General features: G+C 48.4%; 51 protein-coding genes and 1 pseudogene (2 of these 52 running past the window's edge). 18 read left to right on the plus strand and 34 right to left on the minus strand.

The window, feature by feature from the left end:
• The 7 genes from AC3WTJ_RS32315 to desA form a co-directional block, all read right to left on the minus strand.
• Positions 1-230, minus strand: the start of a protein-coding gene (locus AC3WTJ_RS32315) for a response regulator transcription factor (protein ID WP_492525215.1). 811 nt of this gene lie to the left of the window's left edge; only the first 230 of its 1,041 coding nucleotides appear in the window; it begins with the start codon at positions 228-230; the stop codon falls past the left edge of the window.
• A gap of 91 nt (positions 231-321) precedes the next feature.
• Positions 322-1,905 (minus strand): extracellular solute-binding protein, encoded by a 1,584-nt coding sequence (locus AC3WTJ_RS32320; RefSeq protein WP_492525217.1) that lies wholly within the window; start codon positions 1,903-1,905, stop codon positions 322-324.
• Positions 1,906-2,064: 159 nt separating this feature from the next.
• Positions 2,065-2,946 carry a carbohydrate ABC transporter permease gene (locus AC3WTJ_RS32325; RefSeq protein WP_315954420.1) on the minus strand — a complete coding sequence of 294 codons (882 nt, stop codon included), beginning with the start codon at positions 2,944-2,946 and terminating at the stop codon, positions 2,065-2,067.
• An 18-nt stretch (positions 2,947-2,964) separates the two neighbouring features.
• Positions 2,965-3,897 (minus strand): ABC transporter permease, encoded by a 933-nt coding sequence (locus AC3WTJ_RS32330; RefSeq protein ID WP_246238890.1) that lies wholly within the window; start codon positions 3,895-3,897, stop codon positions 2,965-2,967.
• 268 nt (positions 3,898-4,165) lie between these two features.
• Positions 4,166-4,465 (minus strand): helix-turn-helix domain-containing protein, encoded by a 300-nt coding sequence (locus AC3WTJ_RS32335; RefSeq protein WP_492525219.1) that lies wholly within the window; start codon positions 4,463-4,465, stop codon positions 4,166-4,168.
• Between the two features lie 32 nt (positions 4,466-4,497).
• The gene (locus AC3WTJ_RS32340; protein ID WP_492525221.1) at positions 4,498-4,860 is read right to left on the minus strand and encodes a type II toxin-antitoxin system RelE/ParE family toxin; all 363 of its coding nucleotides are present in this window, start codon (positions 4,858-4,860) and stop codon (positions 4,498-4,500) included.
• A 184-nt stretch (positions 4,861-5,044) separates the two neighbouring features.
• A complete protein-coding gene (gene desA / locus AC3WTJ_RS32345) occupies positions 5,045-6,076 on the minus strand; it encodes a Delta(5) desaturase DesA (RefSeq protein WP_492525223.1) in 1,032 nt (343 codons plus the stop codon).
• Positions 6,077-6,345: 269 nt separating this feature from the next.
• On the opposite strand from desA, the gene AC3WTJ_RS32350 reads away from it, so the two are divergent.
• The 7 genes from AC3WTJ_RS32350 (at position 6,346) to AC3WTJ_RS32380 (ending at position 14,293) form a co-directional block, all read left to right on the plus strand.
• Positions 6,346-7,020, plus strand: a complete 675-nt coding sequence (locus tag AC3WTJ_RS32350; protein WP_492525225.1) for a response regulator transcription factor — start codon at positions 6,346-6,348, stop codon at positions 7,018-7,020.
• Between the two features lie 3 nt (positions 7,021-7,023).
• Positions 7,024-8,460 (plus strand): HAMP domain-containing sensor histidine kinase, encoded by a 1,437-nt coding sequence (locus AC3WTJ_RS32355; RefSeq protein WP_492525227.1) that lies wholly within the window; start codon positions 7,024-7,026, stop codon positions 8,458-8,460.
• A gap of 43 nt (positions 8,461-8,503) precedes the next feature.
• Positions 8,504-9,289 (plus strand): DUF3919 family protein, encoded by a 786-nt coding sequence (locus AC3WTJ_RS32360; protein ID WP_492525229.1) that lies wholly within the window; start codon positions 8,504-8,506, stop codon positions 9,287-9,289.
• 24 nt (positions 9,290-9,313) lie between these two features.
• Entirely contained in the window at positions 9,314-10,348 is a 1,035-nt protein-coding gene (locus AC3WTJ_RS32365) for an ABC transporter substrate-binding protein (protein ID WP_315954415.1), read from the plus strand.
• 98 nt (positions 10,349-10,446) lie between these two features.
• Positions 10,447-12,105: an ABC transporter permease gene (locus tag AC3WTJ_RS32370; protein WP_492525231.1), complete on the plus strand. Its 1,659-nt coding sequence runs from the start codon at positions 10,447-10,449 to the stop codon at positions 12,103-12,105.
• Between the two features lie 17 nt (positions 12,106-12,122).
• The gene (locus AC3WTJ_RS32375) at positions 12,123-13,202 is read left to right on the plus strand and encodes an ABC transporter ATP-binding protein (RefSeq protein ID WP_492525233.1); all 1,080 of its coding nucleotides are present in this window, start codon (positions 12,123-12,125) and stop codon (positions 13,200-13,202) included.
• 80 nt (positions 13,203-13,282) lie between these two features.
• On the plus strand, positions 13,283-14,293 hold the full coding sequence (locus AC3WTJ_RS32380; protein WP_492525235.1) for an extracellular solute-binding protein: 1,011 nt from the start codon (positions 13,283-13,285) through the stop codon (positions 14,291-14,293).
• A 718-nt stretch (positions 14,294-15,011) separates the two neighbouring features.
• Here AC3WTJ_RS32380 and AC3WTJ_RS32385 read toward each other — a convergent pair.
• The 4 genes from AC3WTJ_RS32385 to AC3WTJ_RS32400 form a co-directional block, all read right to left on the minus strand.
• Positions 15,012-16,538: a DHA2 family efflux MFS transporter permease subunit gene (locus AC3WTJ_RS32385; RefSeq protein WP_492525237.1), complete on the minus strand. Its 1,527-nt coding sequence runs from the start codon at positions 16,536-16,538 to the stop codon at positions 15,012-15,014.
• A gap of 1 nt (position 16,539) precedes the next feature.
• Positions 16,540-17,085 carry a helix-turn-helix transcriptional regulator gene (locus AC3WTJ_RS32390; protein WP_492525239.1) on the minus strand — a complete coding sequence of 182 codons (546 nt, stop codon included), beginning with the start codon at positions 17,083-17,085 and terminating at the stop codon, positions 16,540-16,542.
• Positions 17,086-17,232: 147 nt separating this feature from the next.
• Positions 17,233-18,360 carry a glycoside hydrolase family 88 protein gene (locus AC3WTJ_RS32395; RefSeq protein WP_492525241.1) on the minus strand — a complete coding sequence of 376 codons (1,128 nt, stop codon included), beginning with the start codon at positions 18,358-18,360 and terminating at the stop codon, positions 17,233-17,235.
• A gap of 22 nt (positions 18,361-18,382) precedes the next feature.
• Entirely contained in the window at positions 18,383-20,278 is a 1,896-nt protein-coding gene (locus AC3WTJ_RS32400) for a heparinase II/III domain-containing protein (RefSeq protein WP_492525243.1), read from the minus strand.
• 230 nt (positions 20,279-20,508) lie between these two features.
• On the opposite strand from AC3WTJ_RS32400, the pseudogene AC3WTJ_RS32405 reads away from it, so the two are divergent.
• A pseudogene (locus AC3WTJ_RS32405) lies at positions 20,509-21,731 on the plus strand (MFS transporter).
• 83 nt (positions 21,732-21,814) lie between these two features.
• Here AC3WTJ_RS32405 and AC3WTJ_RS32410 read toward each other — a convergent pair.
• The 8 genes from AC3WTJ_RS32410 to AC3WTJ_RS32445 form a co-directional block, all read right to left on the minus strand.
• Positions 21,815-25,057 carry an Ig-like domain repeat protein gene (locus tag AC3WTJ_RS32410; RefSeq protein ID WP_492525245.1) on the minus strand — a complete coding sequence of 1,081 codons (3,243 nt, stop codon included), beginning with the start codon at positions 25,055-25,057 and terminating at the stop codon, positions 21,815-21,817.
• Between the two features lie 133 nt (positions 25,058-25,190).
• A complete protein-coding gene (locus tag AC3WTJ_RS32415; protein WP_492525247.1) occupies positions 25,191-25,802 on the minus strand; it encodes a flavin reductase family protein in 612 nt (203 codons plus the stop codon).
• Between the two features lie 25 nt (positions 25,803-25,827).
• Complete coding sequence (locus tag AC3WTJ_RS32420; protein ID WP_492525249.1) at positions 25,828-26,436, minus strand: alpha/beta hydrolase; 609 nt, start codon at positions 26,434-26,436, stop codon at positions 25,828-25,830.
• Positions 26,433-27,386, minus strand: coding sequence for a ring-cleaving dioxygenase (locus AC3WTJ_RS32425; RefSeq protein WP_492525251.1), 954 nt, complete (start codon positions 27,384-27,386; stop codon positions 26,433-26,435). The genes AC3WTJ_RS32420 and AC3WTJ_RS32425 overlap by 4 nt, the downstream gene beginning before the upstream one ends.
• Positions 27,387-27,456: 70 nt before the next feature.
• A complete protein-coding gene (locus AC3WTJ_RS32430) occupies positions 27,457-27,858 on the minus strand; it encodes a DoxX family protein (RefSeq protein ID WP_157318409.1) in 402 nt (133 codons plus the stop codon).
• Positions 27,859-27,956: 98 nt separating this feature from the next.
• A complete protein-coding gene (locus AC3WTJ_RS32435) occupies positions 27,957-28,400 on the minus strand; it encodes a MarR family winged helix-turn-helix transcriptional regulator (RefSeq protein WP_492525253.1) in 444 nt (147 codons plus the stop codon).
• A 272-nt stretch (positions 28,401-28,672) separates the two neighbouring features.
• Positions 28,673-30,421, minus strand: a complete 1,749-nt coding sequence (locus AC3WTJ_RS32440; RefSeq protein WP_492525255.1) for an ABC transporter ATP-binding protein — start codon at positions 30,419-30,421, stop codon at positions 28,673-28,675.
• A 22-nt stretch (positions 30,422-30,443) separates the two neighbouring features.
• On the minus strand, positions 30,444-32,186 hold the full coding sequence (locus tag AC3WTJ_RS32445) for an ABC transporter ATP-binding protein (RefSeq protein WP_492525257.1): 1,743 nt from the start codon (positions 32,184-32,186) through the stop codon (positions 30,444-30,446).
• 177 nt (positions 32,187-32,363) lie between these two features.
• Between AC3WTJ_RS32445 and AC3WTJ_RS32450 the strand changes: the two genes are divergently transcribed.
• Complete coding sequence (locus AC3WTJ_RS32450) at positions 32,364-33,068, plus strand: hypothetical protein (protein ID WP_492525259.1); 705 nt, start codon at positions 32,364-32,366, stop codon at positions 33,066-33,068.
• Positions 33,069-33,198: 130 nt separating this feature from the next.
• Positions 33,199-34,587, plus strand: a complete 1,389-nt coding sequence (thrC, locus tag AC3WTJ_RS32455; RefSeq protein ID WP_492525261.1) for a threonine synthase — start codon at positions 33,199-33,201, stop codon at positions 34,585-34,587.
• 60 nt (positions 34,588-34,647) lie between these two features.
• Here the strand turns inward: thrC and AC3WTJ_RS32460 are convergent, their stop codons facing one another.
• Positions 34,648-35,307 carry a glycosyltransferase gene (locus AC3WTJ_RS32460; protein ID WP_492525263.1) on the minus strand — a complete coding sequence of 220 codons (660 nt, stop codon included), beginning with the start codon at positions 35,305-35,307 and terminating at the stop codon, positions 34,648-34,650.
• A 237-nt stretch (positions 35,308-35,544) separates the two neighbouring features.
• Between AC3WTJ_RS32460 and AC3WTJ_RS32465 the strand changes: the two genes are divergently transcribed.
• Positions 35,545-36,057 carry a hypothetical protein gene (locus AC3WTJ_RS32465; RefSeq protein WP_407873191.1) on the plus strand — a complete coding sequence of 171 codons (513 nt, stop codon included), beginning with the start codon at positions 35,545-35,547 and terminating at the stop codon, positions 36,055-36,057.
• Positions 36,058-36,105: 48 nt separating this feature from the next.
• Here the strand turns inward: AC3WTJ_RS32465 and rlmN are convergent, their stop codons facing one another.
• Positions 36,106-37,188 carry a dual-specificity RNA methyltransferase RlmN gene (gene rlmN, locus AC3WTJ_RS32470; protein ID WP_492525265.1) on the minus strand — a complete coding sequence of 361 codons (1,083 nt, stop codon included), beginning with the start codon at positions 37,186-37,188 and terminating at the stop codon, positions 36,106-36,108.
• A 238-nt stretch (positions 37,189-37,426) separates the two neighbouring features.
• Between rlmN and AC3WTJ_RS32475 the strand changes: the two genes are divergently transcribed.
• Positions 37,427-37,858 carry a VOC family protein gene (locus AC3WTJ_RS32475; RefSeq protein WP_407870002.1) on the plus strand — a complete coding sequence of 144 codons (432 nt, stop codon included), beginning with the start codon at positions 37,427-37,429 and terminating at the stop codon, positions 37,856-37,858.
• Between the two features lie 82 nt (positions 37,859-37,940).
• Here AC3WTJ_RS32475 and AC3WTJ_RS32480 read toward each other — a convergent pair whose 3' ends face one another.
• Both AC3WTJ_RS32480 and AC3WTJ_RS32485 read right to left on the minus strand, forming a co-directional pair.
• Positions 37,941-38,294 (minus strand): hypothetical protein, encoded by a 354-nt coding sequence (locus AC3WTJ_RS32480; protein ID WP_407870003.1) that lies wholly within the window; start codon positions 38,292-38,294, stop codon positions 37,941-37,943.
• Positions 38,295-38,512: 218 nt separating this feature from the next.
• Complete coding sequence (locus AC3WTJ_RS32485; RefSeq protein ID WP_492525267.1) at positions 38,513-39,562, minus strand: NAD(P)/FAD-dependent oxidoreductase; 1,050 nt, start codon at positions 39,560-39,562, stop codon at positions 38,513-38,515.
• A 178-nt stretch (positions 39,563-39,740) separates the two neighbouring features.
• Here AC3WTJ_RS32485 and AC3WTJ_RS32490 point away from each other — a divergent pair, with 178 nt between their 5' ends.
• Genes AC3WTJ_RS32490 through AC3WTJ_RS32505 form a run of 4 tightly spaced genes read left to right on the plus strand, consistent with a single transcriptional unit; the run spans position 39,741 to position 43,500 of the window.
• Entirely contained in the window at positions 39,741-40,589 is an 849-nt protein-coding gene (locus AC3WTJ_RS32490; protein ID WP_492525269.1) for an ABC transporter ATP-binding protein, read from the plus strand.
• Positions 40,537-41,472 carry an iron-hydroxamate ABC transporter substrate-binding protein gene (locus tag AC3WTJ_RS32495; RefSeq protein ID WP_492525271.1) on the plus strand — a complete coding sequence of 312 codons (936 nt, stop codon included), beginning with the start codon at positions 40,537-40,539 and terminating at the stop codon, positions 41,470-41,472. The genes AC3WTJ_RS32490 and AC3WTJ_RS32495 overlap by 53 nt, the downstream gene beginning before the upstream one ends.
• Before the next feature lie 22 nt (positions 41,473-41,494).
• A complete protein-coding gene (locus AC3WTJ_RS32500) occupies positions 41,495-42,493 on the plus strand; it encodes a FecCD family ABC transporter permease (protein WP_492525273.1) in 999 nt (332 codons plus the stop codon).
• Positions 42,490-43,500, plus strand: coding sequence for a FecCD family ABC transporter permease (locus AC3WTJ_RS32505; protein WP_492525275.1), 1,011 nt, complete (start codon positions 42,490-42,492; stop codon positions 43,498-43,500). Before AC3WTJ_RS32500 ends, AC3WTJ_RS32505 begins: the two co-directional genes overlap by 4 nt.
• A 71-nt stretch (positions 43,501-43,571) precedes the next feature.
• On the opposite strand, the gene AC3WTJ_RS32510 is transcribed toward AC3WTJ_RS32505, so the two are convergent.
• The 6 genes from AC3WTJ_RS32510 to adh all read right to left on the minus strand — a co-directional run bounded on the left by AC3WTJ_RS32510 (position 43,572) and on the right by adh (position 49,207).
• Positions 43,572-44,030, minus strand: a complete 459-nt coding sequence (locus AC3WTJ_RS32510) for a hypothetical protein (RefSeq protein WP_127453974.1) — start codon at positions 44,028-44,030, stop codon at positions 43,572-43,574.
• 36 nt (positions 44,031-44,066) lie between these two features.
• The gene (locus AC3WTJ_RS32515) at positions 44,067-44,495 is read right to left on the minus strand and encodes a hypothetical protein (RefSeq protein ID WP_492525277.1); all 429 of its coding nucleotides are present in this window, start codon (positions 44,493-44,495) and stop codon (positions 44,067-44,069) included.
• Entirely contained in the window at positions 44,492-45,685 is a 1,194-nt protein-coding gene (locus AC3WTJ_RS32520; protein ID WP_492525279.1) for an Alp7A family actin-like protein, read from the minus strand. Before AC3WTJ_RS32520 ends, AC3WTJ_RS32515 begins: the two co-directional genes overlap by 4 nt.
• A 206-nt stretch (positions 45,686-45,891) precedes the next feature.
• Positions 45,892-47,181: an RNA polymerase factor sigma-54 gene (rpoN, locus tag AC3WTJ_RS32525; RefSeq protein ID WP_492525281.1), complete on the minus strand. Its 1,290-nt coding sequence runs from the start codon at positions 47,179-47,181 to the stop codon at positions 45,892-45,894.
• A gap of 129 nt (positions 47,182-47,310) precedes the next feature.
• Positions 47,311-47,673, minus strand: coding sequence for a DUF779 domain-containing protein (locus AC3WTJ_RS32530; RefSeq protein WP_492525283.1), 363 nt, complete (start codon positions 47,671-47,673; stop codon positions 47,311-47,313).
• Positions 47,674-47,686: 13 nt separating this feature from the next.
• Positions 47,687-49,207 (minus strand): aldehyde dehydrogenase, encoded by a 1,521-nt coding sequence (adh, locus tag AC3WTJ_RS32535; protein WP_492525285.1) that lies wholly within the window; start codon positions 49,205-49,207, stop codon positions 47,687-47,689.
• A gap of 235 nt (positions 49,208-49,442) precedes the next feature.
• Here adh and AC3WTJ_RS32540 point away from each other — a divergent pair, with 235 nt between their 5' ends.
• Positions 49,443-51,194, plus strand: a complete 1,752-nt coding sequence (locus tag AC3WTJ_RS32540; protein ID WP_492525437.1) for a sigma-54-dependent Fis family transcriptional regulator — start codon at positions 49,443-49,445, stop codon at positions 51,192-51,194.
• A gap of 176 nt (positions 51,195-51,370) precedes the next feature.
• Positions 51,371-52,216 (plus strand): aldo/keto reductase, encoded by an 846-nt coding sequence (locus AC3WTJ_RS32545; RefSeq protein WP_492525287.1) that lies wholly within the window; start codon positions 51,371-51,373, stop codon positions 52,214-52,216.
• 180 nt (positions 52,217-52,396) lie between these two features.
• On the opposite strand, the gene AC3WTJ_RS32550 is transcribed toward AC3WTJ_RS32545, so the two are convergent.
• The 5 genes from AC3WTJ_RS32550 to AC3WTJ_RS32570 form a co-directional block, all read right to left on the minus strand.
• Positions 52,397-52,765 carry a DUF4180 domain-containing protein gene (locus AC3WTJ_RS32550; protein WP_492525439.1) on the minus strand — a complete coding sequence of 123 codons (369 nt, stop codon included), beginning with the start codon at positions 52,763-52,765 and terminating at the stop codon, positions 52,397-52,399.
• 17 nt (positions 52,766-52,782) lie between these two features.
• Positions 52,783-53,799 carry an SDR family oxidoreductase gene (locus tag AC3WTJ_RS32555; protein WP_492525289.1) on the minus strand — a complete coding sequence of 339 codons (1,017 nt, stop codon included), beginning with the start codon at positions 53,797-53,799 and terminating at the stop codon, positions 52,783-52,785.
• A 172-nt stretch (positions 53,800-53,971) separates the two neighbouring features.
• Positions 53,972-56,401, minus strand: coding sequence for an EAL domain-containing protein (locus tag AC3WTJ_RS32560; protein ID WP_492525291.1), 2,430 nt, complete (start codon positions 56,399-56,401; stop codon positions 53,972-53,974).
• Between the two features lie 145 nt (positions 56,402-56,546).
• Positions 56,547-57,230 carry a DUF4956 domain-containing protein gene (locus tag AC3WTJ_RS32565; RefSeq protein ID WP_492525293.1) on the minus strand — a complete coding sequence of 228 codons (684 nt, stop codon included), beginning with the start codon at positions 57,228-57,230 and terminating at the stop codon, positions 56,547-56,549.
• Positions 57,227-57,671, minus strand: partial view of a polyphosphate polymerase domain-containing protein gene (locus tag AC3WTJ_RS32570; protein WP_492525295.1) — the 3' portion only. The gene runs 293 nt beyond the window's last position; the window shows 445 of its 738 coding nt (coding positions 294-738); its start codon lies off the right edge, out of view; the stop codon is at positions 57,227-57,229. Before AC3WTJ_RS32570 ends, AC3WTJ_RS32565 begins: the two co-directional genes overlap by 4 nt.

Here is a 57,671-nt window from a genome sequence, read left to right on the forward strand (position 1 = left end):
ATGTCCGCATCCATTTCGGCAACGCGGGCGCACAGCTCCAAACCGTCCATTTTGGGCATACGAATATCGGTAAACAGGAAGTCGGGTCGATCCTCTTGAATCCGCTGTAAGGCGACAACACCATTCTCAGCCGTTCGCAGGCTTTCGATCGGCAGCTCCGATTGTTCGACTAGCTTTTGTAATCCTTTGCGTATCATCGGTTCGTCATCGACAATGAGGATGCGGTACATGAGGCGGCAGCTCCCTTCTTACCCTTCTGAAATGCCCGCTCCCCACGCGCTGGTGTGCTCGTGAGGAGTCGGTCATGCTCAATGCTTGAGCTTATTTACGCGGCATCGACACAGTCGTACCGGAATCTTTGCTATTGAATTTCTCTGTAGCTTCCTTGATCACTTCGTTGCCGCCTTTGGACTTCCACTCTTCCAATACTTTCGGCCAATCGGAGATCGGCTCTTTGCCGTACACCATTTTGACCATGTGAGAAAGAATAACAGGTGGCGCTTGATCGGACAGCGGAGAAATATCAGGATTTTTCATTAAGGACTCCAGGCGCGGCTCGAAGTTGATACCATCGCGTCCTTCATTTTTCAAAGTCGTATCGTACACATTCATTAATTTCTTGCCATCTTCTGTCATACTAAGTGTGCCTTTATTATAAGTTGTATCTTGAACCAACCACAAGAAGGATTGGCGGTAACGCTCTTCATCTACACCAGCCGAATCTGTCGGCGATTTGTAGTCGATTTTGCCGTCTACTGTTTTGTACGTGTCGCCTTCGATACCGAATGTGAAGAATTTCTCAGCTTCGTCAGACATCATCCAATCGTAGAACTGGATAATCTGCGCAGCATTTTTCACATTTTTGTTGATGAAGTAAGCACGCGGCGCAGGTCCATACAAGTAGTGTCCGCCTTTACCGTCCGGTCCTGTCGGAGATGCGATGATTTCGATATCGCCCGTAGGCACCGTCGTTTTCAACTGTGTTTCCCATTGCAGCATTTCATTGGCATTCATGGACCACATGCCTGCTTTACCGGCGAGGATTGTGTTTTTAAATACCGTTGCGTTGATGGTTGCGAACTCTTTGTTGATTAAGCCTTCGTCGAACATCGTTTTGTACGTTTGAAGCGCTTTAGTCATATTCTCTGTATCGAAAAACTTCGGCAAAATTTGATCGCCGGACTTCTCAAACATGGAGAGGTATGGATAGACGTCATAAGCTCCGAAGAAGGAATCCGCATATTTAAAGTTTTCGCGACCCATGTAAGGGTTCTCAACGCCCATTTCTTTGAACTTGCGAAGTACAGCCATGTACTCATCGACTGTTTTCGGCACGCCTAGACCGGCCTTATCCAGCAAGTCCTTACGAACGAAGATCGCGCGGCGGGACGGGTTGGACAAATACTCTGGAATCGCATAGATTTTACCGTTGTATGTTACGTTATCCCAAGCGTCTTTCGGCACTTTTTTCAGCAAATTCGGACCGTACTGCTTCAACAAGTCGTCCAGCGGCATGAATACGCCTGCTTTCACGGAACCCGCCATTTCTTTCCCGTTCACACCGCCGCTGCCTTGAACAACATCAGGAATGTCGTTGGTTGCAAACATTTGGATCATTTTTTGTTCATATTCTTTGTGCGGAACAAGCACGATATTCAAATCGGAGTTTGTTAATTCTTCGAGTTTCTTTACCCATTTGTCTTGGTTGATATCAGGAGACTTCTCCACGTGCCCGAATGCCAGTGTACGCAAGGAGATGGAGAACTTCGTTTTTTCCGCCGGCTTTGCGCTAGCTCCGTTAGCTGCCGGACTGGTTGCCGATTGTTCTGCTGGCTTGGAAGAGCAAGCTGCCATCGTAGTGGCCAAGAGAACTGCGGCCATCGTCGTGGGAATCCATTTTTTCATTTCTACCCCTCTTTTCATTTCGCTAAAATATGACCTCATGCACACTCATTGTAAAAGCGTTTACAATTTGTCGATATGGGCTGTCTTTAGTTCGAATTGTCTTTTTTTTAGAATGTTGTTAAAACTCGCCATCTCATACATGATTTCACAAATGATTCCTTATGATTTGACGGAGCCTACCATCATCCCTTTGACGAAATGACGCTGCAAGAACGGGTAAATCAGGATAATTGGGATCGTCGCGATAATGATCGTCGCCATTTTGATCCCCTCCGGATCCATATGAGCCAGTCCGCTAAATTGAGATGAGTTAGGATCGATACTGATATCTTCGGATACAATGAGCTGGCGCAGCTTCACTTGAAGCGGCCATAGCGCCGGTTTGTTGATATAGTAGAGCGCGCTTTGATACGTATTCCAGTGGCCTACGGCATAGAAGATTCCAAGGGACGCCATAACCGGCTTGGACAGAGGAAGCACGATGTTCCAAATCATTCTGAGCTCGGAACAGCCGTCGATCCGGCCGGAGTCAATCAATTCGCTAGGGATCTGCAGGAAGAACGACCTCATCACGAAAAAGTTAAAGGCGCTGATCGCACCTGGAATCATAAGAGCCCAAAGCGAGTTCGTCAGATGCAAGTTTTTCATCAAAATAAAGTTAGGAATTAATGGTGCTGTAAAGACCATTGTAATTAGAACCATAATCACAACCGCGTTGCGTCCGGCATACTCGGGGCGCGACACCGGATAAGCCAGTGAAGCTGTTGCAATCAAGTTGATGAGCGTGCCCACTACCGTAATATACACGGTTACTCCGAAAGAACGCCAGATAGCCGCGTCGCTAAACACATATTGGTAGTTGATCGCTGTAAATTGCACCGGCAGGAACAAAACCTTGCCATTCACGATAGCTTGAGATGAACTGAACGATTGAGCCAGCACGTTTAAGAACGGCAGGAGCATCGCCAATGATAGTAGCGTTAGAAATACGACGTTAACTATGTTAAAAACTTGCCAACCGGCTGTCGGCTTACGATTCATATAGCGTTCACCTCCGTCTTAATACAAGCTTTCACCCGTTGTTTTTTTGCTGAGCACATTACCCGTTACGATAAAGATGACACCTACTACTGCTTTGAAAAGACCGATGGCCGTTGTATAGCTGAACTGTTGGCCTAATAATCCCGCGGTATAAATGTAGGTATCCAGAATTTCACCATTTTCTTTATTCAGCGGATTCAAGAACACGTATACGCGCTCGAAGCCGAAATCTAAGAATTTACCAATGTGCAGCAGGAACAAAATCATAATGGTTGGCAGCAGCGATGGAAGCGTGATCGAAATGGTTTGTCTCCACCGATTGGCACCGTCCACTTCCGAAGCTTCGTATAGATCCGGATTAATTCCCGCAAGCGCTGCCAAATAAATAATCGTGCCGTAACCCGAATCCCGCCAAATCCCTGACGAGATGAGCACCGTGCGGATCCAGGATTCTTCGCCCAAGAAGTAAATTGGTTCAAACCCCAGCCAAGCGATGAAATGGTTTACCGCGCCAGTCGAAGGGGAAAGAATACCGATGGCAATCCCGCTCACGATAACCCATGACAGGAAGTGAGGCATGTATACGACCGTCTGAAGAACGCGCTTGTACAGCACAACGCGCAGCTCGTTAAGCAAGAGAGCCAGGATGATTGGCGCAGGGAATGCAAGCACTAAATCGTAGATCCCGATTAAGACGGTATTTTTCAAAATTTTGATAAAATCATAATGGGCAAACATCCGTGTAAAATGTTCAAAACCCACCCACTTGCTTCCGGTGAAGCCGTCAAAAATGTTGTAATCCTGAAAGGCAATAACTGAACCTAGCAGCGGTACATACTTGAAAATAATAAAATATAAAATACCCGGAACTGATATCAAATACAGCGCCCTATACTTCCAAAACGTTCGCAGAAAGGACTTGCCCTTTTTCGTCTGCGCACGCTTATTCATCTGTTCTACCGCTTGCGCGCCTACCGCCATCATCTAGCCCCCCTCACTATTTCTTCGTCGATGTTATACCCCTATGGTACCTTGCTAAAGCGCTTGCAACAATGGAATGTCTTTTCACCGACTTGTGTTTTTTTTAGGTTGTAAGCCGTGCTTGTGCGTTGGCAAAAACGCATACAACAAAAATAAGGGGTAAGCTTCGCTTCCCCCAAACCATATAAAGTAGCAAAACCGGCGCTAAAACCCGCCAATTTCATCACTCCGATTATTTTTACGCATGTGCCAATTGGTTACCAGTCGCAGCCTGCTCCTCGATCTCAATCAAGGCCATATTCATTCCGAGAGCAATGGCTACTTTAATTAAAGTGTCTACTCTAGGCAGCTGTGAACTATTTTCTAGCCGTGCCACTTGTGATTGAGTAAGCCCAGCTCTTTTGGCAACCTCCTCTTGGGTAAATCCAAGTACTTTTCGGCGTTTTACTATATCAGAGACCATACGTGCCATTTGTCTGATTGCTTCCGTTTCAATCGTGTTTTCTCCAATCTCTTGCATAAAATCATCAAAACTCATGTTCATCTCCATCCCTTCCAATAGTTGACGAATCAACGCCTGCGGTTATTCCACTCATCTCTCAACTGAATAGCTTTCCTAATATGTTTTGGCGGGGTTTTCTGCGTTTCTTTTCGGAAATGGTTTAACAAAACGAATCTGCCTTCTTTTGCTTGAAAAAACATGACTCTATGTTTATCTGGCCGCAACTCCCAAATGTCCTCAATCATGTGTTTGGCTATTTCCTCTGATACGTAAGTACCCTCTAGTTTTATACGTTCTATGCAATAATGAATTTGATTAAGTATAATTCTGGCATCCTTAATTCCTTTGTCTTTACGACCTTTTAGTTCTCGAAGCCAATCTTTCAATTCTGAATTCCCATCCGAGTCTTCATAAATATCGATTTCATACACTGGTCAGTTTGGCTCCTTTAGTGTAACATCCTCTATTCTTTAGAATTATGCCGTTTATGATATAAATTATACCGTAATCGGCATAATCCCACAATAGAAACGCCTCCAAAAATCACCAATAAAAATACAAAAAAAGCCAACAATCAAAGTAGAATTTCCACTTTAACCGCCAGCTTTTCAACATTTAGTCCATTTCCAACGTTTTGACGAGGCCTCTCTTGACTTTTATAGGCTTCAAATCCTTGAAACGGATGAATTTTTTCGTGTCTTCGCACCAAATACGGAACTTGAGCGATTCCAAGCTTGTCATCAGCGTAATCGTCTGCACGTTGCGCAGCACAGCGTTTTTGTTATGAACCTTTTCCAAGTAATAGTTCGGAACTCGCGGGCTCAGATGATGAATATGGTGAAACCCGATATTCCCCGTGATCCAGTGCAGCACTCTAGGCAGCTTGTAAAAAGAACTGCCATGCATCGCCGCTTTGACATAATCCCACTCAGGTTCATTTTCAAAATAAGTCTCTTCATAGTTATGCTGCACATAAAACAACCAAATCCCCATCATGCCGGAAACGAAAAACATCGGACCTTGAATAAGGAGCACCGACTGCCAGCCAATCGCCCAGCACAGCAACGCTAAACTTCCCACGATACTAACATTGGTGATATACGTATTCATGCGTTCTTTCATTCCCGCACGCTTGCGGTTAAAACGATAATCTATAAGAAAAATGAAGATCGGTCCAATGATGAACATGATCAGCGGATTGCGGTATAGCCGGTAGGTAAGCCTTTTTTTCCATGAGGATTTCTGATATTCATCAACCGTCAACGTCCAAATATCGCCTACACCTCTACGGTCCAAATTACCGCTGGATGCATGATGAATAGAGTGCGTGTAACGCCACTGATGATATGGCACGAATGTCAGAATTCCTGTCAACGTACCGACAATTTCATTCGCCCATTTATTTTTGAAAAATGATTTGTGACAGCAATCGTGGAAGATGATAAAAATGCGCACCAAGAAGCCGGAGGCGATAATGTCGATCACAAGCGTAAGCCAGATCGAGACCGAAAGGCTTAAATAGGCGAAATACCATAAAGCAAAAAAGGGAATTAACGTATTCATAATTTGCCATAGGCTGTGTTTCATATGCGGTTTTTCGTAGGGCGCGATGTCAGAACGCCACCCGTTTTTGTCCTCATGCTTCATTCCGTTTAAAACTCCTTCTCTCCACATCGTGTCGGATCTGATTTGTTGTCACCTGTTGTAGTACGTTGCAGATTAAATTACGTTCCCTATTACGGAAAGAAATGTTACATTGCACTCTCATCATACGGTTGAAAACGCTTTTTGTAAAAGGCAATATAAGTCAATCGTATTTACATAGCTCGTCTGTTGTGTAGAATGTATACACATAGATGATCCCTAATCAGAAATGCCTACGATACGCAAAATGCTGCCGGAAAGGAACTTTCCAAATGACGATATTAATTATTGAAGACGATTCCAGCATTCAAATGCTGCTCAAATTAAGCCTTGAAGTTGAGGGGTTTCACCCTATCGTAGCCGGCACCGTCGCCTCCGGTCTCGAAGTGCTCGCTTCGCAGCCGATCGATTTGATCTTGCTGGATCTGATGCTGCCGGATCAGTCGGGCTTTGAACTTTTGAAAACGCTGCAGCAAGCTTATAAAGACATACCCGTCATCGTACTCACAGCGAAAAACGAAATGAACGACAAAATATTAGGCTTCCAGCTCGGCGCCGATGATTATTTAACCAAGCCCTTTGAAACGCGGGAGCTTATCATGCGAATTCGGGCGGTTATGCGCCGAATGACCCCGGATACCGCTACACATGCGGCTGATATCCTCCAAGCCGGAGTCATAGAGATCGATCGGAATGAGCGGTCTTTGAAAGTGGCGGGCCAACTCGTCAAAACAACCAGCAGAGAGTTCGACTTCCTTTGGCTGTTATGCAAAAATCCAAAGAAGGTGTTTACGCGAGAGCACATTTTGGACCAGGTATGGGGGTTCGAATACTACGGACAAACCCGCTCCGTCGATATGATGGTAAACCGGCTCCGCGAGAAAATGAAACCCCACGATCATGTGCTGGCCACGGTTCACGGAATGGGCTACAAGCTGGAGGTTTAAGCCATGAAGCTGCGCAATAAGCTGTTCATACAGCACACAATTACGATTATCATGCTGCTGGCCGCGATGTATGTGGTCGTCAACTATACGCTAAGCAAAAGTATGATTGAGCGGGATACCCAGACGCTTAGCCAATATTACGACCTTCACCGCATCGAGGCGTTAAAAATTGTAAACGATAAAAAAATTAGCATCGAGCAGCTTTTTTCCGGGACATATGCCCCGCTGATTGCCTCACATCTTGCCGCCAACAGCAACTTCCAAGTCCAGCTGTTTGATCCGGAGGGCACCATTATCGGAGATAGCGGCAATAGAGAGGATCTGGTGAAGCGGAGCGATATCGACGCTGCCCTCGCAGGGCAAACCGCCACCGTCATTACGGAAGGTGAGAACAGCAAGATGCTTATCTATGCCTCTCCCTTTCTTTACGAAGGCAAAATTGTCGGCGGGTTCCGCTATCTGCTCGATTTAAACAAACACGAAGAAACCCTGTCCGCCATGAGGACCTGGTTTATTGGCGTCGCGCTGGGCTGCCTGCTTGTCGCTCTGCTCGCGAGCTACTCGTTCTCTTTCTTCATCATGCAGCCGCTGCATGCCTTGCAGCAAGCTTTGAAGCTAGTAACCGTAGGCGATTTCAGCCGAAAAATAACCGTACGCAGCCAGGACGAGGTGCGGGAGCTGGCCGATGACTTTAATCAAATGTCCGAGGCGCTGCAAGAGCATATCGAGCTGCTCCATTATGAGCAGAGCAAGCAGAAAAAATTTTACGACAATGTCACACACGAGTTGAAAACGCCGCTAACCTCCATCATCGGTTTCTCCGATCTGATTGATAAAATGGAGCGTGTCGAAGATATTCGAACATGCAATGTATACATCCGCAAGGAAAGCACGCGACTGCTGCAAATGGTCGAAGAGCTGCTGCAATCGTCGCTCAAAGGCGATGAGGCTTGGCGGGTGCAGCTTGAGCATACAGATTTGGCTGCGATCTTGACAGATAGCTTGCGCATTTTGGAGCCTACACTGCATAAATCCGCCATTACGACTGCTGTACAAGTAGTACCGTGTGAGGTATACATGGATCCCAAACGTACACAGCAGGTTTTGTTCAACGTCATAGAAAATGCAATCAAGCATAGCGGCTGCACGCAGCTGAACGTACGGTTGGAGCAGCAGGAATACCACTGTCTCGTGCGCATTACCGATAACGGCAAAGGCATGGACGAAGAGGAAACACGCACGTTGTTCCATCCTTCTGCCGAAAAAGCCGAGCGGCCTGTATCCGCCCACTCACACGGGCTTGGGCTGCTGCTTTGCAAGCAATTGATGGAGCTGCAAGGTGGCGACATCACCGTGCACAGCCGTGAGGGAAGCGGAACGGAAGTCATTTTGAGCTTCCAAATGGAACCTGTACGCCCTCAAGGTCTGTTACAAAATTGATACAAATCAATGATTTTTCTGAGATAAAAGGAGAGTAATCTACATGCAAGAGGAGAAGAAAGGGCTTTCATGGTTGCGTCTCATCTTATTGCAAATCGTAATTGGTTGTACGCTGATCGGCATTTTTGCTTATGTATTCCGAATCGGCGTCGATGAAGTTCGAACGGTTCCGAAGGACCCGAACAGCCGTGACATGTTTGACGGCGTTCCCATGAGCATGAATATCACGTACCCGGGTATCGGCACCATCTCGATTGATGATCCCAAAGAGTTGATTGCGTGGAAAGCTTCGTTCACACGTTTATTAAACGGCAGCGGGCAGCCCACTCGTGCAAACGCTTCACGGCTGCTGCTAACAGGCTCCATGGCCTACTTGGATCAAGAGGATGTGCCTTTTCAAATCGGGACCAGCGGCTTCCGTTTCGGCAGTGACTTGGTGAACTCGCTGGATACTAGCGCGGAGATCCGCAAACTGCAAAACATGCTGATCGACAAAACGCTCACCGCAGAAACGGTCGGCAGTGTGATTGCCAACCCCGTGCATCAAGTATTTCGCTTGCAGGACGGTGTTCTTGCTGCGTTATCCGAGAAGGATCGGACTGCGCTGACGGCACAGATGCGAACGGCGGTCCGGTTGATCGACTTCAGCCATTTTGACTTCATGGCGGAGCGCCCGAGCGCTCACTATGTTGTACAGCTAAAGGATGAATCTTCGAGCGGGAAGCATTGGCTGCATATCGATCTCTATGATAACGCTTACTTCATCGTGTTCGATTTGCTGGACGAAACCAACCATAAAGCCTATTTCAAGTTAAGTGACGCCTCCTAACCTATCGAGGGGATGGTTGATGAAATGGCTAGAAAGAAAAGTAACAGCTCCGTTATGATTTTATCCGTTATTGTTGTCGTGCTTGTCGCAGGATTCTTCCTGTACAAGTCTGGTGTTTTTGGTGGGAAAGCGAAAGGTAAAATTACCGTATATTCCATTTTCCAAGAAGAAGAAGCGCGTAAGATTCTGGATAAATTCAAGGCAGAGACCGGAATCGATTACGACGTTCTTCGTCTTCCGAGCGGTGAAGCCGTGACACGCGTTCAAAATGAAATGGGCAAACCCCAAGCGGACTTCCTCATGGGCGGCCCGGCAGATTCGCACGAAGTATTGAAAAAAGCGGGCGCACTGGAGAATTACATTTCCCCGAACGCCAAAGATATCCCGGACAACATGAAAGATAAAGAGGGATCCTGGACTGGTTTTTACCTGAATCCAATTGCTATCGGCATCAACGAGCAGCGTTGGAAAGAGAAATACGCTACTGCGCCTTATCCGCAGACGTTCCAAGAGCTGCTTGACCCTAAATTTAAAGGCGAAATCGGCATGTCGGATCCGGCAACTTCCGGTACCGCTTACACAGCCGTTGCCTCCCTGGCGCAAGTATGGGGCAAAGACAAAATGCTGGACTATGTAGCCAAACTGCTGCCTAACCTGAAAGAAAGACCGAAGTCGGGGATCGAGCCGATTCAAAAAGCGGCTAAAGGAGAGTACACCATCGGCATCACCTTTCTTGGCGACCAGCTGAAAATGAAAAATCAGGGCAGCCCGATTATTTCGATCGTTCCGGAAGCCGCAGGCTATGAAGTTGGCGGACTGGCGATTGTCAAAGGCGGCGCAAACACTGAAGGCGCCAAGAAACTCATGGATTTCATGCTAACGAATGAACCTGGACTTCTTTATACCGAATCGGCTTTCGCAAGCTCCGTGAAACCTACGGTACCGATTCCAAAAGGCGGTATCGATATCAAAACAACCAAATACAACACAAGCTACAGCTTATGGAAAGCTGCCGAGCAGCGCAAAGAGCTGCAGGACGCGCTCAAGAACCTCAAATAAGAAAGCGTTTCCGGGACATTGGTGCCGCAGATACCCAGATCTTCTGCGGACCAATGCCCATCTAAACCAAGAATGTGGAAGGCGGTCGTGAGCCCCTTATGATTATAGAAAAAAAAGGCATGGGCACCTCGATCAGCAAGCTGGTGAAAGATCCCTCCTCGCTGATCCTCGTACTCATCAGTTTCGCCGTACTCTGTCTCTTCGTCATATATCCGCTTATTTACGTCATTGCCTTGCCGGGAGCGACGGATTGGACGACCTTCTTCAGCAAAAGCCGTTACGGCACCGCCCTGCTGAACACGGTTGTCAGTTCCTCCCTTTCCGCACTAACGGCAACGGTTTGCGGTTTTATTTACGCTTATTCGATTCATTACAGCAACATTGCGGGGAAAAAGTTTTTCCGGTTTATCGCCTTTCTCCCGATTCTTGCGCCTTCCGTTATGACCGGCCTCGCCTTCCTGCTTCTATTCGGCAGAGGCGGCATGGTGTCGCAAACACTCAAAGCTTGGTTCAACGTCGAGCTTGATTTATACGGCTTGCCGGGCCTCTGGATCGTACAAACGATCTCGTATTTCCCGCTTGCCTACATGACCATTACCGGCGTTCTACGCTCCATATCGCCTAATCTGGAAATTGCCGCCCAGAACTTGGGGGCCCGCGGGTTCAAGCTTTTCCGCACCATCACGCTCAAATTAGCGCTGCCGGGCGTTATCAACGCGTTCCTGCTCGTGGCGATCAACTGCTTTGCCGACTTCGGAAATCCCAAGCTGATTGGGGGCAACTACTCCCTTCTGGCTGTTGAAATTTACGGAGAAATCATTAATAACGAGCCCGGCCTCGCGTCTGTAATGGGCGTCATTCTCGTGATTCCCGCCTTGATAGTTTTCGTCATTCAAAGCAAACTGCTGTCCAAGGGCTCCTATTCCACAATAACCGGAAAGCCCGTTTCCGGACTAAACCGAGTCAAAACGTCCCGCAAGACGGACATCCTTTTGTTTATTTTTAATAGCATTATGGCGCTTTTCATCCTGTCGATGTTCGCCATTACGATCTTGTTCGCGTTCACGAAGAACTTCGGGAGAGACAACACGTTTACACTCAGCCATATCACGAAAATGGTGTTCAACCCTTCCAGCCCCGCTGTTCTCAACAGCTTGGTGCTATCGCTCATCGCTTCTATTCTAGCCGTCGGCTTCGCCTTAGTGCTGGCTTATGTCGTAGTGCGCAAGCCTTTTCCAGGTAAAAAAATGCTCGATTTCACGGCCGTTCTCCCCATTGCTTTGCCAGGGACATTCGTGGGCTTGGCCTTGATCGTTGCCTTCAGCAACGGGCCCATCATGCTTCAAGGCTCCGCTATCTTGATTATCGTAGCCATGCTGCTTAAACAAATGCCTGTTGGGTATCGGGGACTCACCGCCTCCTTCAAGCAAGTAGATAAATCCATCGAGGAAGCAGCGACCAATCTCGGAGCAGACAGCCGCCGCACACTGACAACCATCGTGTTTCCAATGCTGCAAAAGACCATTGTCGCCAACTTCGTCTACGCTTTTATGAAAAATATGAATACCTTAAGCACCATTGTCTTTCTGATTACGCCCAAATGGGTCGTCGCCGCCGTATCGATCTTCAACTACGCTGAGACCGGGACCTACTACTGGGCAGCCGCTGTAGCTGTCGGATTGATGGGAACTACACTCGCTACGCTCGGTGTAATGAAGCTTATTTTCCGCTCGAAGGTTAAAATATTTGATTTCTAGATGAGGAGTGAAAAATGATGAGTACACAAGTTTTATTGGATTTAAAAAATGTCAGTAAAGTGTTCGGCAGCAACCACGTGCTCAAACAGATCGATTTGCAAATCGAACGGGGAAAGTTCATTACGTTTCTCGGACCTAGCGGATGCGGCAAAACAACACTGCTGCGCTCCATTGCAGGATTTTACACCATAGATGAGGGTGAAATTAAAATAGACGGCCAGCTCGTCAACGATCTGCCTCCCTATAAACGCGGAACGCCGATGGTGTTCCAAGAGTACGCTTTGTTCCCGCACATGACCGTGTTCGATAATGTCGCATACGGGCTGGATATTCAGAAGCGCCCTGAAGCGGAAGTACAAGAACGTGTAAAGACGGCCATGGCCAAAGTAAAGTTGACTGGCCTGGAGGAGCGCTACCCGCACGAAATGTCCGGCGGTCAGCAGCAGCGCGTGGCTATGGCCCGTGCACTGGTCATGAACTCCCCGATCATCCTGCTGGATGAGCCGCTCAGCAATCTGGATGCGAAGCTGCGTGAAGAAGTCCGCGTGGAACTGCGCAGCATTCAACAAGAGCTTGGATTAACCGTCATCTACGTAACCCATGACCAACTCGAAGCTTTGTCGATGTCCGACTCCATCGTTGTTTTTAATAAAGGTGCAATTGACCAGTACGGTACGCCGCATGAGATCTACTACAAACCTCGCACCCCTTATGTCGCCGATTTTATCGGTACAACCAATTTTGTTGATGCTACTGTGCGCGAAGTGAAGGGTGGTACTACCATAGTGGAATATGGCGCGAGCGGCCGCACAGCCAGCGTAACGACGGATGAGGCTATTGTTCCAGGCGAAAAAGTACTGCTTAGTATTCGTCCGGAATCCATGCGGATTAATACGCCGGAGGCCGGCAGCTTTGTCGTTAGCGGCTTCGTGAAATCATCGATGTTCCTCGGGGAGAAAGAGCGGTATTTCATTCTGGACAATAATATGAAAGAATGGATTGTTGATGCGTATGACATCGGATTAACCAGGTTTCAAGGGAATGTCACGATCCATGCCAGTGATGATAAAATTCATTTAATGAAGATAAAGGAATAGGACATAAATACAACTAGCAGCTTGGCTGAAAAAGGAAACTTGAGTTTCCTTTTTTGGCTGTTCAGGAGGGATTTTGCAGCATGTGGAAAAAAAGTTTGCTCGTGCTCCTAGCGGGGGTCGCCGTTTTCCTTGGCTTTCGCTTCATCGGGGAAAAGAAAAGCAACCAGCCGCTCAAAGTGTATGTGATCTTCCAGGAAGATGCCGGGCGGATTCTGCTCGAAACGTTTAAGGAAAAAACGGACCAGTCCTACGACATCATCCGGATGTCGAGCGGCGAAGCGAGCTACCATCTGCTGACGCTGGGTAAAACCGGCATCGACGTGGTCCTTGGCGGCCCTGCCGATTTGCATGAGCAGCTCAAAAACAAAAGCAAATCCCTTCGCTACTCTCCTGCAGCTGCAAGCAGCATTCCAGCTACATACAAAGATGCCGCAGGCTACTGGACCGGCATGTACATGGGGGCGCTCGCCATTGGCGTGAACCAGACCGTCTGGCAGCAGGACCCTCAGCTGAAGGGTCTGCCGCTGCCGCAGAGGTACGAGGATCTGCTGCGCCCCGAGCTCAAGGGCAAGATCGAGATTCCCGACCCTGAGACGTCGGGAACCGGCTATACGCTGCTCGCTTCTCTCGCCCAGCAGCGCGGCGACGGCGAAGCGATCGCTCTGATGCAGGCGCTCAAGAAGCAAAGCGCCTCCATGACGTTCGCCGGCAACACGAGCGCGCAGCATCTGGCGGAAGGCGAGATGGCGGCGGCCGTCTCGTTTTTGAGCGATCAGCTGCGCTTCAAAAACTCCGGCTACAACATCTCCTCCTTCATCCCGCCACAGGCCGGCTGGGAGATTGGAGCCGTGTCGATTCTGAAGGGCGGCAACAACACCGCTGCGGCTAAGCAGCTGGTCGATTTCATGCTGTCCCGCGAGGTGCAGACGGATTATATGAACACCGCCTTCTCTTTTCCAGTGGCGCCGGATATTCCGGTGAACCCGCTCCTTGCGCCAGTGAAGCTGGAGAATCTGCTTGCCACCTACCGCTTCGATCTAGCTGCTCAGCAGCATGAGAAGCTGCTGAGCGCTTGGCGAACGGCAGAGTAACGGAGGATGAGCGCCTATCTGCACAACATGCAACAGATGAGGTTTGGCAACTCCCTGCTCCTCTTTGTTGTACTTTGTGCAACAAAATGCGCCCCAATTGGCCTCTGCCCTTCTCTATGTTGTACTAAGTACAACATTTTCAGCTAAAACAAGCTGTTTTGGGGCTTTTGGGGTCAAATCATTGTATTTTGTACAATGAAGAGTGGATTTACATGGCATACACCTCATTTATGTTGCAGAAAGTGCAACGAGGACTGACGCTGGCCTCCTCAATTGGGGGCTGATCCCGTTCTTGAGTGCCCCCCTTCTCCGTTCCATTGGACGATTTCCAATGAAACCTGCATGTATTGGGGCAAATCCCCCTTTTCATTGGATGAATTCCAATGAGGTACCTTCAAACCCTGCTAAATTAGCCCAAAATCGAACACTAGGTTGGATTTCATCCAATGAGAGGTGCTTTTTGACCAGCTAAATCGTCTTTTCGTTGGATTCTATCCAACGAGGCGAAACTTCGAAACTCTCCAATCTGCCCCCCACTCACTATTCACCACTCTCTACTCACTCCCCGCTATTTACTACTTATCACTTGCTCCTTTCTCACCACCCACACCCCACCTCACGCCAAGTCATAAACAAGTAAAAAAGCCGCCAGCCCAAGCAGAATATCTGCTTCAAGCTGACAGCTTTATGACTTATCCCTCACCATGCGGGAAGCATTTTACACATGAACTGGGCTGGTTTCCTGCTTCTTCTTCGTGGCTTCAAGTCTGCTTGAACCTACGAACATGGCTGTAACGAAGCCAATAATACCTACGCAAATGCTGAGGATGAAACCGTGATTAATTGCAGTTGCCAATGTACCTTGCAGAAACTGACGGATTTCCGGCGGAATCGATCCGCCTGCGTGCATCAGCAGCTCAGGATTCGCCAGCGTGCTTATTTTGTCAGCGGGAATGCCAGCTTTGGCCGCACCATCTGCTATCAGATGACTCAAGTTATTATTGACAATGGTGGACATAATCGACGCACCCATGATTCCGCCAATGCTACGCCAAAAGCCAACGATGGAGGAGCTGACTCCCATGTATTTAGGGTCAACATTGGCGGCGATGGCACTCTGTGCAACGCTCATTAAGGGTCCGACTGCACCAATTCCAAGCAGAATCATAAGGGCGATCATATACCCGCTAGAGGCGGTCGGCCCAACTTTGGTCAGCAACAATGCAACAACAATCGTCATCGTCATACTAACGAGAAGCAGCGGACGGAAGGCGAATTTGGACTGCAAAAAGCCGAAAAGAACAGCACCGCAAATAAGAGAGGCCATCATCGGTGTCAGCACGCCATTAGAGTTGGTGTGACCTAGGACAGCGACGGAGAAAATAGGCAGATAGGTGATGGCAGAGAACATCAGCACGCCTTGGCAGAAGACGATGATGCTGGTTCCTAGCACCATTTTGTTCTTGAAAATGCTGAGTGGAAGGACCGGCTCGGCAGCCCGTTTTTCAACCAGAATAAAGAAGATTGCAAAAACCACCGACACAGCGAACAAGCTAATTTCCTGCCACGAGCTCCAAGCGTAATCTTTCCCGCCCCATTCCAGCGCCAGCATGAGGGAAACAGTTGTGATAATGAGAAATAAGGTGCCAAGATAATCAATTTTCGGTTTGCGTTCCGAACGTGTCTCTTTCAACGCAATGATCAAAACGAGCATTGAAGCCAAGCCAATTGGCACGTTGATATAAAAATTCCATCTCCAACCTAGATGTTCGGCAATAAAACTGCCCAGCTGTGGACCCGCTACGGAAGAAAGGCCGAAAATCGCTCCGAAAACACCAGACATTTTGGCAGCATCCTTCGGATCTTTAAAAATGGTATAGATAATCGTGAAACTAATGGGCAGCAGCGCGCCAGAACCAATTCCCTGAATGACTCTGAACAAAATGAGCTGATCCACGCTTTGCGCCATCCCGCATAAGGCCGAACCAACCAGAAACAGGCCGATTCCGATTAGGTAAAACATTTTTCTGCCGAATAAATCCGACATTTTTCCAAATACTAGCATGGTACTCGTCGCCGCCAGCATATATGCGGTAAATACCCAGCTAATTTTATCAAACACTTTGAAATCCTCACTTAGCCTACTGATGCAGGAAGCCACAATTGTATTATCCAAAGATGACATCAATAAACCTAACGCCATGGCTAAAATGATCAGCTTCTTATTTGAGCCTGAACCATTCATGTTAATCCCTCTCCTCTTGCTCTATATGATCTAAATTTCTAAACCGCTCTAGGCCTTCAGTAATCATCGCCAACTTAGCTTCATAATTCTTCATACCGATCTGAATACAAATGACTTGCGAAGGCTTCATCTCATCCTTATATAACGCACACATGTCTTTCAATTGATCTAACTGCGCCATACTGTGAATCTGCTCTTTCTCCAGCCACTCGATGATCTTGTCATTACCCACATGTTCGCCAAAAAATAGCCTCATCAGGAAATCCGACTTCACATTCTCCCCTTCAATTGGGCTGTACAAGTATTCGTTGAACTGTTTCTTCCCTTTCTCTGTGATGGTGTAAACATTCTTGTTCGGCTTCCCGTCCTGCACGATGCTTTCCTTCGTGAGCAGTTCATCCTTCTCCATTCGGTGAAGTGTGGGATAGATTGTTCCGTAACTTGAGCTATAGAAATAGGAATATAACGTTTCGAATAATTGTTTTATTTCATAGCCAGTTAACGAGCGATCCATTAATGTGCCTAAAATGACGTCCTGACTGTTCATGTTGAAATCTCCTCCACAAATGCTTTTATTTTATATTTCGATTGTTAATATATCATAGCGATATATGATGTGTCTATATATGGGTAACTACAAACAAAAAAAAGCTGCCCAAAGTCATCTCTGACCTCAGACAGCTTAATTGAAATCCTACCAGAACAACTCCCCATGCCCTAATAGCCGGGATAAGCCTTCAACAAAGTAATAATCGCCGTAAATCAGCGGCACATCCACGTTCTTGCCTTCCGGATAATGGCTCGTGCCATGAAGGATCAGGCCTTCCTCCGTCTCTGAGTCCCACGCGCCGTAGTTCGTGTATAGCGAGTGCAAGATGCGCTCACCCGCTTGACGGTACAGGCTGCTCTCTTGGCCGCTAACCTGCTCTGCAATCAAAAGCAAGCCGCAGGCCGCACATGCACCCGCCGACGTATCGCGATAATCCGTGATTCCCTCCGGCAAACGGAAATCCCAATGCGGCACATGATCCTCCGGCAAGTTAGCCATGAAAAAGTGCGCTGCGCGCTTGGCGGCATCCAAATAGCGCGCATCTCCCGTATGGAGATGACTAAGCGCCATGCCGTAAATCGCCCACGCCGTGCCGCGCGACCAGCCGGAGTCAGGGGCGAAGCCCTGCCCGCCTTTCACTTCGAGCTTCTCGCCCGTGTGCGGATCAAAGACCACGATATGGTTCACAGAACCATCCGGGCGAATGAAGTGCTTTAACGCCATGTCGGCATGCCGCACGGCGATGTGCGAGTACCGCGGGTCTCCGGTCGTCCGGGAGGCCCAGTGCAGCAGCGGCAGGTTCATCATGCAATCGATGATGGCCCAGCCGGCATTGTCCTCGCCCTCGCGCCACGGGTTCCACGCGCGGATGTAGTTGCCCTGCACGTTGAAGCGTGCAGCGAGCAAATTCGCCGCGAGCAAGCCGCGGCGCTTGGAATCCTCCGCGCCTAACAGCTTGTAGCGCGCAACGCTCGTCAGCGTCCACATGAAGCCGATATCATGATCCAAGCGGTAATAATCCGCGATGACTTGATCGAGCTGCGCCTCACAGGACTCAGCCAGCAGCTTCAGCTGCCCGTCTTGCGTGTCGCGGTACAACAGCCACAGCAGTCCCGGCCAGAAGCCGGCCGTCCACCAAGACGCTGGTTCCAGTTGGTATTCGCCCTTCACGCTCGCATGCGGGAAGCGGTCTCCGATTCTTTGGCTTGTCTTTGCTACTTTGTGAACGGTCTTGTCCCAAGCTTCTTGAACCCAATGTAGTGAAGTACTCATGCGGTCACATCCTAAGTTAATTTTATTGAAATGCCAATCTAAACACAGCATGAACATTTAGGTTTGAATCGGACAATACGCCCGGCTTCAATTTGAAATCAAGCGCATAACATGTCTCCGGCTGATCAAAATGATTCACGTGATGGAGAGTCTCGACCTCCCAATCAAACAGGTCCCCATCATAAGAAACGAAAACCCGCGCTTCTGCCGATGCCGCTATTAAAATTCGCCCATCCTCCGCTTGCTGCGGGCGATGCCAGGCCATAAAGCGTTCCACAACTGCTTTTGGAGCATGTGCGAATTCGTAGCTGTCCGTCACCTCTAGCGTTGGCGGCTCTGTTTTATGCCAAGTAAATCGACGTACAAGCTTGCTAAGTTTCTCTGAAGCATACGCACTGGATATTTCTAATGCGAAATCATCCTGCTCCTCATTGCTGCTATACTCCAGCACCTCTGCCCGATGCTCCGCCCCCGTTTGTTGATATAAGCCGTCAATAATCGGTACAGAGTGGCTCTGCGAGCCGTTGCACAAAATTTCATAACGCTCCGGTCCAAAATATTTCCGCGAATATTGCCCGCTCCCCAGATCCGGAAGCAGCGTTTCGCCTTGCGCATACAGGATGAAATGTCCGATGTCATTATGATTATGCGGTTCATTATTATGCCCGCCTTTGGCCGCGAAAACATAAGCGCCCTGCTCTTGAAGCTGTCTGGACACCAGCCACTGGGCATCGGGCAAATAGTAAGCCGCCGTTCGCCAAGCGCTTTCCTCGATGTCCTCTAAAGACCAGAGCAAATTCCTTAACGCAGGAGCCCATCTGCTGCAGTGATCATCACGGAAACCTGCGCGCAGCAACAACTCGGGATGCTCCATTTCCGGATAAAGCTGCTTCAGGTAGCCGCTTAATCCCATAAAAATCCCCGCCTCCCCTTGCGAGTCGGAGAAATTCACAACCTTCCTCCCGTGGAGGAAGGTTTTTTGCTGGAACAAGGCCACCTGCCGCACCTTGTCCGCCTGGAACCAATTGACGGCGCCTCCAGTACGCCGCAAGATCAAATCAGCAGCATAGGTGAAGTAGCCGAAGCCGTACTGCCAATACATGTACCCTTCGGTACATGCTCCGTCTTCTTCGAAGCCGCTGAGGTACGAAGCGAGCGCGGGAAAAGCTCGCTCCAACACCGCGGCGAGCTCGTCCTCGTCCTGCAGCGTGTAAATCGCTGCAGCAGCAATGGAGCCTCCGCAGACGGAGGCCCAGTTGTGAGTCGCGGTCTCCCAGTGGCTGGGAGCCTGCGTCACAAAGGGCCGCAGAATGCGGCGCAGCACTTCTTCGCGGATGCGTACGCGGAGAAGTTGCGGCAGCGCGTCGCCGAGCAGCGCGCTGATTTCGCTGAGCGCGAAGGCTGTCTCCGCCGCGAAGAGATCAATGGTGAACGACTCCGTGGAGTGGTTCACGAGCCCATCCGCCGCATATTGCGCCTCTTCGGCGGACCTCATTTCCGGCCCATGCAAAATATGCGCAGGCAAACACCATGTATACTCATCCAAAATGGACGAAATTGTATCAGAAAGCGCATCCAAATAGGGGCTGTCCACCCCATCTAACCAAGCTAATAAACCAAATGTCGTCAATCGGTTGCGACGGCGGAAGTACACAAGCTCATATTCCCTTCGAGAGCCCGTTGTCGAGAATAAACGAAACAGGGAGTACGTTAGCTCAGGCATCGTCTCTAGCAGAAGCTTGTCCCCTTCTTCTCGGATCTCCTGGATCAGCTGTTTACTTTCCTTGCCTTGCAGTAAGCGCGCCTTTACTTGCAGAGATGTTTCCTCCTGAAACAACAGTTGTGAAGGGGTATTCGACGCAGCTAGCAGGGCTGCTTTTACATTTTCCAAGTTCAAGTTGTCTACAGATATACTCATCGTAACTCGACCCACTTTCCCATGTCATGTGAAGGCAGTTGGCCTTCCGTACTTCCTGGATCTTACCATTTACAAGCTACATATCTTTCATTATAAAGAATTAGAGACCATTCGTTAGCCTGTTATTTTGACTTTTTTGACTATTATCTTGACCTGTTTGGCACTATGGCGCAACATGGTAGAGAGATAGGTATAGAGACTAGACTTTACCCGGAGAGGTTGGACAGAAAATGAGTCATCAAGCCGTACAAGGAAGCGATGCCGCCAAGGGGCGGTTTCCGATTTCCCTGCTTTCTTTAACCGCTGGCGCCTTTGCCATAGGTATGACGGAATTTGTGATCTTTTGCCCAATGTTGCGGAAGACTTGCATGTCACCATCTCACAAGCCGGCCAGCTCATCACGAGCTATGCCATGGGCGTAGCGATCGGTGCTCCGATTCTCGCCTTGTTCACGAACAAACTGCCGCAAAAGCTGCTGTTATGCCTGTTAATGGGTGTGTTCATCCTAGGCAACGCCATCAGCGTCATCGCACCCAACTACGCCATCCTGATGGGCGCTCGCATTGTGACAGCGCTAGCGCACGGGACATTCTTCGGCGTAGGCGGCGTTATCGCCGTGCATCTGGTTCGCCCGGATCGACGGGCGGCGGCCATCTCCATCATGATGGCCGGTCTTACGATCGCCAATATTATGGGCGTCCCGTTTGGCACTTTCATCGGGCAGCAGCTCGGCTGGCGCGCCTCGTTCGGTGCGATTGTGCTGATGGGCATTGTTTCGCTTATCGGCATTATCTTTTTAATCCCGCGCGTGCAGCAGGAGAAAAGCGCGGGTATTCTTCAGCAATTCCGTGCTTTAACGCAGCCCAAGCTGCTGTTGATGCTGCTCATGGGCGCGCTGGGCAGCGGGAGCCTGTTCACCGTTTTCACGTATATCACACCGCTGTTGGAGCAAGTGACAGGCTTCTCGGAGCATCGTGTTGCTTGGATTCTCGTTCTTTTCGGCTTTGGCGTCACCTTCGGCAATATCATCGGCGGCAAACTTGCCGACTGGAAGCTCATGCCGGCATTGCTGGGTAATTACGCGGCTTTGGCCCTCATTCTTATTATTTTTAACATCACGGTTCATCTGCCCGCTGCTGCTGTCATCACCATTTTCGTCTGGGGAGCGGCTGCGTTCGGCATTCTGCCGGGGTTGCAGCTGCGCATTATGACGATGGCGAAGGACGCGCCTATGCTGGCTTCGACCTCGAACCATTCGGCGAATAATCTCGGCAATGCCAGCGGCGCCTTTATCGGCGGGTGGGTTATCACCCATATGGGGCTGACCTATCTCCCTTGGGCAGGGGCTTTGCTGCCTGTGCTGGGGCTGCTGATCGGCTTTATCAGCTATGGGTTAGAACGGAAAGAGAAACGCGCGAGCGCAAACCCGGGCGGACAAAAGCTGGCGGGGTAGTTCGTAGGCTACCTGCCTCCGGCAATCAAAGAACAACAAAAGGCATACCCGCCAGTAGTTGCTACTGAGGTATGCCTTTTCTATTATGGCCGCTGTGATTCCGCGGTAACCCGCTCAATTAATTTCAATAACGCGATGACATCCTCTTTATCGAACGTTCTATTGCCATCCATATCATAGCGCAATGGCGTCACGGCGAGAACATTGGTGATATCCCAACGCTTCTCCCCATTTTGATAAAAGAGGGACACGATATGTTCGGTCGAAGCTGTACCGTCCATGCTTACGACATTGACTTGGAATCGATTCAGTCCTTCCACGAAAGATATAGGTTCACTCTGTCCGTTCGTCACTGCGATGGCTGTGCCCAGCTCGCTGCTCTGCGGATCCATTCGCTTCAGCGAAGTGCTGGTGCCTTCTTCGGAAGAAGCTGCGTGGAAGACGAATGCCGCGCTAGCACCATGGACAACAGCTGCACTCCACGGCGTGGACGTTGGCAGCACTTTGCCATAGCCATCACTCGTGAGCAGAAGCTGTGCCAAAGCAGGCTGCACAACAACAGTCACCACTGGAGACTCCGTGCCGTCTGTGATGCCGCTTCTTTCGTACAGCGCTGTGAATCGGTGTGTACCGGAGCTCACGCCTGTTAAGCTAATTTCGGCGTTTCCGTACACGTCTGTCGTTACCCTCGCTCGTTCAGTACCGTTCTCTCTCAATGAAATGTAGCCGGGTTGATTCAAGTCACCGATCAAGTTCCCTACAGATACGGAGAATTGAATAGGTTCCCCAAGCTGAACAATACCACTCGGATGATTCAAAATGAGTACAGTCCCCTGTGTATTGGGTTTGATAATCTGGGTGATCGGGGCTGAAATCCGCTCCTCGTGCACCAAATCAGGAATATACGCAGCCTGAATGTCGTATGTTCCGGGCAGCAGCGCTGCTGATGTAATTGTAGCAGTCCCTGTAGCGTCAAGATCTATTGGTGTGCCTAGTAAATTGCCGCCACTAAAAACAATATGGCCGCCAGGAATTTGCGGTTCTCCATTCGTATTCGTCACGTGAGCGGTAAACGTGATTGGACTTCCGTAATAAACAGCCTCCGTTACTGAAGCGGTAACCATGACGGTAACAGGGATTGGCTTGATCTGCAAGCTGCTGCTCGTTGACACCCCGTCAAGGTGCTCTTCATCCCCCAAGTAGCTGGCGAGGACGGTATGCGTGCCAACGGCAAGCTGCTCGGTCTCCCAAGTTGCTGTCCCGTCCGTCAGCGTCATAGCACCTGGCCAATTGCTGAAGCCACCTGTACCTGAAAGTATGACCGTCCCCGTAGGGACAGAACTTCCGCTACCTGCGTTAGCTACCTGCACGTTTATGCTAACCTTGTGCCCGTAGATGCTTTCTCCCACTTGCGGCGTCACAGACAGATGAACCGTAACCGGCGCTTTGGATACCGGCTGGGTGATTGACTGTGAAACACTCGTGACATGATTGCTATCACCGCTATATTCCGCCGTAATGACGAGATCGCCAACCGGCAAATCATGAGTGGTAAGCACCGCGGTGCCGTTGCTGTCTAGTGAGACTGGCACTTGCAAACTTTCACCGTTATTTTTGAACGTAACTGTACCTGTAGGCTTAATACTCGGATTCGAGGTATTTATGACCTGCGCCGTTAAAGTCGTCGTTTCACCAACAGAAATCCCGCCTGATGACGACAGGGTTGTTGATGTGCTTGCTTTGTTAACAGTATGCCCGACAGCCGTTGCTAGACTAACCGCATGGTTGGCATCTCCGCCGTACTCCGCTTTAAACGCGTGGGATCCTGCTGAGACGAGATTTGGCATCGTCCAATCAGCCATTCCTGCATTAAGTGTCGCGGTACCCAAGGTGGTTGCACCATCTTTGAATGTTACAATACCACTTGGCATAACCGAGCTGCCATTCGTGTTCGCCACGGTTGCTGTTAACGTCAATGGAGTCCCGTAGGTGGAAGTCGCGTCCGTCGCTCCTGTAACCGTCAAAGTGGATGACGTAGGAATCAGATTGATCGTCACTGGAGTGGAGCTTGAACTATTCGCAGTATGGGTAAGGCTTCCTCCGTAATTCGCTGTAATTGAATGGGCTCCCACGTCCAAATTGGAGGCCGTCCAAGTAGCCGTTCCCGAATTCAACGTCCCTGTGCCCAGCACTGTCGAGCCGTCCTTAAACGTCACAGTACCCGTCGGCCCAAAAATGCTTGCCTGGCCATTCGTTACGGTAGCCGTTAACGTTACCGAATTCCCGTAAGTTGTATTTCCCGGACTGGCGCTAACCGTCACTACGGTCGGTATCCCTAGCACGGATTGCGACAAACTGCTTGACGTACTGTTGAGGTGCTGACCATCTCCGTCATAAGTAGCCGTAACCGAGTAACCGCTAACCGGCAACGACGACGTTGTGAAGCTGGCAACGCCACTTCCGTTGACACTCACAGTGCCCAGAACATTGCTGCCTTCTTTAAAAGTAACCGTCCCTCCCGGCATAACCGGACTGCCGCCTGTGTTGGTGACTGTCGCCGTGAAGGTGATCGGCTCGCCGACGTAAATGAATCCGGCATTCGAGCTTAGCGTCGTATTGGTTTGAATCTTAGACACCGTATGTACAAAGCTAGACGTCTTTGAACCATGTATACCGTCACTGCTTGAATAATTAGCTGTTATCGTATGTTCACCGACGGCTAGACCGGAAAAAGACATGGCCGTGTAAGCGTTGAAGTTTTCAAGCTCTCCCCAAGTTCGAGTCGTGAGTACATTATCTTGGCCGACAAGCGTGACTGTTTTGTCCGCTTTATTTACTGTGATTGCTGTCACGTAACGATTCCCCGAAAACTCCCAGGACTTTACCAGATTGTTATTCGCATCAAAAGCATACAAATACACATAGAAATTGTTATTGGTATCGCTATACGCCCAGTAACTCAGTCCACCCCATTGAATCACAGGACAGTCCGAACAAGTCAATTTTTTGCCAGACTGCACTGGAGCAAGCCCAGCACTCTTAGTAACAACCTCCGGCTCTGAAGCAACAAGTTCCAGCGGTCCCCCGATCATTGTGCTCCCATCGTAGAATGTTACGTTCCCTGTGGGGGTAGACCCGTTCGCTGCACGATCCGCCACAACCGAAGTAATTGGCACTGACTCCCCATAAATGGACGAAGCCGGGCCTGTTATCGTTTGTTCCACTGTTGTAGATGCATAAGCTGCAGGTTGGTAAAAGTTAACCAGCAACGCGACCATTAGAACTGCGCCAATCCAACGCAGCTTACTCCCATTTTTCCGTTTCACTATCATTCCTCCGCCCTGAGTAACTCTAGTAAGTATACTAAATTTATCGGGTTTCCAGTGCATAAAATGAATAGAAAAAAGCCATCTGCCCCCATCCACCAGCGGGTACAAATGGCTTTTCTCGCCCCATGCGTCAAACAGGACGCTCGATCTCAAACTGCTCTCCTAATTTTGCATAGGAGTTGCCGGCCAACCGGCTAACAGGCCTCAATTTCTGAGCATCAATATGGCCCTTGTCGTACAACTCATTGGCGATGTGAAAATGCACCACTCGGCCAATCAGCAAATCCGCAGAAGGAGCGTCTTCGGTCCCCCCAAGCGCTATAGCTCGCTCGAGAACACACTCCATCCGGATGCTTGCTTCCGCGATGCCCGGTATAGCTACCTTCACACTAGGAACAGGTGTCAGGCCAGCTAAGACGACTTCACTTTCATCAGCCGGCAGTGCAGCGGCCGTTTGATTGATCTCATTGACATAGGACTCATCAGAAATATGAACAACGAACTCTCCTTTGGCGATGGCATTACGTGATGTATCTTTGCGTTCGCCCTGTCGCCGTTGCACCGACACGGCGATCATCGGCGGGTCCGCCGTTACAATCGTGAAGTAACTGAACGGTGCGGCATTAAGGACGCCCTCTGTCGAGACAGTCGTAACAAAAGCGATCGGTCTGGGAATAATGCTGCCGATCAGCAGCTTGTAATTCTCCCGTTCGGTTTGATTCGAAGGGTCGATGGCGATCACAGACATCACCCCTTTTCTTAATTATTTAAGTTAAATTTGCCTTAAACCAAGTTCCCGCTGCATCAACTTCTGAACGAGTCAATTGATGCCCGGCATTTTCCCAATGGACTTCGATTTCGGCCCCCGCCTCACCTAGCAGCTTTTGCAGCTCCTCGGTCTCTTCAGGCGAGCAGATCGGATCATTGCGGCCCGCCCCGATAAAGATAGGGGTGTCGGTCAAATCCGGAAGCTGAATGCCGCGTCGCGGCACCATCGGATGATGCAGGATAGCGCCACGGAGCGCATCCGGATAGTGGAACAACAGACTGCCTGCAATATTGGCGCCATTGGAGTAGCCGATGGCCACCATATTTCGGCGGTCAAAGCCGTGCTCTACGGCAGCTTCATCCAAGAAGTCGTTCAGCTCTTTGGTGCGGAAGATGAGGTCCTCCTCATCGAAGATACCTTCCGCGAGTCGGCGGAAGAACCGCGGCATCCCATTCTCAAGCACATTGCCTCGGATGCTTAATACGGATGACGCTGGGGAGATAGCTTGAGCCAGCGGCAGAAGATCGCGCTCGGTGCCGCCGGTCCCGTGCAAGAGCACGAGCACCGGAGCCGTTACGTCTGTTCCTTGTTGGTAAATATGTCTCATTGTCCGTTCCCCTCCAATTCACGCACCGCGATCGGTGGCAGGTTACGCTCGATTTGAGCACGGTTCGCTTCGAACCATTCCGGCAGCATGATTTTCTCACCTAGTGCCTCAGGAGCTTCGTCTCTTGCGAAACCTGGAGGATCTGTCGCGATTTCGAACAGAATGCCGCCTTCTTCACGGAAGTAGATCGCGTTAAAATATTGACGGTCTACAATCGGCGTAGGGTGGTACCCGCTGTTCTGCACATGATTTCTCCATAGTTCATGCTCAGCATCATCTTTTGCCCGCCATGCGATATGGTGGACTGTACCCGCCCCGCCTGCTCCATATGGCATTGGATTCACAAGAATATCGATGATATTCCCAATATCGCCAAAGGATTTGAAGCGAGCGTAAGCTCCCTCTTGCCCAACTTTCTCAAGCCCCATGACCTGTTCAAGCAGTTGCGATGTTTTGTCCGGAGCCGTGCTGTAGAGAATAGCGCCGCCGAAGCCTTTGATCGCTTTGTCCGCAGGAACACCGCCAAATGACCACGTGCTAGGAGCTCCTTGCTCACGCTCAACGATTTCTAATTTCAAGCCGTCGTGATCTTCGAATTGCAGATAGGTCTCATGGAATCTTTCTGTTTTTTCGAAAGCTACGCCGAATTGGTTCAACCGCGCTTCCCAGAAGGCAAGACTGCCTGTAGGGACCGCATACGTCGTGATACCTACTTGGCCGCCGCCGATACGCCCTTTGCGGGAACCGGCCCAAGGGAAGAAAGTGATGATGGTTCCTGGCGAGCCATGCTCATCCCCGAAGTAAAGGTGGTACACTTCAGGTGCGTCGAAGTTGATTGTTTTTTTGACCAGACGTAATCCCAGAATACCCGCATAGAAATCTACAGTTCCTTGTGCGCTTTGAACGAAAGCTGTTATATGGTGAATACCTGCTGTTTGTTGTTTTGTCATTTGAAAACACTCCTCATAATTTAAATTATTAGTTAGTTTTAGTTATGTCCTGCCCTGAGAAGAAAGAATCTTAGAATAATAATGCATCAATGGAGTAGGCGCCAGCGCCGGTTAGTGCTACACCTATAACAACTACAAGCAGCAGTAAATTGTACTCATAACCGCCTGTTGTGTTCCAGTAGCCGTTTTTGCCATGCACTTTGGCAATCGCCATCACCATCGTCAAGGCAATCAGCAAGGAAGCAAACACAGTGCCCAAGCCCGCTGCGAACAATAATCCACCTGCAAACTCCATCAGCCCCGCCAGAACCGCCATCGCGACACCAGGTTTAATACCAATCGACTCCATCCAACCGCCCGTTCCTTTCGGACCGTAGCCCCCGAACCAACCAAACAATTTCTGAGAACCATGGGCCATGAAGCTGAGCCCCACTACCAAACGAATCAGCAATAATCCTAATGCGATACTCATCAATAATCTCCTCCATTTCAAATTTAAGAATCTTTAATTTAAGATATTAGGTAAAAGGTAAAGTAGTTACTCCTCTACATTGAGGACAAACTACTTTTCTATTTGAAACCGTCTTGGGCGAACTTGCCGAGCTTTTTTAACAATTGACTAGCAACCCTTTTTTCTTCTGCAGTAAGTCCAGCCACTGCACCCTCAATCACTTCAATATGCTGTGGAAAAACTTCTTCAATAAATTGCTTGCCCTTAACCGTAATTTCCGCAAAAACAAGTCTTCGGTCTTCCGTGGATGTCCGGCGGACAACAAACTCTTTCTTCTCCAGCTTATCGACCACGTAAGTGATATTTCCACTGCTCATCAACACCTTGGAGCCGATTTGTTGGATAGCCTGCGCCCCTTTGTGATAAAGAAGCTCCAGTACGCCAAATTCGGTCCGGTTCAATCCATGCTTGCGGATGTCGCGGTCGCCATGTGCATTGACCCACTCACTTGCCCTGGAAAGTGCGATGTAGAGATCTAAGGAATCATTTCGTGCTTCGCTCATTAGGTTCACCTCATTTCGTTGTTGTTTTTGTTTGTGTTTGATGTCTTGATTTAAAGATACTTTAATTTAAGATAAATGTCAACACCTGATTTTAAAATTGTTGTTTGATGGACGGTTCACCTTACTCTAACGGACTCCGATGCTGCTATTCTTCCAATTGGCTTTTATATTATAGATCTAACGGACTGAGGAGCCGTTATCTGCTCATAGTAGATAAGGTTACCTCAGTCCTTTAGTTAGCTCCATAATCATTGATCCGCCTGCATCTAAACCTAACCCACCACAGCCGACTCGCCCTTCTGCAGCTGGTACATCTTCGCGTACCGGCCATTCAGCGCCATCAGCTCATCATGATTGCCGCGCTCCGCGATCTCTCCGCGGTGCAGCACAAGAATCTGATCCGCATCCCGGATCGTAGACAGCCTGTGCGCGATGACAAGTGTCGTGCGCCCTTCGCTGACAACCTTCAGCGCCTGCTGGATCAGCCCTTCGGTCTCGCTGTCGATACTCGCTGTCGCTTCGTCCAATATGAGGATGGACGGATCGAAGGCGAGCGCCCGCGCGAAGGAGATAAGCTGCCGCTGCCCGGAGGACAACGTGCTGCCCCGCTCCACAACCTGCTCATCATAGCCATGAGGCAGCTGCTCGATGAAGGGTGCGGCGCCGACATCTTTCAGTGCGCTTTTTACCCGATCGATCGAAATCTCCTCATTATAGAGGCTTACATTAAACTTAATATCCCCTGCAAATAAAAATGGATCCTGCAGAACGATGCCCATATGTTTCCGCAGCGCTTGCTTTGACATCGACCTGATGTCACGCCCGTCAATGGTGATACTGCCTTCATTGGGTTCATAAAAACCAAGCAGCAGGTTCATAATCGAGCTTTTGCCTGAGCCTGTATGGCCTACGAGAGCGATCGTTTCCCCTTTGCGAGCCTCGAAGGAGATCTGCTTCAGCACATTTTCCCCTTCTTTATAGGCAAAGGTCACTTGATCAAATTTCACAATTCCTTCCGGACGGCTCACCTTATCCGTTTTCTCAACATCCTGGCCTTCCATATCCATGATAGCGAACACTTTATCTGCGGATACAAAAGCCCTTTGCGCATTCGTCAACTGATCGAAAATCCCGATAATCGGTTGAAAAATACGCCCCAAATAATCGATAAACGCATAAAACACCCCAAAGGAAATAGCCGCTTGCAAAGACTCCCGGCCAAAATACCAAATGACCATCGCCGTCACCAAGCTCCCGATAGTACCTACAATGTTACGGGAGGACAAGGAAAAAACGCGGAACTGCTTCAATTGGTTCACATAGCGGTCCCGATTCAGCACTTCAAATTCGTCCAACGTCACCTTCTCGCGGCGAAAAGCCTGAATAATCGGCATGACGACGATCGATTCATTAATCATTGCGTTCATGTCACTAAGCCTTGCACGCATGATGGTGATGAACACTTTGGAATATTTTAAGTGAATCTTCATAATGAGAGCAAAAATTGGCGGCAGCACCAAACAATAAACAGCCAAGTGCCAATCCAAAATAAACAAGGCGACGAAAATCCCGATAAGCTGCATCGTACTGACGACAAACGTCGCCATGAAACTCATAAATAAGTCGCGTATCGCCTCCGTATCATTGGCAATTCTCGACACCACCTGACCGATTGGCGTGTTGTCGAAATAACGCAGTGCGATGCGCTGGATGTGCTGCATTAAGTCCATACGCATGTTTTTGATGATTTGAAGCGCCGTAGACTGGAATAAATAAGCCTGAGAATAGTTGCAAATACTTGCTACTAAAAGCAGCCCCATATAAAGACCAATCAGTTTCAGCACAGAGGACATCTGACTTGTATCTACGGAAAGATGCTGGTCGATGATTGTTTTTGTAATGTAGGGTCCTGCAAGTTCGGCGCTTACCGCACAGCATAAAATGAGCAGCGCGCCGATAATCCTGAATTTATAGACAAGCGCGTACGAGACGAGCCTTCTTGCCGTTGATGGTTGATTCATCGTGTTCTCCTCCCTTCTGCCATTATTCATCTAAACTTGCTTCCATCTGCTGACGGTCCCACTGTTCCCGGTACCAACCGCCGAACTGCATCAGCTGTTCGTGTGTTCCTTCTTCAATAATCCGTCCCTCGTCCAGAACGAGAATCCAATTCGCATGGCTTACCGCGGATAACCGATGTGTCGAGATCAATGTCGTTTTTCCTGCCCGCTCCTTACGGATGTTTTGCAGGATGCGGCTTTCCGTCCGGGCATCTACCGCGGATAACGAGTCATCCAGCAGAAGGATCTCGGAATCGATGAGCAGGGCTCTGGCAATCGCCAAGCGCTGCTTCTGCCCGCCGGACAACATGACGCCGTTCTCACCGACGATGGTCGCAAGACCTTCCGGCATTTGCTCAATATCCTGGGTAAAAGATGCCATCTCCACCGCTCTAGCAATTTCATCCGCTGGAGCGTCATGTTTGCCGAGCGCGATGTTGTCGCGGATCGATTTGGACAGCAGCAAATGCTCCTGCGGAACATAGGCAACCCAGCTTTTCACCCGATCAATCGCAATTTGCTCAATCGGTACATCGGAGATCAGCAGCTTCTCAGGAGGAACAGGGTATTGTCGCAGCAGCTGCTTGAGCAGCGTGCTTTTGCCGCTTCCCGTACGGCCTACAATGCCTAAGGTTTGCCCCCGCTCAAGCTCGAAAGATACATGCGCCAGGCTTGGGTGATTCGCAGTAGGATAAGTAAAGCTGAGATCCTTCATTTCGATCCGATTAGGCACACTAACCGCTACCGGATTATCCACATCTACGATATCAGCCTTCTGTGTCAGAGCCGTATCCAGTCGGTCAGCAGAGGCGCTTCCGCGCTGCAGGACGTTGATAAACTCGCCGAAGGAGATCATCGGCCAGATCAGCATCCCCAGATAAATGTTGAACGAAACGAGCTGTCCCAGTGAAATCTCATGATGAAACACCAGATAGGAACCATATCCGATCCCAATGGAATAACTCAAGCCTACAATGAGGGAAGTTAACGGTTGAAAAAGCGCATTGAGCATCGATACACGCTTGTTCTTATTCATCACTTCGGATGTGACTTGATCAAAGGCTTTTAGATCATGATCTTCCTGTACATACGATCGAATCACTCTAATGCCTGAAATCGATTCCAGTGCATGATCGTTCATTTTGCCGAAGGAAGCTTGTGCCGCGAGGAAGCGCACTCTCACCTTTTGACCCAATTTACTGATCACAAAAGCTAGAAAAGGCAGCGGAATCAGCGCCGCAATCATCAATTTAAAAGAGATGAGGGAAACCATCATCACAATAACAACCGATGCCCCTACTATCGTGGACACCAACGTCATTACGCCATACCCCGAAGTTTGACCGATCGCCAGCACGTCATTCGTTGCTAACGCCATTAGCTGGCCTGTGCTGTTGCGTTGAAAGAACGCCGGCGTCATTTTCGACAAATGCGCAAGCAAACGGCCGCGAAGCACCTTTTCAACCAATGCCGAGTTGCCGAATAAAGTCGTGATCCACACATACGCCATGATGTACAGCAGCACAGCAAGTCCTATCAGCAAAAGGACCGTATGGTTGAGAGCAGTAGCGGACAAATCCCCGCTGCGGATATGGTCAATTGTATTTCCTATCATTTTAGGCGGGATAGTCGTCAATAAATTAACACCTATTAACAGACCGATCGCCAGCGCATAATATTTCCATCTTTCTTTGAAAAACCACCGAAGCTTGATGATAAAAGACAAGAATTCCACCTCTTTCCATTGTTACACACATAAATTGATTCTATAGTTTCGCTCGGGTGAAGTCCATGAGGAAGTTCGATTTAATCAAACTTTCCTGTTCCTGCAACATTTTGGAAATTTTTTTATGTAAGAAGGACAAACTAAGGACAACTTTACATATAGAAAGGAAGTCCTTCCATGCATCCTGTTATGAAAAAAAGTTTTGCCATTCTGGCGTTATCTGCCATGATCACTGCGGGCACAGCTTATAGCGCGCCTAGCGACACATTGGCTGCAGATTTTATGAAAGGCAACCTCACTGTCTCTTTCTCCATGAAGGAAGAGGCCAAAACCGTGCAAGCAACAGGCGTCATCACTTCCATTCGCGCGGATGGCGATCATGCCTTGATTCACATTCAAGGTGTGGGCACAGACGGCCTTGTTCTTAACGTCGACAAAGATACGGTCTTTCAAATGGCCGATGGCACTAAGCTTAGTCTTGCCGATTTGCATGTAGGCTTAACCGTTTTGGCTGAACATTCCATGGTGATGACGATGAGCCTGCCGCCGCAAACGCCAACGTCCAAAGTAACGGTTCTGGATGCGAAAATACAAAAAGATCTGATGGGAACAGCCGGTGTTATTGAAGAAGTGCGCAGCGAAAATAAGGATGATCTGCGAATCCGCGTGAAAGGCGAAGGCTTAACGGAAACTTCACCTAGCGAAATCGTGCTGAATTTGACGAAAGATACGGCGATCGTAGACAAGAACGGCAGCAAAGTTGCGACATCAAAGCTAGTGAAGGGCGCAAATGTCATTGGATTCTACGGACCTGCCTTAACGAAGAGCCTGCCGCCTATCGGTACTGCTTGGAAAATCGTTATTGCAGATAAAGAAGAATAATTTTTTGTAAAAAGCTGAAATCTTCCATGCCAAATGGGAGGTTTCTTTGTTTAACGTGGCTGATCGCACTGTCCAAATGATTCGTTTTTTGATACAATAACTGAAAATTCATTCGAATAAGGGGACTAATATGGAATACATTAGCACACGCGGAAAAGTAGAACCCCTCGGTTTTATCGATGCCATCCTGATGGGATTGGCGAACGACGGTGGTTTGCTTGTTCCCAAAACGATCCCGCAACTATCCGCAGACACGCTCCAGAAGTGGCAAAACCTCTCCTACTTGGAGTTGGCCCTTGAAATTTTCTCCCTATTTATTGAAAACGAAATCCCGCGCGCAGAATTGAAACAGCTCGTTGAGGACAGCTACGGCACGTTCCGTGATGAAGCTGTAACGCCTGTTAAACGCCTGAACGATGACACTTATGTGTTGGAATTGTTCCACGGCCCAACGTTTGCTTTCAAAGACATCGCGCTGCAATTCTTGGGCAATCTGTACGGGTATGTCTCCCGCAAGACGAACTCGATTATTCACATCCTCGGCGCAACTTCCGGTGATACCGGAGCTTCCGCGATTGAAGGTGTGCGCGGCAAAGAAGGCATTCGCATCTGTATTCTTCACCCGCACCAGAAGGTAAGCCGCGTGCAAGAGCTGCAAATGACGACAGTGGATAGCGAAAATGTGCTGAATTTGTCCGTCGAGGGTACTTTCGACGACTGCCAACGCATTATCAAAGAGCTGTTTGCCGACGTTGAATTCAAGCACCGCTACCACTTGCGCGCAATCAATTCCATCAACATCGCCCGCATTTTAGCGCAAACGGTCTACTACTTCTATGCGTACTTCCAAGTTGCAGCTGGCGACGCAGGAGCTAAAGTTAACTTCAGCGTGCCGACTGGCAACTTTGGCGATATTTTCGCCGGTTATCTCGCTCAGAAGATGGGCCTTCCTGTTCATAAGCTCATTCTTGCAACGAATGAAAACAACATCCTTGAGCGTTTCGTGAAGGAAGGCGTGTACCAACCGGGAGCTTTCCGCGGTACGTACAGCCCTTCCATGGACATTCAAGTAGCCAGCAACTTCGAGCGCTACCTGTTCTACCTATACGGCGAGGATGCAGAAGCCGTGACCACCCTGATGGCGCAGTTCAAAGCCGAAGGCCGCATTGTCATTCCTGCCGACAAGCTGCAAGCGGTGCAAGCGGATTTCGCCGCGTACGGCGTACAGAACGAGGAATGTTTGGATACGATCAGCTCCTATTACAAGGAGTATGGTTATCTGCTTGATCCACATACAGCGTGTGGTGTCGCTGCTGCCGACCGTATCGCGGCGGACAGCGAAGTGACGGTCGCTCTTTCCACTGCTCATCCGGCAAAATTCGATGAGTCGATCCGTTTACGCGGTATTGAACAAACCTACCCGCAGCAAATTCAAGCTCTATTCGACAAACCGCAGTTCCAAACGGTTGTTGGCGGTTCGAATGAGGAGATCAAAGATCAGCTCGTGAAGTTCTTCTAAATCAAAGGGACTGTCTCTGAAAGTCTGAAATGACCTTCGGAACAGTCCCTTTTTCACTTTCTACTTAAACTTTTGCGGAAATTGTTTGATAATGCCGTCCGTCAGCACATCGGCGATCATTGTAAGATGATCCGCGCCTTTATCAAACCACATGATATCCGCATCCCAATCCTTAGCCAGCATGGCTTTTACATCTTCCGTCAACATTTGCAAATGAACATACATCAGGTCCTGTACCGTCTTCATCGGCCAATTTGGATTAGCTTTGCTTAAAAAGGAGGCGATATCGTCCGCGTTGCGGTACCACTCTTTGTTAACTTTGTCGAACTCAGCCGTATTTCCGCTTTTCGCCGCATCCACCACCTTGCCGGCAAGCACAATGTGCTCCGTCAGCAGCTCACCCAGCTGGTTCCCGGCAGCCTCCCCGTAGAATGGCTTAATCGCATTCCCAATATCCTTCTGATTTCTTAACAGCCTGGCTAAGGTTTTATCTTTATTTTCTAGATTGGCAAGATCGCTCACCACGTAGTTGCGTGTCCAAATCGCATGATCCAGCCATAGTCTTCTTAGATCGCCTTTCAACTGTACCATCGATTGCGTGTACATCATCTGCTTAGCAGATACTGCACGGTCATCCATATGCGCTTCTGCCCGAATTGGAGCCGTACTGAAAGCAATAGAGAGAGACAGCAGCGTTAACTTGATCAACTTGCCTTGCATAGGTAAATTCTCCTTTTCGTATAAATTGGAAACAGCTCGTTATATTGTGTACGCTCGAGTCGTTTTCATTCATAAAAGAGGGAGGAAGCTCCAGCATGAAGTGACCATGCAGAAATTCGGTGTGGCAAAATCAGTCTGGAGACCGAGAAGTTCCTATACCTAAGCAAGAGGACGCGCTTCTTGCACCGTGATATGCTAGATATAATGAATAATTCAATAGGAGTGAAAATAGTGAATATGAACCGCAGCGCTTTTCTTGGCCCGATCTTGATTCTTTTAGGCATCTTCCTGTTTCTAAAAGGGGAAATCACATTCAGCACGGGCACCATTTTTGAATACTTCTGGCCAACCTTTTTCGTCATTCCCGTCGGCGTGTTCTTTCATTGGCTGTACTTCTTCATCATGCATCGCAGAGGCGTAGGGGTGCTAGTGCCAGGCGGCATTCTGCTTACAGCAGGGGTCGTTTGCCAAATATCCATGCTGTTCGATATTTGGCATCTCATGTGGCCTGGCTTTATGCTTGCGGTCGCTGTCGGTTTGTTCGAGCTGTATTGGTTCGGAGGACGCAACAAATGGCTGCTTATTCCGATCAACATTTTGACCGTATTGTCCCTCTTGTTCTTTACGATTTTCTCGATCGGATCGCTCTTCTCCGGCATTTTCCACAATCAGCCAATCTTTGCCGCTCTGCTCATTGTTGCCGGTTTGGCCTTGATGTTTATGCGCGGTCGGGAAACTAGCAAGTATTGAAAAAAAACCTTCCAAACCACGAAATTGTGGGCCTGGAAGGTTCTTTTTTTATTGAGCAACCAAGTTATCCTCTGTGGATTTCTTGATTTGTTTACTGCGTAATTGTCCACAGGCGGCATCAATATCGGTTCCGTGTTCAAGCCGGACACTGCAGGAAATGCCTTGCTTTTTAAGCGTATCATAGAAAGCCCGCACGGACTCCCGCTCGCTCCGTTGGTACTGGCTATGCTCATCCACCGGATTGTACGGGATCAGATTCACATTGGCGAGTTGGCGGATGTGCTGAATCAGCTCAGCCAGCTGGATCGCATGCTCCTTGCCGTCATTCACGTCTTTCAGCAAAATGTACTCGATCGTAATTCTCCGGTTTGTTTTCTCCAGATAGTACTCAATCGAACTCATCAACTTTTCAATCGGAATCGCTTTGTTAATTTTCATAATCCGCGTCCGAAGCTCGTTCGTCGGGGCATGCAAGGAAATCGCGAGGTTCGTCTTCAAATCGGAATCCGCGAATTCTCTGATTTTATCAGCAAGACCACTTGTGGAAACGGTGATATGTCTAGCCGCAATATCAAGACCCTTCTGATCCTTCACGACGCGGATGAAATCGACCATGTTCTTGAAATTATCGAAAGGCTCGCCAATTCCCATCACCACAATGTGGCTTACGTGCTCGTTCGCGCCCTTGCCGTCCAAATGAAGCTGAACCTTCATAATTTGTTCCACGATTTCTGCGCTCGTCAGATCACGGCTCTTGGCCAACAGACCGCTGGCACAGAAGCTGCACCCGATATTGCAGCCAACTTGTGTTGTTACACATACAGACAGGCCGTATTTATGCCGCATCAGCACGGTTTCGATCAGGTTGCCGTCCATCAATCTAAACAGGAATTTGATTGTCCCGTCCGCTGACTCTTGTTTCAGATGCTCCGTCAAGGTTTGGATGGCGAAATGCTCCTCCAGCACCTGGAGGCAGTCCTGTTTAACATCCGTTATCTCTGAAAACGAGGTTACCCGTTTCCGATACAGCCAATCCCATACAAGTAAAGCCCGCGACTTTTTGAAGCCTTTTTCAGCGAGCCAAGCCACTAATTGATCAAACGTTAATCCATAAATGGATCCTTTATTCATGTGTTATCCTCTTTTCAAGACTTTCGCTTACAGTCCAAATTCTATGAAACAGCCGAAGCTTACCATCTACTTATTATTGTGCCAAAAATCGTCCATGAACACAAGAGGAGTGAGCTTCCAGTGTTTCATCAAAGATTTACAAATGAATCGAACATATGTTCTTTATTTTTCTCTCATTTTGTGTTAATAATAAGAGGTAAGGTTTTTTATCAAATTTAACCCAAGGAGCTGAAGGTTGATGACATTACGCTTAGACCCTTATTTAGTTATGGAAGGAAACGCTAAGGAAGCCATCCAATTCTATGAGAAGGCATTAGGTGCCCAGCAAGTTTTCGTACAAACATTTGGCGAAATGCCTGCAAATCCTGACTTCCCGCTCCCTTCAGAAGCAAATGAACTTATCGGACATGCGATGCTGATGGTAGGCGATACGCGTCTGATGCTATCCGACGCCTTCCCTGGACAACCTGTTCAGAAGGGTGCCAATGTTACCATTTGCATTTCGATCAAGGATGTTGAGAAATCCAAAGCGATCTACCATGCACTGGAAGATGGCGGACGCGTCATCATCCCGCTGTCGGAATCCCACTTCAGCCCTGCATATGGCCAAGTCGTCGACAAGTTTGGCGTAGGCTTCCACATTTTCACTGACCAACCAACGAACAACTAAAGACCGAACGGAATGTCAAAAAGCCTTCATTCCATTTCTACCGTTGGATTGAAGGCTTTTTTATGTAGAACCCCTAACATGTTTATCGAACGATCTTCTCGAGGATTTTCATAGAAGAGGCTGCTATTTCTTCAGCAGCTGGTACTTGTAAAGGTGCAGGTGCTGAAGATGGTGCTGGCTGATCATGAAACATTTTATTCGCATACATCTTCTTGATTTGGCCGTAAAAGCTTGTCGTTCGTATGTAGGAAATCATCCTGCAAATCATTTGCATTTGCATCGTATCTTCAATCCCGGAGGCGATGTTGAAAAGTGTATTCAAACTGCCAATGGCTTGATCCCTAGTGATGATCCCACTTTCCAAATCCCTCACAACCCGCTCCATTTCACTTTTCACGAACATAACTGCTCTGCTCTTTATAGTCTTATCTATCAACCACTGCACCTCCTAGATGTATGTACTAAAATAGTACAACACCCTGCTTGGAATAGCTGTCGAAGCGAGGGGAGCAAGATTATAGTATTTTTCGGGAATACCAAGGAATCTTGTCGTCTTTTGTTAGGAAAAATTTGTAAACGTGGGCCTTACCTGTATTTTTCTCAGATATTGCATGGTTCGCTCGTTCTTTGACAAATCGAAGACTTGCGCTCCTGCTAGCTGAACATTTGCCTCACTAATTCCCGATTTCGTTCTTTGAAAACTTCATTATGCGAAGAAACCATAGCATACTTGTAGGCACCTGGCTGTATGTATTGTTTCGCTTTATTTACAGCATTCGCTGCATCATGGAAAGCGCCTGCGATCAGGTGGACTTTCCCTTCATGATTGAGAATATCGCCAGCTGCATAAATCCCCTCAATAGAAGATTCGCTCGCTGCGCTGCCTTTAATATAATAGTCGTCTACAATCTCGATCTTCACTTCGCTATTTTGAAGTAAAGTCGTATCCCGCTCATAGCCGTGATTAATAATGACTTCATCGATTTCCAAATACGAAATTTCACCCGTTTCGTGATTCTCAAGCTGGACATGCTCAATTGTCTCGTGATTTGCGCCGGCAATTAATTTAGAAATGGACGAATTAAAGATACATTGCACGGAGCTTTCCAAAAGCTGCTTCACTTGAGCTTCATGACCGGAGAGCGCATCCTTGCGATACGTTAAATAGACCTTTCCAGCTACAGGCTCCAGCTCATTAGCCCAGTCAACGGCTGAATTGCCGCCGCCAGAGATGACAACCGTTTTACCCTTAAAGCGCTCCAGGGACTTTACCGTATAGTTTAAATTAGATACCTCATACCGCTCCGCGCCCTCGATTTCCAGCCTTTTGGGATTGAGAATGCCCCCGCCTACTGCGACTATCACTGTTTTCGACAAATGCTTAACACCGGATGCAGTGAGCAGTTCAAAGATCCCGTCTTCATTGCGCCTGATCGACTCGACTTTCTCACTTAAGACAACCTCCGGCGAGAAGGTTAATCCTTGTTCGACAAGTTTCTTGATCAGCTTTGCGCCAGGCAGCGGCGTATGACCGCCAACGTCCCAGATCATCTTTTCCGGGTAAACATGCACTTTGCCGCCAAGCTGTGGCTGATACTCAATAATCTTCGTTTTCATTTCTCTCAAGCCGCTATAGAAAGCAGAGTAAAGCCCTGCCGGGCCTCCTCCGATGATCGTGACATCAAACAATTCCTGATTATCCATAAACGTTCACTCCTCATTACTTGTATGCAATTGATTATCATTATCAATTAAATATAAAGCTATTCTTTTCTTTTGACAACAAAATAATCATTGACAACCTTAATCTAGTGGCTTAAAGTATGTTTAGTTATCGTGATGATAATGATTATCACTATCGATGACATCATGGAGGTGTCTTATGGTTCGCCTGTATATAGATGAACTCAACATTGGTTATGGAGAACGTTCGATTGTCAAAAATCTTAGTGCCGCCATTCCCGACAAAAAAATTACGACCATTATCGGTGCTAACGGCTGCGGCAAGTCCACCCTTTTAAAAGCAACAACACGGATTATTCCTCACCAATCCGGTCGTATCGTACTGGACGGAGCACTTATCTCAAAAGAAAACACCAAAGTGCTCGCCAAAAAAATGGCGATCCTGCCACAGACGCCTGAAAGCGCCAGCGGATTGACCGTCGGTGAATTAGTGTCTTATGGCCGCTTCCCTTATCAAACCGGCTTTGGCCGATTGACAAAAAAGGACTATGACGCCATCGACTGGGCGCTCGAAGTGACAGGCACCCAAGATTTTAAATACAGGCCTGTCGATTCCTTATCCGGCGGTCAACGGCAGCGCGTTTGGATTGCGATGGCGATCGCCCAGGAAACCGATATTATTTTCCTGGATGAGCCTACGACCTACTTGGACTTGGCCCATCAACTAGAGGTGCTGGAGCTATTGCAGCGCTTGAATCGGGAACAAGATCGAACGATTGTCATGGTGCTGCACGATTTGAACCAAGCCGCTCGCTTCGCGGATTACATCATCGCTTTGAAAGATGGCGAAATTGTCAAAGCCGGCGATTGTGAAGAAGTGATGCAGCCTGAAGTTCTCAAGCAAGTTTTCCACATTGATGCGGAGATCGGAAGAGATCCTCGGACCCATAAACCCATGTGCATTACTTACAATTTACTAAAGGGAGACAACTCAAGTGAAAAAACTACTGATTCCATTCCTGCTCTTCATCCTAGTGCTAGCTACTAGCGCTTGCGGATCTGCAGCACCTAAAAAAGAAAATGGCTCTGCAACACCGGCTGCTTCAACTGCGGCTGGGTCCAAAACAATTACGTATCAGTCCGAAGATGGGCCTGTTGAAGTACCTGCCAATCCACAGCGCGTTATTGTCCTTTCTGCTTTTGCAGGAAATGTAATGGCGTTAAATGTGAAGCTTGTCGGTGTGGAGTCATGGTCCAAAGCTAATCCCAACTTTGACAAAACCCTAAAAGATGTGCAGGAAGTTTCAGATGAAAACTTGGAAAAAATCATTGAACTAAAACCCGATCTTATTATCGGTCTATCCACGATCAAAAATATGGATAAGCTAAAGCAAATCGCTCCAACCGTTACATACACGTATGGGAAGGTTGACTATCTAACCCAACATATCGAGATCGGCAAGCTTTTGAACAAAGAAAGCGAAGCAAGAGCTTGGGTTGACGATTTCAAGAAACGTGCACAAAAAGCAGGTACTGACATTAAAGCCAAAATCGGCGCGGACAAAACCATCTCCGTCATCGAGAGCTTCGACAAACAGCTTTACGTATATGGCGATAACTGGGGTCGTGGGACGGAAATTCTTTATCAGGAAATGAAATTGCCTATGCCTGCCAAAGTGAAGGAAACAGCTCTGAAAGAAGGCTATTATGCCTTGTCGACGGAAGTTCTGCCGCAATTCATGGGCGACTACGTGATTTTCAGCAAAAACCCGGATGCCGACAACTCTTTCCAACAAACGGAGACATACAAAAATACAACGGCTGCAAAAAACGGCCACGTTTATGAAGCTAACGCCAAGGTTTTCTACTTCAACGATCCGTTAACGCTGGAATACCAACTAGATTTCTTCATCAAAAACTTGCTTAAATAACATCACGAAGGAGCCGTCTCGGATGAAACTATCCATTTCATTTGGTTATAAATTTGCCCTTGGGCTCCTTGTGTTTGTGGGAATGTTTGTTGTTGCTATGGTGTTTGGGGCAGCAGATGCTACCCTCACGGATGTCTGGCTGGCACTAACTTCACACACCACAAGTGATGCGATTACAATCATCCGTGAAATACGATTACCCCGCGAAATCGCGGGGATTTTCGTTGGCGCGGCTTTAGGCGTCTCAGGCGCCATTATGCAAGGAATTACACGAAATCCGTTAGCAGACCCCGGTTTGCTGGGGCTAACGGCAGGTGCTAACGCAGCACTCGCCCTAACTATTGCTTTATTCCCATCAACAAGCTACTTGGGCATCATGCTCGCTTGTTTCATTGGAGCGGCCATAGGAGCGCTTCTGGTTTTCGGCATTGGAGCGTTGAAAAAAGGCGGATTCTCACCCATCCGCATCGTACTCGCCGGAGCTGCGATCTCCGCTTTTTTATACGCCGTCTCTGAGGGTCTCGGCCTTTATTTCAAAATCTCAAAAGATGTGACCATGTGGACAGCAGGCGGATTGATCGGCGCTTCATGGGACCAGCTGAAAGTAATCGTGCCTTTTATCGTGGTGGGGTCGCTGGTATCTCTCCTGCTCTCCAGGCAGCTTACCATTCTTAGCTTAAGCGAAGAGGTGGCTGTTGGATTAGGGCAGAAAACGGCGCAAATTAAGGCGATTCTCTTCATCATCATTATTCTTCTGGCAGGCGCATCCGTTGCCCTGGTCGGCAATATGGCTTTCATCGGGCTTATGATACCGCACGTCGTACGTGCCATCGTCGGCACCGATTACCGGTTCATTATTCCAATGTCCGCGGTCTCTGGCGGTACCTTCATGCTGCTCGCAGATACTCTCGGGCGTACCATGAATGCGCCATACGAAACGCCTGTAGTGGCCATTGTCGCGATGCTGGGCTTACCTTTCTTCCTGTTTATCGTACGTAAAGGGGGCAAAGCCTTCCCATGATTCATCCATCCATTCTCAGAAAACAACGCCTGCTCGTAGTTGGGGCTCTGGCACTTATCATAGTTACGGTTGTGATCGGCATGGGGTTAGGTTACTCGTCGTTGTCCTATAACCGGCTGCTCCCTACCCTGTTAGGCCAGGGAACCTTCAAAGAACATTTTGTCTTATTTTCAATTCGATTACCCCGGATTCTGATTACCTTATTAGCCGGCATGGCGCTTGCTCTATCTGGCGCGATCCTGCAGGGTGTTACACGCAATGATTTAGCTGACCCCGGCATTATTGGAATAAACTCCGGTGCGGGTGTCGCCGTTGCCTTCTTTTTTCTGTTTTTCCCGGTAAAAGCAGGCTCATTCGTGTATTTTCTACCGCTGGTCGCTTTTATTGGAGCTCTACTAACCGCAGCTTGCATTTACCTGCTCTCTTATAGTCGAAAAGAAGGTCTTCAACCCGTCCGATTAGTGTTAATGGGCATTGGCTTCTCCATGGCCTTATCCGGCATCATGATTGTCATCATCTCATCCGCAGAACGCGCGAAGGTGGACTTTATCGCCAAATGGCTGGCAGGCAACATCTGGGGAACCGATTGGCCGTTCATCTGGGCGCTGCTGCCGTGGCTTATCGTGCTCATCCCGTTCACTTTGTACAAAGCCAACCGGTTAAATCTCCTTGGTCTTAACGAGCCCGTTGCAATCGGAGTTGGTGTGTCGGTGGAAAAAGAGCGTATCGTCCTACTTCTTACCGCTGTCGCACTTGCGGCCTCTGCCGTTTCCGTCACGGGAGGCATTACCTTTATCGGGCTTATGGCTCCGCATATTGCGAAAGCTTTGGTCGGGCCCAGGAATCAGCTATTCATTCCCGTCGCTGTTCTAATCGGCGGATGGCTGCTGCTTCTGGCTGATACCGTCGGTCGCAATTTGCTCGACCCCGATGGGATTGCCGCCGGTATTATGGTCGCATTGATCGGCGCACCTTATTTCATCTACTTATTGCTGAAAAAAGCATAAAGAAAAACAGCATGCCAAAAAAGCTATCCTCCCGAATGTGGGGAATAGCTTTTTTTGATCATTAATTCTGCTCAGTTCGCAATTTGACTCCAGACTGGATACTCATCCAAGTAACCATACTGGTGCAGCTCCGTAAGTGCCTTGCGGATGCTGCTCTCATCCTCGCCTGACTCACTGGAGAGATCCAATAAGTCGGTTAAGTCAATCTTAGGATGTTCTTTGCAAAAAGCGAGCAAACCTTTGGCCGCCCAGGATAACCGATCGTCCTGAAAATCACCGACCAGCCGGCGAAACATTTTCTGGGAAATAATCTTCATCTCGACGAGATTCTGCATCGCCTTCGTTGCCTGCTTCAGATTCATCCGGCCCAGTTTTGCAATATCAACCAAATCAGGGACGTTTGCTTCTGAGGAGAAGCATTTCAATACGATTACAGTCATTTGCGAATAAACATCCATGCCAGGATAACGAAATATATCATCAGTCAATGTAAAATGCCTAGCTGCTTCTTTCCCCTGATTGTTATCCATTTAGGTGTCCTCCTTATCCTGAATCATGGAGTTCCCCTACTCAGGCTCCCTTCCATGATCTGAAGTAGGCACTAGCTTCCCTGAATTTTGCCGGGACTGCCGGAATATTTGTGCCAAGCTGAATTTCTTCTGTTCTCCTTCCGCGCCTGCTGCTTGAGCAGGCTCTGGAGGCTCGTCCAATTCTACCTTGGGATCGTCCTCTTCCATTACAGCGGGAGGGCTTACTATGTCTATATCGTGGAACATTTCTTTCCCGGGAAATATTTCGATTTCAGTTGTTGCAGATGCAGACACGTGCTCTTCGCGAACATATTTCGTTAAAATATCTATAATACCTTGGCTAAAATAGCCATCCATCTTCAACTGGTTTAAATAGTCAATGACCTCAGCGGGCGTATCTGATGGAATATACAAAGTTACATCTTTGCCAGAGCGAACGTAGACGGTGGATCGGCGTTTTTTCAATCCTGACCGCTCCCGTTCTCGGAGACTCCTTTGGCATCTGTGCCGGCCGCGACTTCGTCCGCATGTTTCAGGGCGTGATCCAGCATGAGGAACGTGCCTCGCACATTCCGGAATTGGCTGTGCTCGGCTGTATCAAACCGAATGGGCAGGCCCAGCTCGGCGTTTATTTTCTCAATCCAAGGCTGCAAAACAACAGCTCCGCCGCCGATAAACCAGAACTCGTTCGCATAACGAACGTGCTTCCAGGAGCTGCGGGCGAACTTCAGCACCTTCTCCGCTAATATGCGCATGTGCTTGTTGATCAGGCTCGTCATATCAAACACGACCTTGCCCTCGGCATAGATCTCATACTCTTTGTTGACGAGCATAAGCGTCAATTCGGCTGTGCTTGCAAGCAGCTCCTCACCTTGCGCATTCACCTCATTACGAATACTCTCCAGTGCATCGTTGAGATAAATTTTGGCGCCGGTGGAGTGCCTTTGATCCAGATCCAGGCCTGGTCGGAAGAAAGCGATATCCATATCTACACCACCGACATCGGCAATGCCGAATCCCTTGTGCGACAAATGGGATTTCGAAGTTGCTTCCAAATCATAAACGCCCGATACATCGTCTATGCTGATATCGGTTGGAAGCGTGAATTCCATTTCAACCGTGATCCCTTTGAAGACAGGGGTCGTTACGAACGTGACAGAGTGGACACCTCCGGTGATTTTACGGGCAAATTCATCGCGGAATTTCGTAATTTCGCGAATCGGCAGGCCGGTGCCCAGGTTTACGGCAGCTTTGATCCGCTTTTTACCCCGTTTGATTGCGTCCTCATGTTGTTTGGCAATGGCATAAGCGGCAGCCGTCAGGAGCGTCACCATGGTCTCCGGTCTCTGGGCTTTCTTTTGCACAGCTTTATCTCCGACAATCTCGTGAAGAATACCTTCATCGCCAATGGCGAGATTCCCCACGTAAACGTGTCGGTACTGATCGCTTTCAATGGCAGGCGATGTAATTTGAACGTCGAGGAAATCCAGGGGATCACCTTGTTCCATCAAAAGAAATCGTTCACCAAACGGTTGTGCAAGTACATTAGGGAAAATGAAGCTACAGTCCAGATGGTCATAGATGACCTTGACATGACTGCTGCCGTTATCAATGGACAGTGTGATGGTAGTGGTTAAGACTTCGTTCTTTGTCAAGTCAATTCCCCTCTCCTACCTTGATTTGAATCTATATACCTATTCGCAATAGGAACGTAGAATGAGTGGGTATTTGGAATATTCCGTTAATTATACGCTTTCACTGGAATAAAGTTTAAAGTTTAAACTTTAAACTCTAAACGGTAAAATTCACGCCTTAAACTTCAAGATTTAAACCTTAAATCTTAAATTTTAAAGTTTAACCTTCAAACGTTAGATCGTCTTTTTAGAGCAGGTGGAAGGTTCATCTGTTCTCTATATTTAGCCACTGTTCGGCGTGAAATGACGAGACCCTTGCTGATGAAGAGTTCAGATAGCTGTTGATCCGAGAAAGGCTGCTCTCGGTTTTCTCCCGCAATCGCTTCACGAAGCTTTTCCTTGATGTAAAAAGAGGAAACCGACGTTCCATCGGCCTGCTTTATTGAAGAGGAGAAGAAATATTTCAGCTCAAAAATCCCCCACGGGGTTTGAACGTACTTCCGGCTGACCGTACGGCTCACGGTGGATTCATGTACTTGCAGCGCTTCAGCCACCTGCTTCATCGTCATCGGCCCAATATGAGCGGTGCCCCTCGCACAAAAATCGGCCTGGAGCTCGAACATTAGGCTTGCTGTTTGCAGCAGCGTAGCTTTTCTTCGCTCAATGTTGTCCATGAGCCCCCTTGCGGCCTGCCACTGCTGCTTCAAGTAGCGGTATACATCTTGTGATGCCTTCTGCTCCATCAGACGAAGATAGGAATCGCTGAGTGTAATGCCCGGAATTGCAGCATTTTCGAGAAAAACAGTATATATCCCCTCGACCATCTTCAACGTAAGATCTGGTATCACATACTGTGGCTGTTCTCTGCTGTACATGGCTCCGGGCTTCGGATTGAGTACTTTAATCTGTTTAATCGCCGCTTGGATGCGGGATTGCTCTGTATCGTATTTCAACGCTAACTGATGAATCCTGCCAGCAGCAATATCAGGCATATCCTGTTGGATTAAATCTGCCACCAAGGGGTCTATTCCCTTCATCTGCTGCAATTGGAGGAGAAGACATTCCGCTAAGGTTGAAGCCCCTACACCGAATGGCTCTAAGCATTGGATGATTTGAACAGCTTGACGCACATGCTCCAGCGAGGAGCCTTGAATAGCGGAAATTTCAACTCTCGTATAGGGAAGGTAGCCCTTTGCATCCAGATTTCCGATGATCCATTTGCATAGCCCCTTTAGTCTATTGTCCAAATTCATACAGGCTATCTGTTCTAGTAAAACCGATTCTAACGTAGGAGCAGCGCTAGGATCGACATTAAGCCGCCAATCTGGATTAGAACCGCGCATATTGCGGCTTGCCGGATTTCTATGCTTAAGTTCAATAAAAGGATTCTCATTCGCTTGCTGCTTCACCAACTCATGAAGATCCAAGGAGGACATATGGAGGATTTCCATAGACTGCCGCATATGTGGGGTAAGCAGCATTCTGTGATCCTGCAGTGCACCTAATGAAAATTCCATCCGCAAACGCCTCCTTTTAAAACATGTAATCGCTTACCATAAGTATATTCGTACTTTTGACGTAAAATCCACCACGCAAAAGGACAAAAGACCCAGCGATAAACCATCGCCAGGTCCTGTGTACACTTCTTACAAACCTAACACGCGCCGCTCCTCCTCCGTAAACATCCGGGAACGCGTCAAAAACCGCCGGCCCTCCGGGCCTTCAAGCGAAAACATGCCGCCCCTGCCGGGAACCACATCGATGATCAGCATTGTATTTTTCCAATAATCGTACTGGGATTTACTCATATAAAAGGGGGCGCCGCCGATATCACCCAACCAAACGTCGCTGTCACCGATCAGAAACTCTCCCTGGGCATAACACATGGGAGAACTTCCGTCGCAGCAGCCGCCGGATTGATGAAACATAACAGGGCCATGTTTGGCTCTCACGATTTCAATGAGCTCCAGAGCAGCCTCAGTAGCAACAACTTTACTTGCCTCTGTCATCGCGGCAGCTCTCTTAGAAGAAGCCCAATGCTTCAGGGCTGTAGCTGACGAGCAAGTTTTTGGTTTGCTGGTAATGGGACAGCATCATTTTATGATTCTCGCGGCCGATGCCTGAAGTCTTATATCCGCCAAAAGCTGCATGGGCAGGGTAGGCGTGGTAGCAATTCGTCCATACACGACCCGCTTCAATGCTGCGGCCCATCCGGTAGGCGGTGTTCATGTCACGCGTCCATACGCCTGCTCCAAGACCATAGAGCGTGTCGTTCGCAATAGCCAAGGCCTCTTCCTGGTTTTTGAACGTCGTAACCGCAAGGACAGGGCCGAAAATTTCCTCTTGGAAAATTCTCATCTTATTATTTCCTTTGAGTACAGTTGGCTGGATATAGTAGCCTTCCGAAAGCTCCCCTTCCACTTTCCCTCTGTCACCGCCAATCAGACATTCCGCACCTTCTTGCGAGCCGATGTTGATATAGCTCATGATTTTCTCAACTTGCTCTGTCGAAGCCTGTGCCCCAATCATCGTAGTTGTATCAAGAGGGTTGCCTTGTGTGATCGAAGCGACCCGCTTCAAAGCTCTCTCCATAAATTGATCGTAAATCGACTCCTGAATTAATGCACGAGACGGGCTCGTACACACTTCTCCTTGATTGAGAGCGAACATAGCAAAACCTTCAAGCGCTTTATTGAAAAAAGCGTCATCCCGCGCAAGCACATCTTCAAAGAAGATGTTCGGAGACTTACCGCCCAGCTCCAAGGTAACCGGTATCAAATTCTGCGAAGCATATTGCATAATCAAACGGCCTGTTGTCGTTTCTCCCGTAAAGGCAATCTTCGAGATACGGCTGCTTGAGGCTAGCGGTTTGCCCGCTTCAAGGCCGAAGCCGTTAACGACATTAACGACGCCTGGCGGCAGCAAATCTTGAATAAGTTCGAGCAGCACCAGAATGGAAGCCGGCGTTTGCTCAGCCGGCTTGAGAACTACGGCATTTCCTGCCGCAAGCGCCGGAGCGAGCTTCCACGTCGCCATCAGCAGCGGGAAGTTCCACGGAATGATCTGCCCGACGACGCCAAGCGGCTCATGAAAATGGTAAGCCACCATATTGTCGTCCAATTGGCTGAGCGTACCTTCTTGTGCGCGGATGCTCCCTGCGAAATAGCGGAAGTGATCAATTGCCAGCGGCAGATCAGCCGCGAGCGTTTCACGAACAGGCTTGCCGTTATCCCAAGTCTCGGCAACCGCGAGCATTTCCAAATTAGCTTCCATGCGATCAGCAATTTTATTTAAAATAACAGCGCGCTCGGCAACTGACGTGCGCCCCCATGCCTCTTTGGCAGCATGCGCAGCATCCAAAGCCAGCTCGATATCCTCAGATGTTGAGCGTGGAATCTCACAGAACACACGATTATTTACAGGAGACGGATTATCGAAGTATTGCCCTTTAACAGGTGAAACCCACTGTCCACCGATAAAGTTTTCATACCGTTTTTTGAATGTTACTTTGGATCCGTTTTGTCCAGGTTGTGCATAAATCATTCTCGCTCAGCCTCCTTAAAATGGTATACATAAATAGAGAAGCAAGAATCGTGCCAACGGACCAAATCCCGTTACAAAGGGGTTTATGAATGGCCTACGAAATTAGATGTTCCGTTTTGATACAAAGGATGTGTTCCATTATGGGACATTCTTGCCGGCAGCCCTCCATTAATAAAAGCAACTATGGTATGATCGGGTAAGATACGATTGCAATGGAGGGATCTTTTTGCTATCCGTGGAAAATAACTTTTTATCCGACGCAGCGGCAGCTTCTTGGAAGCGCTGCCACGAATTTGGTTTAGTGCCCACCGACCCCATTGACGATGACATTTTAACAGGAATTCACATGCAGTCTCTACTCAAGCAAAATGAGCAAACCATCCAATACACCGAGCAAATCTTCGAACACATGCATGCCGGCATCAAAGAATCCGGCCAGATGGCGCTGCTGATCGACCCGGAAGGAACCATTATTCACACGGCGGGAGATATCGACTTCTCTCGGCGAGCATTGGCGGTTCAGCTGCAAGTAGGCGCCAATTGGGCCGAACATCGCAAAGGGACGAATGCCATCGGCGTCGCCCTTACAGAGCGGAAGCCCGTGCGTGTGCATGCCGAAGAGCATTATTTCAAATCAAACCATTTCCTGACCTGCGCTTCTGCCCCTGTCTTCAATGCGATCGGCGAACTTATCGGAATCGTCAATATTAGCGGCAAGCAAGAGAATTTCCATGCCTATACCTTTACCCTCGCCTGTTTGGCTGCTCAATCGTTGCAAAACAGAATTTTGCTCGAGGAGTCGAAGAAGGAACACCTCATCACGCTAAAAGAGTTGGACTACTCCTCCATGCATCATCCTTTGCCCCTGCTTTCGCTCAGCCGAGATAACCGCATCCTCCGCGCCAATCACGCCGCTATACGGATTATGGGCGGCGACGTCATCGGTAAGCCCATGCCGAAACTGGAGGGTTATGCCGTTCAAACCTTACATAATGAACATCAAAAGCTGTGGCAGTCTGTCTCCATTCGAAAGGTAACGAGTAATGATCAGCATTTATACACGTTTCATGATCTCGTCGGCACTTGTCCGACGTTCCTGCAGAGAAAAGAGTTAGCCCAGAAGGCTTCAACCGCCGACTTCCCTGTTCTGCTCTTGGGTGAAAGCGGCGTCGGCAAGGAATTGTTCGCCCAATCCATACATACGGCAAGTGTCCGGTCGGGAGCTCCGTTCATTGCGCTTAACTGCAGCGCCATCCCAGACAGCCTCGTAGAGAGCGAATTGTTCGGTTATGCCCGCGGCGCTTTCACAGGTGCAAGCAAGGAGGGCAATATCGGGAAGTTCGAGGCTGCGCATAAAGGCACGATTTTCCTCGATGAAATCGGCGATATGCCCCTTCGGGCGCAAGCTGCGCTTTTGCGTGTGCTTCAAGACGGGCGGATTACTCCGGTTGGGAGTGCGAAGAGCAAAGCCGTTGATGTGCGCGTAATTGCCGCAACGAATAAGGATTTGGCCGCAGAAGTGAAGGCAGGCGGATTCCGGGCCGATCTTTATTATCGGCTGAAGGGCATTCCTATTACGCTGCCGGCTCTGCGGGAAAGAAGCGATATCCTGACTTTGGCGCTTCATCTGCTCCAGAAGCATGCTTCACCATGCTGCGCTTTCACAGAAGCCGCCAAACGCAAGCTGCTGGCCTACAATTGGCCAGGCAATATCAGAGAGCTGAACGGCATTCTGATGCAAGCGATCTTCCTGGCTGGCGATCAGCCGATTGATGCTGAGCATTTAATGTTGGAGGCTGCGCAAGCGGATGAGCCGATGAGCGGAGCCCCCAGCGGAGATCACCCTCTAACGCTAAAAGAAGCGGAAATTAAAGCGATTAAGATGGCGCTGACCGCCTCTGAGTGGAATCTCAGCAAGGCTGCCGCCAAATTGCAAATTGGAAGGACGACTTTGTACCGTAAAATCGAGGAATATGGGATCACTTAAGCACCAATAGTCACAGAAGAGTAACTATCGTACTAAAAAGTACGTACTTTTCATCTCCTCATGAAACGTTCATAATAACAATTGCCAGCAGGGACATCCTACTGATGGTAAGAATTTTATGATGCGATGAGGCCCATTGGCCAACATATAAACAGTTACATGAGGAGGAATTACGCATGACGATCAACCATTTACAATCCACAACAACCCTGCTGAACGGCGTTCAAATGCCATGGTTCGGGTTAGGTGTTTTTAAAGTAGAAGACGGTTCTGAGGTAGTAAGCTCCGTCAAAGCAGCCATTCGAAATGGCTACCGCAGCATTGATACAGCCGCCATTTATGGGAATGAGACCGGTGTTGGACAAGCTATTTCCGAGGCGCTTGCGGAAACAGGACTCGCTAGAGAGGATTTGTTCGTAACCTCCAAGGTGTGGAACGCAGATCTTGGCTATGAATCGACAATTGCCGCCTATGAAGCCAGCTTATCCAAGCTGGGTCTGGAATATCTTGACCTGTACCTCATTCACTGGCCGGTCAAAGGGAAATATAAAGAGGCTTGGCGTGCTTTGGAAACTCTGTACAAAGAAGGTCGTGTGAAAGCAATCGGCGTCAGCAACTTCCAAATTCATCATCTCGAAGATGTGATGAAAGACGCGGAAATCGTGCCAATGGTGAACCAAGTTGAACTTCACCCGCTTCTGTCACAGCAAGAGCTGCTCACCTTCTCCAAAGCGAATAACATTCAGTTAGAAGCTTGGTCTCCGCTCATGCAGGGCCAGCTATTCGATCACCCGGTTCTTAATGACATCGCTGCTAGCCACAGCAAGTCGGTTGCTCAAGTCATTCTCCGTTGGGATCTGCAACGCGGCATTGTGACGATTCCGAAGTCGATCAAAGAGCAGCGCATCATCGATAACGCCAACGTCTTTGACTTCTCGTTAACGGATGCAGAGATGGCTCGTATTGATGCCTTGAATGAGAATCGACGCGTCGGACCCGATCCGGACAATTTTGATTTTTAAGCAGTAAAAAGCACCAATCCTTCCAATGTGGAGGAACGGTGCTTTTTTTCGTTTAACGCGCGTTTAGGTTCGCCTGCTAAATATCTCTATTTTGAATGGGCGTCCCAAATATCGCCTGTCTTCCTCTTGCATGCCGAAATGGCCGACAAACCGGCGTCGAGCACCCTTTTCTCCGTCGGATTAATTAGCATTGTGCAGAGCGTCCAGCGCTGCCTCTCTGTTTTTGAGGAAGAAAACCGAGTTCCCTTGATTGCTCTCATAGATAAAATCCTTCAGACTTTTACTGTTATACACGTCAAAATCGCCAACAATCGCAAATTTAACTTTGTAGTTCGTAAATTTCTGTAATATCTCACCTGCAAGGCGGGTCTTCAGCTCGAAAAAATCTTCGGAAACGTTGGACTTGTCTATCAAAATTTTGTGGCATTCTTCCAGATATTGAACAGACGCCATCAAATCCAAAGCCTCCTGCACATCGCTTATGAGGATATCATCACTTTGCACAATAGCGACTCTGGAGTTATTTCTAATATCAACCGTTATATTCATTGCCATCCCCTTTACACCTATTCCCGAATTGCTAGTACAGCCGCATCTAAGGCCCGAATCACCTTATCGCACCATTGATCAAATTCCTGATCTTCCCTTTGTAACTCGGGTTTAGCTAAAATATTGGCGACAGTTGTTTTAATCCCCTGATCAAAACGAGTCGTCGCAACGAACTCCGGAACAAGCCGTTTCAGCTTCGCATTGTCGAAAACGACGGAATTCGCCTTATCTCCCAGCAGTCCGCCTCTGTAATTCTCCGTGCTGCACGCATCCAGAAATTCAGACGAAACATGAACCGCCTGCAGTTTGACTCCTAGGGCATCAGCAATGGCTTCATAGATTTGATTCCAAGTCAGCGTCTCATCGGAAGTGATATGTACGGACTCCCCAATAGCATGCAGATTGCCCATAAGTCCAATAAATCCTTTAGCAAAGTCGCTATTATGCGTCATTGTCCACAGTGAAGTGCCGTCTCCATGAATGATTACGGGCTTGTTCTCCAGCATACGTTTGGCAACCTGCCAGCTGCCTTTACTGCCATGCACGCCAAGCGGTATGGATCGTTCATCATAGGTGTGGCTCGGTCTTACGATAGTAATAGGGAAACCATGGTCGCGATACATCTTGAGCAAATAATCCTCACAAGCAATCTTGTTCCTTGAGTATTCCCAATAGGGGTTCGATAAAGGCGTCCCTTCCGTAATTCTATAGTCAGACAGCGGTGTTTGGTACGCAGACGCTGAACTTATGAACATAAATTGTTTGGTTTTACCTTGAAATAAGCGATAGTCTCTTTCCAGCTGAGTCGGTTCGAACGCGATGAAATCCGCAACGACATCGAACTCCAAGTGTTCAATTAGTCTAGCGACATGCTCTTCATCCCGAATGTCCGCTGTGAGCAAGTTAGCCCCTGCTGGCAATGATTCATTTCTTGTGCCTCTATTCAGCAGATAAAGCTCGCACCCACTGTCCAGCAGCTGCTTTGTAATTGCTGAACTAATTGTTCCTGTTCCTCCAATAAATAGCGCTTTCATCTTCCACCTCCGGTATTTTTGAACAATCTCCTAACTTTTATTCGCCAAAAGGAGCTTAAAACCTCCTAGACTGATCAGCTAACCTTGTTTAGAAAACTTGCAATTAGGTAAACAAAAACCCGACCAGCTCTACAGAGCTAATCGGGCTTCCAGTTACAGATATAGTTGTTCTTTATGATCTACTTGCCCGCATCGGCGCAAAGAAAGCTTCCTCTACATCCTGAGCAGGCAACGGCTTGCTGTAATAATAACCCTGAATCTTTTTGCAATCATTATCCATAAGAATATCCAACTGTTCCTTCGTTTCAATGCCTTCCGCAATAACGTCCATATTCAAATGCTGCGCCATCGAGATAATTGTGGCTACAATCGCTTTATCATTATTGTTCTCCGTAATATCGCGGATAAACGAACGGTCAATTTTGAGCTTGTGGATCGGAAGAAGCTTCAGATAACTCAGGGAACTATATCCCGTTCCGAAATCGTCCAGACTGATCCGGATGCCCGATTCCGTCAATTCATTCAGAATGCTTCTGGAAACCGTCGCATCCATCATCATGCTTTCCGTAATTTCCAACTCCAAATATTGCGGCTCAAGTCCCGTTTCCTCAAGGATTTCCTTAATGTACATCGCCAAATTGGTCTGGTGGAACTGCTGGGAGGATAAATTGACGGAAACAGGAATCAGCGGCCCGCCGCCGCGATGCCATTCTTTCATTTGCCGACAGGCTTCTCTCAGCACCCATGTGCCCATTTCATAAATAATGCCTGTTTCTTCCGCTATGGGAATGAATACGCCTGGAGAAATTGTGCCCTTCGTCGGGTGATTCCAACGAACGAGGGCTTCGACGCCAATCATCTGGCCGTCCCCCGCACGAATTTGCGGCTGGTAATTCAAGAACAGCTGTTTGCGCGCAATCGCCTGACGCAATTCAACTTCCAGCTCAATTTTCTCCTGCAGCTGCGCGTTTAGTTCGCCCGTATAGAACTGGTATCCGTTCTTGCCGTTTTTCTTCACTTCGTACATGGCAGTGTCCGCATTTTTGAGCAGCTGCACGGCATCCGCGCCGTCGTTCGGATATACGGCAATACCGATACTCGCTGTGACGTAGAAGTCATTCTCTTTAAGTCGATACGGCACGCCAATCGCTCTGATGATTTGTTCAGCAAAATCGGCAACTTCTTCCCTCTCGTAACGGCTGTCACAGAGCAATGTGAACTCGTCACCGCCCATACGCGCCAAGGTCACATTCATGCCTTCCATGCACCGGCGGATACGTTCACACATCTCCTGCAAAAATTGGTCCCCATAGGTATGTCCAAGCGAATCATTAATTAATTTAAACCGATCCAGATCCATCACCATAACGGCGAACTGCTTAGCTTCGCTATCGATCATTTGGCCCAGCACTTCATTGAACATTCGCCTATTAGGCATTCCCGTCAATTCATCATGAAAAGCGAGGTGTTGGATTTTCTCCTTGGACTGCTTTTCTTCTGTAATGTCTTTGGCAATGATGTAACTGCCGACAACTTGTCCATCGAGGATGACCGGCGCGTTAATCACACTAAGTTCAACACGATGCCCTTGCTCGTGGATAATCGCAGTCTGGTACGTCTGCATCTCGCCGCCGCGCGACTTTACAAACATCTCCCTCGTGCGCTCCTGATCTTCCGGTACAATGAAGGGTAGAATATTGTCGATCGTTTGATTGCGGAACCATTCACCGGTTAACCCTGTTAGCTGCGTGACAGCCGAATTAAACCCAATAATGCGATACTGCATATTGATTGAAATGATGCCATCCTGATTATTCTCAAATAAAGATCTATACCATTTCTCATGTTCCTCAATTTCGTTATCTTTGCGTGACAATCGATTCGATATAAATATGCCAAAAAGCGACAAACCTAACGTGAACAATGTACCCCCTGCAATCGTATAAGCCAATAGCTTCTGATCCAGAAATATACCCTTCGTTTCGTCTAGCGCATCTAGCATTTGGAATTGTGCTGCATACATACCCGTATAGTGCATGCCTACCACGGCAGCTCCCATAATTAAGCCGCTGCCTAGCTTCTTCCACATTCTGCTTGGCTCTGTGCCCTTGCGGAAATAGAATGCTAACCATAAAGCCGCGATAGACGCCACAATAGCAATGATAATCGATAGTACGAAATAAACAGGCTTATAGGAAATATGAATTTCCATTGCCGCCATCCCGATGTAATGCATGGCCGAGATGCCCGTTGCGAGCAGCAGCCCACCTGCAAGTAGTAACCGCCATGATAATTGACTGCGGCCAACCACATACAAGGCCAGGAAGGAAGCCGCGATAACGACCACGACGGAAAGTATGACTTTGACTAAGTTATAGGCAACTGAAATGTTCAGCGAAAATGCAAGCATACCGACAAAATGCATAGACCATACGCCGAGCCCCATTGCGATCGCTCCGAACAGGAGCCATAACCAGCGAAACATCCCCTTGGACGTGCTGATTCTTCCTACTAAATCGAGGACAGTATAGGATGCCACGACAGCAACCACATAGGAAAATGCAACCAAAACCATATCGTATGTACCATGCAAATGATGCACTGCTAGACCTCATTTCAACTATAAAATATTGGCAATCATTTATAATATATATATTACCTGATTTGTCGAAAGATATATAGCTTCCTAACATGTAAAAAAGGGCTAACTGTTTAACAGTTAACCCTTTCGGCACAGATGGTTGCTACTACTGCGCTGCTTCCGTTGGATTCATCGTCAACGTAATATCCAAGTTTCCGTTCCTGCATCTAATGGCATCCAGGAAGTCTTTTTGATTTGTGAGATGGTCGATTGTGACCATGTACACCAACTCGTACAAGCTGCCGAGCTCCGTCGTTTTCACTTTTCTTAGCTCATAAGCAATGCCGAATTTGTTGAAAATCTCATCAAACGCTTCCTCATACCCCAGATTCTCCGGGATCGTAACTTTCAACAATCTTTGCGAGGATTTCTTAGCTCCAAATTTAATAGTTTTCAAGAAGAACATCAGTAAGCAAAGCGCAACGGTGAATAGCACCGCGTAACCGAAAGATCCAACGCCACAAGCCAATCCCGCCGCCATCGTAAATAAGACAAACGCAATATCCTTCGGATCGCCGGGAGCGCTTCTGAACCGAATGATGGAGAATGCGCCGGCAAGACTAAAAGCTCTGGCAATATTGCTGCCAATTAGCAGAATAATGACGGCTATGATCGCCGGTAGCACGATCATCGTCAACGTGAAGCTTTGATTGTACATAGGCTGTGTTTTCATATAAGTGAAGCTGATAATTGCGCCTAGCGCGAACGAAATTAGAATCGTTAACAGCGCATGGACGAACGTTAAATTATCCGAGCTTACCTGCATCGAAGTCAAAATAGCATCTATCATCTCTTCGCGACCTCCCCTGCGAATCTTCTATTTCGCATTTTTTTGTATTCATTGCCGTATTTCGAGAAACTCGTCCGGAACATCTCATGTTCCGACAGCATTTTCGACAGCCAGACAGGTATCGTTTTCTCGGCCTTCACTTCCATTAACCATTGCCCGCCGCAGATCAGCGATTCCCCATAATCGCCATCTTCCAGCTTGAGGTCATGCCGCCTGGACCGAATATTCGTATCAAACGTAATTCGGAGGTCCCGATTATTTTTGCAAAACATGGCGATCCGGTCATAGGCCAGATACACCTTCGGCTGTAATTCGTAACGCTGGAGGAAATAGTCGATTTCATGAATAACCTGTTGATTCATATAAGGTTTGAGCTCCGGCACATCCCCTGTGCGGACAAACTCATAAGCCTCGTTCAGCTTGAGCGCAGTCCGCCGCTTG

It is taken from the genome of Paenibacillus sp. FW101-FHT12H11, from assembly GCF_058790355.1.

What these genes read in the sequence shown, in the direction of transcription:
- AC3WTJ_RS32460 (WP_492525263.1), bottom strand. Translation starts at nt 35,307, where the DNA reads ATGCAAGGCAAGTTGATCAAGTTAACGCTGCTGTCTCTCTCTATTGCT.
- AC3WTJ_RS32465 (WP_407873191.1), top strand. Translation starts at nt 35,545, where the DNA reads ATGAACCGCAGCGCTTTTCTTGGCCCGATCTTGATTCTTTTAGGCATC.
- AC3WTJ_RS32400 (WP_492525243.1), bottom strand. Translation starts at nt 20,278, where the DNA reads ATGAGTATATCTGTAGACAACTTGAACTTGGAAAATGTAAAAGCAGCC.
- AC3WTJ_RS32350 (WP_492525225.1), top strand. Translation starts at nt 6,346, where the DNA reads ATGACGATATTAATTATTGAAGACGATTCCAGCATTCAAATGCTGCTC.
- AC3WTJ_RS32375 (WP_492525233.1), top strand. Translation starts at nt 12,123, where the DNA reads ATGAGTACACAAGTTTTATTGGATTTAAAAAATGTCAGTAAAGTGTTC.
- AC3WTJ_RS32360 (WP_492525229.1), top strand. Translation starts at nt 8,504, where the DNA reads ATGCAAGAGGAGAAGAAAGGGCTTTCATGGTTGCGTCTCATCTTATTG.
- AC3WTJ_RS32420 (WP_492525249.1), bottom strand. Translation starts at nt 26,436, where the DNA reads ATGAGACATATTTACCAACAAGGAACAGACGTAACGGCTCCGGTGCTC.
- rlmN (WP_492525265.1), bottom strand. Translation starts at nt 37,188, where the DNA reads ATGAATAAAGGATCCATTTATGGATTAACGTTTGATCAATTAGTGGCT.
- AC3WTJ_RS32390 (WP_492525239.1), bottom strand. Translation starts at nt 17,085, where the DNA reads ATGAACAGTCAGGACGTCATTTTAGGCACATTAATGGATCGCTCGTTA.
- AC3WTJ_RS32500 (WP_492525273.1), top strand. Translation starts at nt 41,495, where the DNA reads ATGAAACTATCCATTTCATTTGGTTATAAATTTGCCCTTGGGCTCCTT.
- AC3WTJ_RS32430 (WP_157318409.1), bottom strand. Translation starts at nt 27,858, where the DNA reads ATGAGTATCGCATTAGGATTATTGCTGATTCGTTTGGTAGTGGGGCTC.
- AC3WTJ_RS32385 (WP_492525237.1), bottom strand. Translation starts at nt 16,538, where the DNA reads ATGAATGGTTCAGGCTCAAATAAGAAGCTGATCATTTTAGCCATGGCG.
- AC3WTJ_RS32475 (WP_407870002.1), top strand. Translation starts at nt 37,427, where the DNA reads ATGACATTACGCTTAGACCCTTATTTAGTTATGGAAGGAAACGCTAAG.
- AC3WTJ_RS32370 (WP_492525231.1), top strand. Translation starts at nt 10,447, where the DNA reads ATGATTATAGAAAAAAAAGGCATGGGCACCTCGATCAGCAAGCTGGTG.
- AC3WTJ_RS32505 (WP_492525275.1), top strand. Translation starts at nt 42,490, where the DNA reads ATGATTCATCCATCCATTCTCAGAAAACAACGCCTGCTCGTAGTTGGG.
- AC3WTJ_RS32425 (WP_492525251.1), bottom strand. Translation starts at nt 27,386, where the DNA reads ATGACAAAACAACAAACAGCAGGTATTCACCATATAACAGCTTTCGTT.
- AC3WTJ_RS32450 (WP_492525259.1), top strand. Translation starts at nt 32,364, where the DNA reads ATGCATCCTGTTATGAAAAAAAGTTTTGCCATTCTGGCGTTATCTGCC.
- AC3WTJ_RS32440 (WP_492525255.1), bottom strand. Translation starts at nt 30,421, where the DNA reads ATGAATCAACCATCAACGGCAAGAAGGCTCGTCTCGTACGCGCTTGTC.
- AC3WTJ_RS32330 (WP_246238890.1), bottom strand. Translation starts at nt 3,897, where the DNA reads ATGAATAAGCGTGCGCAGACGAAAAAGGGCAAGTCCTTTCTGCGAACG.
- AC3WTJ_RS32395 (WP_492525241.1), bottom strand. Translation starts at nt 18,360, where the DNA reads ATGAGTACTTCACTACATTGGGTTCAAGAAGCTTGGGACAAGACCGTT.
- desA (WP_492525223.1), bottom strand. Translation starts at nt 6,076, where the DNA reads ATGAAGCATGAGGACAAAAACGGGTGGCGTTCTGACATCGCGCCCTAC.
- AC3WTJ_RS32380 (WP_492525235.1), top strand. Translation starts at nt 13,283, where the DNA reads ATGTGGAAAAAAAGTTTGCTCGTGCTCCTAGCGGGGGTCGCCGTTTTC.
- AC3WTJ_RS32565 (WP_492525293.1), bottom strand. Translation starts at nt 57,230, where the DNA reads ATGATAGATGCTATTTTGACTTCGATGCAGGTAAGCTCGGATAATTTA.
- AC3WTJ_RS32510 (WP_127453974.1), bottom strand. Translation starts at nt 44,030, where the DNA reads ATGGATAACAATCAGGGGAAAGAAGCAGCTAGGCATTTTACATTGACT.
- AC3WTJ_RS32335 (WP_492525219.1), bottom strand. Translation starts at nt 4,465, where the DNA reads ATGAGTTTTGATGATTTTATGCAAGAGATTGGAGAAAACACGATTGAA.
- rpoN (WP_492525281.1), bottom strand. Translation starts at nt 47,181, where the DNA reads ATGGAATTTTCATTAGGTGCACTGCAGGATCACAGAATGCTGCTTACC.
- AC3WTJ_RS32435 (WP_492525253.1), bottom strand. Translation starts at nt 28,400, where the DNA reads ATGAGCGAAGCACGAAATGATTCCTTAGATCTCTACATCGCACTTTCC.
- thrC (WP_492525261.1), top strand. Translation starts at nt 33,199, where the DNA reads ATGGAATACATTAGCACACGCGGAAAAGTAGAACCCCTCGGTTTTATC.
- AC3WTJ_RS32555 (WP_492525289.1), bottom strand. Translation starts at nt 53,799, where the DNA reads ATGAAAGCGCTATTTATTGGAGGAACAGGAACAATTAGTTCAGCAATT.
- AC3WTJ_RS32365 (WP_315954415.1), top strand. Translation starts at nt 9,314, where the DNA reads ATGGCTAGAAAGAAAAGTAACAGCTCCGTTATGATTTTATCCGTTATT.
- AC3WTJ_RS32355 (WP_492525227.1), top strand. Translation starts at nt 7,024, where the DNA reads ATGAAGCTGCGCAATAAGCTGTTCATACAGCACACAATTACGATTATC.
- AC3WTJ_RS32545 (WP_492525287.1), top strand. Translation starts at nt 51,371, where the DNA reads ATGACGATCAACCATTTACAATCCACAACAACCCTGCTGAACGGCGTT.
- AC3WTJ_RS32325 (WP_315954420.1), bottom strand. Translation starts at nt 2,946, where the DNA reads ATGAATCGTAAGCCGACAGCCGGTTGGCAAGTTTTTAACATAGTTAAC.
- AC3WTJ_RS32485 (WP_492525267.1), bottom strand. Translation starts at nt 39,562, where the DNA reads ATGGATAATCAGGAATTGTTTGATGTCACGATCATCGGAGGAGGCCCG.
- adh (WP_492525285.1), bottom strand. Translation starts at nt 49,207, where the DNA reads ATGATTTATGCACAACCTGGACAAAACGGATCCAAAGTAACATTCAAA.
- AC3WTJ_RS32320 (WP_492525217.1), bottom strand. Translation starts at nt 1,905, where the DNA reads ATGAAAAAATGGATTCCCACGACGATGGCCGCAGTTCTCTTGGCCACT.
- AC3WTJ_RS32530 (WP_492525283.1), bottom strand. Translation starts at nt 47,673, where the DNA reads ATGACAGAGGCAAGTAAAGTTGTTGCTACTGAGGCTGCTCTGGAGCTC.
- AC3WTJ_RS32550 (WP_492525439.1), bottom strand. Translation starts at nt 52,765, where the DNA reads ATGAATATAACGGTTGATATTAGAAATAACTCCAGAGTCGCTATTGTG.
- AC3WTJ_RS32490 (WP_492525269.1), top strand. Translation starts at nt 39,741, where the DNA reads ATGGTTCGCCTGTATATAGATGAACTCAACATTGGTTATGGAGAACGT.